Here is a 57,671-nt window from a genome sequence, read left to right as displayed (position 1 = left end):
TGATCGCGCTTTTCCAGTTGAATCAGTTCGCTCATGGTAAATTCCTTTGGTTGTTCCGGTTCTGATGATCGGGGCCGGTTACTGGATGGCTTCGGCAACGCCGTCTTCCAGCATGCGGCGGGCAATAATCAGGCGCATGATTTCGTTGGTGCCTTCGAGAATCTGGTGTACCCGAAGGTCCCGCACATAGCGCTCCAGCGGGTATTCCCGAATGTAGCCGTAGCCGCCGTGCAGCTGCAGGGCCTCGTTAGCCACGTCAAAACAGGCATCGGTGGCGAAGCGCTTGGCCATGGCGCAATGCAAGGTGGCTTCCGGGTCGCCGGCATCTAGCTTGAAGGCACCCAGGCGCACCATTTGCCGGGCCGCCACCAGGTTGGTGGCCATATCCGCCAGCTTGAATTGAAGCGCCTGGAAGGCTGCCAGTGGCTTGCCGAACTGCTGGCGCTCGTGCAGGTAATTGCGCGCCCGCAGCAGCGCCGCCTGGGCGCCGCCCAGCGAACAGGTAGCAATGTTCAGGCGGCCGCCGTCCAGGCCCTTCATGGCAATGGCGAAGCCGTCGCCTTCATTACCAATTCGGTTACTGGCCGGAATACGCACGTCTTCCAGGGTGACCAGCCGCGTGGGCTGGCTGTGCCAACCCATCTTTTCCTCGTTCTTGCCGTAGGAAACACCCTCGGCATTGGCGGGGATCACAAAGGTGGAAATCCCCTTGGCGCCACTGTCGGCATCACCGGTACGGGCCATCAACACAAGAACATCGGTGGCGCCGGCGCCTGAGATAAACATCTTGCTGCCGTTGATCACATGGCTGTCTCCATCCCGAACCGCCCTGGTACGCAGGCTGGCGGCATCGGAGCCGGCCCCGGGTTCGGTCAGGCAGTAGGAGGCCAGCCATTCACCGCTGGCCAGCCTGGGCACAAACTCCTGCTTCAGGTCGTCCGAGGCAAAGCTGGCTACCATCCAGGTGGCCATGTTGTGAATCGTGATAAAGGCCGCCGTGGACGGGCAGGCCATGGCCAGCTCTTCCACGATCACCGAGGTGTCCATGCGGGACAAGCCCATGCCGCCCAGGGCTTCCGGGGTATAAATCCCCATAAAGCCCATCTCGCCGGCTTCTTTCATCACCTCCACCGGGAAGGTGTGGTCTACATCCCACTGGCCGGCATAGGGTGCCATGGCTTTCTCGGCAAAGGCCCGGGCCGCATCCCGGAACGCCAGCTGGTCTTCGGTCAGGTTGAAATCCATCGTTCAGCTCCCTGCTCGGCGTTACCGGAGTTGGATGGAGAAGTTGGCTTCGGTAGACGTCGCTTCACTGTTAAACCAGCGGGACGTGACGGTCTTGGTTTCGGTGTAGAAACGCACTGCCTGCTTGCCGTAAGCGTGCTGGTCGCCGTAGAAAGAACCTTTCCAGCCAGTGAAAGAGAAGAACGGCAGGGGCACCGGGATGGGAATATTCACACCCACCTGGCCGACTTCGATTTCGTGCTGGAAGCGGCGGGCAGCACCACCGTGGTTAGTGAAGATAGACGTGCCGTTGCCATAAGGACTGTTGTTGATCAGCTCGATGGCTTCGCCAAGGTCGTTCGCGTTCATGCAGGTGAGCACCGGGCCGAAGATTTCTTCTTTATAGATGTCCATTTCCGGCGTGACTTCGCTGAACAGGGTGGGCCCTACCCAGTTACCGTCCGGCAGGCCATCCACTGTGCAGCCGCGACCATCCAGCATCAGCTTCGCACCCTGGGCTTCGCCGGTGGCGATCAGGGCTTCAACCCGCTCCTTGGCCCTCGGGCTAATCACCGGGCCATAGCTGGCACCGGAGTCGTTCCAGGCACCCGGGCGTACCTTCGCCATGGCTTCCTTGAGTTCCGGAATCCACTCTTGCGCCGCTCCGACAAACACCGCCACGGAGATAGCCATGCAACGCTGGCCGGCGGCACCCACAGAGGCACCCACCAGGGCATTGATCACCTGCTGCTTGTCGGCATCCGGCATGATGACCATGTGGTTCTTGGCGCCGGCAAAGCTCTGCACGCGCTTCATGTTACGGGTGCCGGTTTCGTAGATGTAGCGGCCGACCGGTACTGAACCGACAAAGGAAATTGCCTTGATGGCGGGATCGTTCAGCAGGGTGTCCACCTGCTCCTTGGCACCGTGTACTACCTGCAGAACGCCCTTGGGCGCACCGGCTTCTTCGAACAGTTCTGCCAGGCGCATCGGGGTCAGCGGGTCCTGCTCGGACGGTTTCAGTACAAAGGTGTTACCGCAGGCGATGGCCATGGGGAACATCCACAGGGGAATCATGGCCGGGAAGTTGAACGGGGTAATACCGGCGCAAACGCCCAACGGCTGGATCCACGAGTGGGTATCCACTTCCCGCGCGACGTTTTCAACGGTCTCGCCCATCATCATGGACGCCACGTTGGCGGCATGCTCTACCACTTCGATACCGCGCCAGACATCGCCCTTGGCGTCGTCAAAGGTTTTACCGGTTTCCTGGGACAGGATTTCGGCAATCTCGTCGTGGTGTTCTTTCAGCAGTGCCTGGTAACGCAGCATGACCCGGGCACGCTCGGATACCGGGGTTTCTTTCCAGCTTTTGAACACTTCGCCGGCGTTGTCGATGGCCTTGCGCATTTCGTCCGCCGTGGCGCAGGGCACCTGGGCGATGACTTCGTTAGTGGCCGGGTTGGTCACGTCGATCCAGTTCTGGGTCTGGCTCTGAACAAATTCACCAGCAATAAACTGAGGTACTTTTTTCATGAGGATGGTCCCTGTTTGTTGTTGTCCGGGAGTGCCGTGGCCCGCTGAATAACGCAACGGACCTGGCGATGATTTTCCAAAAGACTAGCACGCCCCTTGCCGCCTGATGATTGACTAAGTTTCGCCCATGATGGATTATTTTTCGATGACCAGTCATCAAAGCAACAAGCCCTCCGCGCAAACCTCCCAGTGGCCTGTTCCTGCGGACAGCGTTCGCTATGTGGTTCCGGAGCCCATCGTCCGCCAACTGGCGCACCACCCACTAACCCGGGAGCTGTACCCGCTGGCCTTCGGCCATTACCGGCGGGCGGCGGGCCATCACATGCACCGGGAACACCATCGTGACAATCTTTTGATCTATTGCACCGATGGCAAAGCCTTTCTGAACGTTGCAGGCGAGCCCTACACCGTGACCGCCGGCGACCTGTTGCTGCTGCCCGCCGGCGCCAGCCACCGCTACACGGCAGACCCGGACAATCCATGGACCATTCACTGGGTGCACTACACCGGCCCGCTGGCCGCAGAGTTTGGTGACTACATGGGATTTGATGACAACACCCGAGTGCTCCATCTGGGGCGCCAGCCCCGCCTGCTGGTAGACTTCAACGGCCTGCTGTCGGTACGCCAGACCGGCTTCCGCACCAAGGGGCTGATCCACGCCAGCAATCGCCTGCGACAGCTGCTGAGTGCCGTCCCCATGAACGTGGATGAAACCAGCCAGGCTCGGCAGGCCGAGCTGGACACCCTTCACAACTACATGCGTGAACACCTGGAAGAGCGACTGACCTTGCAGCAACTGGCCGAACTCAGCGGGCTGTCACCGGCCCATTTCGCCACCCGTTACCGGGAACAGACCGGCACCTCACCGATTCAGCATTTCCTGCACCTGAAGGTGGAGCGGGCCTGCGAACTGCTGGACACCACCAGCCACACCTTCGCTGACATCAGCCGGCAACTGGGTTACGACGATGCCTATTACTTCTCCCGGCTGTTCAAAAAGGTAATGGGCAAATCCCCCAGCGACTACCGGCACACCGCCAGGCACTGACCCATTGGCGCAGATAGCCTGGCTCCCTGGCCCGACTGCAATTGGCAAGGCGACAAAATTCCGGTATCACACAGGACTCACTTATTCATTCGGGAGGCGCAGATGCAGCCACTGGACATTCAGGTAGTTGACCAGGCCATCAGCTGGTGCGATGGCGGTCAGGATTTCTGGCTGTGTACGGTACTCAGTACCTTCGGCTCCTCTCCCCGGGCGCCGGGCTCCTGGCTGGTAGCACAGGCCAATGGCGACCATTGCGGCTCGTTGTCAGGCGGCTGTGTGGAAGAGGACTTTCTCGAACGCCTGCAGGAAGGCGAATTCCAGGGCCGCATCAACCGAATCCGCTACGGTGCCGCCGATGGCCTGGACAATCCCAGAGTCAGCCTGCCCTGCGGTGGCGTTCTGGATGTTCTGATTGAACACTGGCCCGCCTCAGCCAGTACCCGGGAGCACTTCCTGGCACTTCGGGCCGCCTTGAGCGGCCAGGGCCATGTGGTTCGAAAGGTTTGCCTTAAAACCGGCGAAGCCAGTGTCGAACCAGACCGGGAAACGGGCCAGAAAGTGATGGAAGACGAAGCAACCGCCACCCTGAAACTGCGGGTGGGGCCGGTATCCCGGTTGATCATTGCCGGCTTGTCGCCGGTGGCCACCGCCTGCGCCAGCTTTGCCCACAGCCTGGGTTTCGAAGTGATCGTGTGCGACCCGCGCCAGGAAGAAGCCTGCAACTTCAACATACCCGGCGTTACCCTGCACCAGGAGCTGCCCTCTGTGTGGATCGCCCGCGAAGGCTGCCACGGAGCAACCGCGGTAGTTGCCCTCACCCACGACCCGAAGATTGACGACACCGCCCTGATGGAAGCGGTGAAAACCGACGCTTTCTACATCGGCGTGATGGGTTCTTTGCGCACCTCGGAAAAACGCCGGGAGCGTTTACTGCGCATTGGCGGGCTGAACGAGCAGCAGGTTGAGCAAATCCGCATGCCCATCGGCCTGAATATCGGCAGCAAGACGCCGGCGGAGATTGCCCTGTCTGTGATGGCGGATATTGTTCGGGTACGCCAGGGCATTGCGAAGGATAATCTCTGATATTTTTCAGTATGTCCTAATCTATCCCAAACAAATCTCCGTACAACCGATTACCCTGCCCAACTTATACCCGGGCGGGGGCCAATCAACTGTATGGAGAGAACCATGAAGAAGCACAACAAAACCCGCTCCCTGTTCACCGCAGCCCTGCTGGCCGGCAGCCTGAGTGCCGGAACCGCCCTGGCTGACCACCACGGCAACAACAAAGTGGGCGTATGGGGCGACGACCAGTCTGTGTCTGAAGGCACGGTAACCGCCAAGAAAGTCATGACAGAAAAGAACGGCTGGCTGGTAGTGCACCGCACCGATGAAGCCATGAAACCGGGCCCGGTGGTGGGCTATGCGCCCCTGAAGAAAGGTAAGAACATGGACGTAGCCGCCATTCTGACCGAAGAAGTGGCCGCCGGTGACATGCTGATGCTGATGATTCACAGCGAAGACGGCGGCATGAAAACCGGTGTATTCGAATACACCCTAGGCGCCAAGGAAGACGGCCCCATCCGGATGGATGGCAAGCTGGTGATGGCGACGATTACGGCGCAATAAGCTGCCAGGAAACGCCAGTCGCGTTTGCAGGAACCTATCAGAAAATCCCCCGGCAGATTGAACTACCGGGGGATTTTTTCTTTACCGGATGATAGCTCTCATCACGGAGTCGCTGGCCTGGCCAGCCTGATCACCTCTCGCGCGGGATCCTGTCGAATCTCCTCCTCCGTGTAGGGGAATCGAATCCATTCTTTGTTGGAATAGGCTTCCGTCATATCGCGATAGTATGGCGAGGCAGGGTCGGTAGATTGGGAGTAGGTCACGAAACCTTCGGCAACGGGATTGCCGTCGTCGTCCCAGGTTACGGTCTGGATGTAGCTGTTTCCGAACAGAACCGGATAACCGCCATTGTCTGCCAACCCGCTTCCGCCGGTCGAGGCGATGGTGAAGGCCCCCTCGAAACTCTCGCCGCCAAATACCGGAATCCGGCTGTCTCCGTGAACACCCGAATATTGGATATCCTCAAGTTTTGCGTCGAAGGCTACACCGGCATCCTGTATTGCCTGAACTGCCGACACAAAAGCCTGAATCACCAAGGGATCCAAGGGGTTAAACATTCGCGGCGTATTAACAGGATCTGTCGAGACAAAGGGAACCAACCACTTAACCGGCGAATCCACTGGCAAGGGATTAATTCGACTCCAGAACTCGCGCCAGATATGACCACCACGGGAATCCAGATTGTAGGTTCCATCCCACGCCGCTAGCGCGGTGCAGGCCTCACCTTGCCCTGACTGGGTTAGCCCATTCAACACATCGGTTAAAGGATTGCAGTAGGCATCTAACACCGCATTCCTGGCCAGACGCTCGGACATCACCTGGCTGCCCAGAACAGTCTCCTGAAGGTTGCCCATATCAAAACCCAGTTCCCCGGGTTTACCGTCCGAGCCATCGAGCCGCTCTTCCACCTGGGTGATACACAACCGGGTACGCAGCGTGCGGGCGGTCCCTTCATCACCGATAATGCTGGCAAAGCCGGTCAGCGGCTGTTCCGGGTTGGTCAGCCAGTAGCTGTCGTTACAGTTATGAACCCAGTCACTTCGCGTCAGACTTGGCAAGTTGCCCCGCCCGAACACCCCCTCCGCCGGCGCGTCTTCGTCTGAACCCCAGGCACATGCAGCCCGGCTGCCATCCAGAATCGGCAGGCCAGGCATCACCTGGCCAAGAACAGGAGACAAGGCCGTAGCACAGCTGGTTGCCAGTTCATCAGTAACATGCGGAACAACTGTCAGATCACCGTAGTAAGCTGCTTTACCCGGGCCAGTCGCGATGGTATTCACCCATGGCGTGCCCAGCACACTGCCGTGCAACTCAACGAATTCGTCGAAGCTCGAGGCCTGGTTCCAACGGAAAAACTGGTTCAGCATGCGGTCGTTTTCGGCATTGGCATCCCTGAGGGTGTACGCCTTTAACGGCGACCAGGAGAGTATCGGGATTCCGGATACCTCGTACTCCAGCATCGGCCCATAATGGGAATGGTAAAGCGTCCGAACCTCCTCAGTCACAGATCCGTCCGGGTTCAGCGCTTCCACCACAATTTCTTGAGAGGTCATGTCTATCCACTCCCCCTCATACCAGTATTGGGTCGGGTCAGTGGGGTTCAACGACAACTCGTAAAACGAGAACCGGTAGGCTGTGGAGACTGTGTGGCTCCAGGCAAAGTGTTCGTTAAAGCCAATCAGGACCGCCGGCAATCCATAGAGTGCCGCCCCCATGATCTCGGCTCTATCCCCTACTTTCAGGTGCGCAAGATAAAGCCGCTCGGTCTTCTCCCAGGGAAAATGCGGGTTGCCGAACAGCAGGGATTGTCCATCCCGGGTGGCCTCTTCGGAAAGCGCATACATGTTGCTGCCGATATTGAGTTCCCGAGAGAGCGGGAACGGCAACGCACCATCCAGTGACTCCAACATATCGCCCAGAATATCCGGGTCTGGCGCCGCAGCATCCACGGACCCCAGTGCAGGAGGCTGCGCGGTGGCTATACCTTCCACAAAGACCGAAGAACTGGCTAACACGGCCAGCCGGAAATAGCGGCGGAACATGTCGTCCTCAGTGAGTGGCAATAGCCAGTCGCTGTTTCTGCACGCAAGGTGACGACCGGAATGATCGCCCGTGCGGATTTCCTCCAGATACTGATTGTAACCGTCCACATAGCCTTTCGTGGCGGCAATGACTTCCGGGTCACTGTTACTTTTGAAGGCTTCAATAGCCTCGTCAGTGATAACCGACCGCCAGAAGAAGTCGGCATCCACGTTACTTGCTTCAGCATCATTAGATGGAATGGAATATCGACCCTCGCCACCCAGGTAGCGGGCCCGCAGCCCCCGGACCGTCAGGGTGTCTTCAGCAAGCAGGCAAAGATTGTCTTCTGCCTGAACATAGCCGTAGCCATACCCCATACCAGCAAAGTCCGGCGCTTCGATATGGGGTATACCAAAAGATGTCCTGGTAATCGTTACTCCCGCAGGGCGTTCAAGCCTGGGAGCCTCGGTATCAGGCTCTGCCCGGCTCTCTTGTGCAGAGTTACCACCGCCCGAACTCAGGCAGCCCGTTGTCGAGGCCACCAGCACAGCCAGCAGCATGGCGCGCTTTGTTGTCATCATGTTGGTTGCTCCATTGTGCTTGGTTCTTTTTATAGTGACCGGCCTGTCGGCCAGTTTTTATACACCAAGACAATTTATCGCATAATACAAAACATACCAACTATTATGACCGGTACAGTGGCTCATCGTTGGAGCTACATCCCTACCAAATCATGGCAATCCGCATAGAATCGCCCTGGCGGTTTTCCCTGCGCAAATCATGTACGCACAACCCCCGATCCCGCCAGTGAAATTTATGTAGCGCCTACCCTCACATCGTGTTAAAAATCGCTCGGATCCCACCAGAACCGCGTGCGTCCTGCACGCTTTGTATCCATCCCTTTTAAGTGAGGGACACCATCCAATGTTGAAGTTGTGTAAGCCACAGGCGCTTGCCGCCGCTGTTGCTATGTCTCTGGGTGCCTCTTCGGTTTTTGCAGCCGAGGAAGTGCGTGTCTACAACTGGTCTGACTACATCGCCGAGGACACCCTGGCGAAGTTCACCGAAGAAACCGGCATCAAGGTTGTCTACGACGTGTACGACAGCAACGAGGTGCTGGAAGCTGCCCTGTTGTCTGGCCGTTCCGGTTATGACCTGGTGGTGCCTTCCAACCACTACGTGGCCAAGCAAATTTCTGCCAAGGCTTTCGTGGCGCTGGATCACAGCAAGCTGCCGAACATGGCCAACCTGAACCCGGATCTGATGGACGATCTGGAAAAGGTTGACCCGGGCAGCCAGTTCTCCCTGCCGTACCTGTGGGGCACCAACGGCTATGGCTACAACGAAGGCCGCATTCAGGAGATTCTGGGTGACACCGCACCGACCGACTCCTGGGCCCTGGTGTTTGACCCGGAAGTGACCGGCAAGCTGGCCGCCGGCGGCTGTGGCATTGCCATGCTGGATTCCGGCGAAGAGATGGTTCGGGCCGCCATGGCCTACATTGGCCTGGACCCGAACAGCAACAACGCCGACGACATCAAGAAAGGCGGTGAAGTGATCAAGGCGGTGCGCCCGAACATCACCTACTTCCATTCATCCCGTTACATTAGCGACCTGGCAAACGGTGACCTGTGCGTGGCCGCCGGCTATTCCGGTGACATCCTGCAGGCCGCTGCCCGTGCGGAAGAAGCCGAGAACGGCAACGTGATTCGCTACACCATCCCCAAAGAAGGCGCGGTGTTGTGGTTTGACATGATGACCATTCCGGCCGGAGCGCCGAACGTGGAAAATGCCCACAAGCTGATGAATTTCCTGATGCGCCCGGAGATCATCGCCGATGTGACCAACTACGTGTGGTACGCCAACCCGAACAAACCGGCCAACGAGTTTGTGGACCCGGAAATCCTCAATGACACCAGCATCTACCCCACCGATGAGGTGATGAAGAAGCTGTACATCATGGAAGGTCGGCCTCAGGACGCGCAGCGCCTGATGACCCGCACCTGGACCAGCGTGAAATCCGGTCGCTGACGGTGGCCGTAATCAACAACACCTCCGCGCAAGCGGAGGTGCTCCTCAGCATCAAGGGTATTTCCAAGAGCTTCGACAGCACCCTGGCGGTGGACGACGTGAGCCTGGACATCCACAAGGGCGAGATCTTCGCCCTGCTGGGTGGTTCCGGCTCTGGCAAGTCCACCCTGCTGCGCATGCTCGCGGGCTTTGAAACTCCGGATTCCGGTCGCATTGTGCTGGACGGCCAGGACATCACGGCCCTGCCCCCGTACCTGCGGCCCACCAACATGATGTTCCAGTCCTATGCCCTGTTCCCGCACATGACGGTGGAGCAGAACATTGCTATGGGCCTGAAGCAGGACAAGCTGCCGAAAAACGAAATTGCCGACCGCGTGGCCGCCATGCTCAAGCTGGTGAAGATGGAAGCCTACGGCAAGCGCCGGCCCCAGCAATTGTCTGGCGGCCAGCAGCAACGTGTGGCCCTGGCCCGCTCGCTGGCCAAGCGCCCGAAGCTGTTGTTGCTGGACGAGCCCATGGGCGCGCTGGACAAAAAACTGCGCACGGAAATGCAGCTGGAGCTGGTGGATATCCTGGAGAAAGTGGGCGTGACCTGCCTGATGGTGACCCACGACCAGGAAGAAGCCATGACCATGGCCAGCCGCATTGCCATCATGTCTTACGGCCGGATTGCCCAGGTGGGCTCGCCCATTGATATCTACGAGAGCCCGAACAGCCGGATGACGGCGGAGTTCATTGGCTCGGTGAATATCTTCGAGGCGAACATCCTGGAAGACAACTCCGACAGCATCTCGCTGACCAGCGACATGCTGGACGCACCGGTGTTTATCGACCGGGGTGTGACCACGCCGGCGGAAACCACAGAAACCCTGATCGCCCTGCGCCCGGAGAAGATCTACCTGACCACCGAGAAGCCCGAAGGCGACACCAACTGGAGCTGCGGCACGGTAGACAACATCGCCTACCTGGGCGACATCACGTCTTACTACGTGAAGCTGGCCAGTGGTAAGCGGGTTCAGGCCACCATGGCCAACGTGGAGCGCCGGGGCGAGCGGCCCACCTGGGGTGATCAGGTGTTCGTGTCCTGGGAAGCTTCCAGTCCCATTCTGCTCTGGAACTGACGCCATGACCAAGAAGCTTCTGGCAACCTCTCTGGCGGAGCGGGTGCGGGCGGTGGTATTTCACCGGCGGGTGGTGTTCGGTGTGCCCTTCGCCTGGTTGCTGCTGTTCTTCCTGCTGCCGTTTGCGCTGGTGCTGAAGATCAGCCTGACCTCGGCGGTCATGGCGATTCCGCCTTACGAGCCGGTGTTCCGGTGGATGGATAACACCCTGTCGGTGGTGGTGAACTTTGGCAATTACCTGTTCCTGGCCTCCGACAGCCTGTACATCGCTGCCTACTGGGGCTCGGTGAAAACTGCGTTCCTGGCCACCCTGTTCTGCCTGCTGATCGGCTACCCCATGGCCTACGCCATGGCCCGGGCGCCCAAGCACTGGCAACTGGTGTTCCTGCTGATGGTGATGCTGCCGTCCTGGACCTCGTTCCTGATCCGCGTGTACGCGTGGATGGGCATTCTCGGTAACCAGGGCCTGCTGAACACGTTCCTGATGTGGCTGGGGCTGATCAATGCGCCGCTGAAAATGCTGAACACCAACTTCGCGGTGATTCTGGGCATTGTCTACGCCTACCTGCCCTTCATGGTGCTGCCCATCTACACCAACCTGGTGAAGCTGGACGTGCGCCTGCTGGAAGCAGCGTCTGACCTTGGCTGCCGCAGCCTGACCACTTTCTGGGCGATCACCCTGCCGCTGTCCAAGGCGGGCATTCTGGCGGGCTCCATGCTGGTGTTCATTCCGGCGGTGGGCGAGTTTGTGATTCCGGAACTGCTGGGCGGGCCGGACACCCTGATGATCGGCAAGGTGCTGTGGGAAGAGTTCTTCAACAACCGCGACTGGCCGGTGGCCTCTTCGCTGGCGATTGTGATGCTGGCATTGCTGTTGATTCCGATTGTGCTGTTCCACCGCTTCCAGGCTCGGGAGATGGAAAAGAATGGTTAAGCTGAAAGCCCCCGGCTTCTCAAAATCCATGCTGGTGCTGGGCATGCTGTTCCTGTACCTGCCGATGGTGGTGTTGATCGTTTACTCGTTCAACGCCTCGCGGCTGGTCTCGGTGTGGGCCGGCTTTTCCACCAAGTGGTACGGCGCGCTGTTCGCTAATGAGCAGATTCTGTCTGCCGTGTGGATGAGCCTGCGCATCGCCTTCTATTCCGCCAGCATGGCGGTGTGCCTGGGTACCTTGTGTGCCTTTGTGATTACCCGGTTCAAGAAGATGCGCGGGCGTACGCTGCTGTCGAGCATGATCACGGCGCCGCTGGTGATGCCAGAGGTGATCACCGGTTTGTCGCTGTTGCTGCTGTTTGTGCAGATGGCGCAGCTGATTGGCTGGCCGGTGGACCGTGGCATGGCGACGATCTGGATTGCTCACACGACCTTCTGCAGTGCCTATGTGGCGGTGGTGGTGAGTGCGCGCTTGCGGGAGGTGGATTTGTCCATTGAGGAAGCGGCCATGGATCTGGGCTGTACGCCGCTGAAAACTTTCTTTGTAATCACGCTGCCGGTGATTGCGCCGGCGTTGGTGTCAGGCTGGTTGCTGGCGTTTACTTTGTCGCTGGATGATCTGGTGATTGCGAGCTTTGTGTCCGGGCCGGGGGCGACGACGTTGCCGATGGTTGTGTTCTCGTCTGTGCGGATGGGGGTGTCGCCGGAGATTAATGCGTTGGCTACTTTGATTATTGCGGCGGTTTCGGTGATTGCCTTCATCGCCTGGTTCTGGATGCGGCGGGCGGAGAAGCGGCGATTGCGGCCTCGGTGAGTGGCTGGCTCGGGGTCGGGCTTGGGCTCCTATCCGTTTGGTTGTGGGGGCGGGGTTATGCTTGGGTTCCTATCCGTTAAGTTGTGGGGGCGGGCTGGGAGGTGGGGTGTGTTTTTCTTCTGGAAAAAACAACTCGCTTCGCTCAGACATCTTTTTTCCTGCCAGAAAAACACACCCCACCTCCCGCCGGCTTAACTTTATGGGAACCTCTCCCCCTCTCCCACTGGCTTTACTTCGTTCGCCTCCATGGCTTGTGTGCGGTATAGGTTCTGCAGGTTAAGGCACATCTTCTGATTTGAGGATGTGAGTCAGGCCGTTGCATTCCACCATGGGGTCGTCGCAGTTCACTACGATGTCGGACTTTGCGATGACGTAGGCTTTGCCGGTTATGTTGTTTTTGACCACCTGGTATTTCCCTGCCTTTTCCACTTCGGTGAATTCTCCGATGAAGCCGGTTTCCCTCAGGGATATGGTTTCGAGTTTGTCGCCGGGTTTGATTTGGCCCTCGTGGTTCATTAACGCCAGTCTTGCTGAGGTTCCGGTGCCGGTGGTGCTTCGGCAGATGACGCCGGGGTGGACGTAGGTTGCTGAGCGTGAGCGGTAGTAGCCTTCGGCTATTTGTTCTACCGGGCCCATGAAGTGGAGGAACGGGAGGGGGCCTACGTCGCCCAGGGTGTAGTGGGAAAAGCCCCGTTCGGCCTGGATGGCTTCGACGATGGCGTGGGCGGTTTGGGCCAGCTGGCGTTCTTCGTCCAGGGTGAGGTCGAAGCCGAGGGATTTTGCGTCTACCAGGGCGTAGAAGCCGCCGCTGTAGGCGACGCTGTAGTTGACCTTGCCGATGCCGGGTACGTTGATGCTGGCGTTGTGGGTGTGGATGTAGCTGGGCAGGCCTTCGCAGGTGATGGCTTCTACTACGCCGTTGTGCACGGTGGCTTCTATGTTTACCAGGCCGGCTGGGGATTCGAGTTTGAAGTGTTGTTTGCCTTCCTGTTTCCGGACTATGCCGGTTTCCAGAACTGCCGTTGCCGTGCAGATGGTGTTGGAGCCGGAGTAGATGGGGTAGCCCATGACTTCCATGATGATGTAACCGGCGGCGGCTTCGGGGTTGGTGGCGGGTACCAGCAGGTCTACGGACATTTCGGGGATGCCGTAGGGTTCTTCCAGCAGCAACCGCCGCAGGCCGTCGGCGTCGTCGCGCAGGTATTCCATCTGGGCCCTTACCGTATCTCCCGGCAAGTCGATGATGCCGCCGGTGACGATTCGGCTGACGTCACCGCCGGCATGGGCATCCATCAATTGAATGGTGAGTTCAGGTTTCATCCGCCCGCCTCCACGGCGAAGGGTTGTCCGTGTTCCAGCCACTGAGCATCCGGGACAATGACGATCTTGCCCAGGTAGTTGCTGCCACGGTTCACGAAATACTCTTCGGCTTTGTGCAGGTCAGACAGCTTGAACGCGCCGTGCAGGACGGGTTTCAGCTGGCCATCGCGTATCCAGGTCATCAGCTGGTTTGCTTCTTCCCGGGTGCCGTGAGACACGCCGAAGATCTGCACCTGGTACAGGTAGATTCGGGTCCACAGGATTTCGCTGATGTTGCCGCCGCTGGCGCCGGCGATGCTCAGGCGCGGGTAGGTGCTGCGGGTGTTCATGTCGAAGATCATGGCGTCAATGAACTTGTCAGTCATTTCGCCGCCTACCAGGTCCATCACCGCATCCAGGGGTTTGCCGTCCGTTTCCTTCTTCACTCTGTCTACGAAGGAGTCCATGTTGCTGCGATCCAGCACCGCTTCGGCGCCAAGGTCGAGCAGTGCGTTCACTTTGTCTTGCTGGCTCAATGCGTAGGGAATGGCACCGATGATTCGGCAAAGCTGGATCAAGGCTGTGCCCACGCCACCGCTGGCACCGGTCACCAGCACCCGCTCGCCTGCCTGCACCCTGGCAGAGGTGAGCATGTGGTAGGCAGTCTGGTAGGAACACATGCCCATGGCTGCCAGCTCGGCATCCGCCAGTTCCGGATTCGGGATATGGTGAAACTGGTCAGACGGCAGGGCGACGTATTCGGCGTAGCCGCCATCGGCGCCATGGCCGTAATAGTCCGGTGTGAGATTGATGTCGGTGCGGTCGGTGGCGTAGATGTTGAAGTCCAGCAGGCCGCGCTCCCCGATACGTTGTTCGCTGACGCACTCACCCACGGCGACAACGCGGCCTACGATGTCGGCGCCTTGTATGCGCGGGAAGGTCAGCGTGGGTTTGCCGCCCATCTGGAATGAGGTCATTTCGCCCTTTTTGGTGGGGTACAGGCCTTCACGGGCTTTGCGGTCGGTGTTGTTCTTGGCGGTGGCGGTTACTTGGACCAGAATCTGGCCTGCTGCTGGTCTGGGCACCGGAACATCCTGGTATTCAAGCTTTTCCAGGCCGCCATGGCCGGTGAGGACCATGGCTTTCATGGTGGGCGGGATGAGGGGCATTGAATTCTTCCTGCTGTGGTGAATTCTTTGATGCACTGAGCATAGGAAAGATCTGGCTTTGTGTCAGGGGATTTGCCTTGGGTCCGTATCCGTTTGGTTTTGGGGGCAGGCTGGGAGGTGGGGGGGTGTTTTTCTTCTGGAAAAAATAACTCGCTTCGCTCAGACATCTTTTTTCCTGCCAGAAAAACACCCCCCCCACCTCCCGCCGGCAGAACCTTATTGGAGAGGAAGCTCAGTTCGTGATCGAGCGTTGTGTTTTAGACGGCTTATCGAGCAATTACTCTGTACACCGGACGCAGTCTCGGGATTTGTTTTAGGATCACCTGGATTACGGTCATCAGGGGGACGGCCAGCAGTACGCCTACCGGGCCCCAGAGCCAGCCCCAGAAGAAGATGGATACGAAGATGATGACGGGGTTGATGGCCATGCGGAATCCGTGGATCCAGGGTTCCAGGAAGAAGCCGACGATGGTGGTGAGCAGGATGAAGCTTAGCGGTGCCAGTGCCATCATCCAGACGGTGTCCAGGGTTAGTGCCGACACTAGCGCCAGTAGCGCGATGGTGAGCATGTTGCCGAGGTAGGGTATAAACCGGGCAAGGCCGGCGATCAGGCCCCATACGGCAGGGTCCGGCAGGCCGATGGCCCAGCAAGTGAGCCCGGTGATCAGCCCTACCGAGAGGTTGCTCAGGCCTAACACTGCCAGGTATTGGGCGATCTGGTGTTGGGAGTCGTGGGTAATTCTGAGCACGGTTTTGCGCTGAGATCTGGGAATTTGCCGCACGAAGTTGCGGATCAACCTGTCGCCGCTGACCAGCAGAAAGTAAGTCAGCGCCAACGCCAGCGCCAGGCCGGCCAGGCCGTTGCGGGCTTTTGTCATCAGCTGGCTGCGCCAGGAATCAGTCTGCAGCACCACGGTTGTCGGTTTTTCACTACCGTCCTCAGACGACAGACCCTCTACCGACTTCTCCACCTGTTCCGCAGAACGGGTGACTTTGTCCAGTTGCCGCATAATCTCACTATCGCCCACCAACAGGCGCGACAAACCTTGCGGGGCGCGCTCAGCCCATTCCAGCGCCGGTGCCGTTACAGCAACCCCCAAACCGACAATACCCGCCAGCACCACAAGCACCAGTACAAGCGAGCTCACCACCCGCGGAACATGCCATTTCAACCTGGCTTTTTTCACCAGGGGCGACAACAACAAGCTGGTGAGCACGGCGAGAATGATCGGCAGGACAATCTGGTGGGCCAGGTACAGGGTGTACAGAATACCCAGCGTGAACAGGCCGTAGATGGGAGTGGACAACTCAGCAAGCGCTGACGCTTTTTTGTCTTCCGGAGGAGCGGTCTGGTCGGGCTTCTGGTCTTCCATGTGCAAGTCTGGCCTGATGAGTGTTTACACAGAAGCCTGCGCTTCCGCAAAGACACCAGTGTAGCGTTTCGAACAAGTGGCTGCATTATCAGGGCATTACAAACGCCACGGCGCTGAACCATCAGCCACGCGGCTCGTATAGTTAACAAATGCCACCGGATAACCAGAACCTGCATGAACCCAAAATACGACACATTGTTCTACGACGGCAGCTGCCCGCTCTGCGCAAAGGAAATCCGCACCCTGCGCAGACTGCAGCGTGGGCAACTCATCTTCGCAGACATTCACGAGCAACCGGAAGGCAGCCCCCAACTGCCCTCCCATGAAGACCTCCTCCGCCGCCTGCATTTGATGACCTGGACCGGCGAATGGGTAACCGGGCTGCACGCCAACGTGCGGGCCTGGAGCCATGCGCCGTTTGGGTGGCTGTTCAAACCGCTGTTGTGGCCGGTGATCTATCCCATTGCCAGGCGGGTTTATGAGAGCTGGGCTGACCGGCGGTATGAGCGGAAGTATGTTTGTGCTTTGGGGGTAAAGAAAACGTAGGTCGGTAAAGGTACGATTCCTCGAATTTGGGAAATCAGTCACCCATTCTTTTTTTCTGGCAGGCGATAGCTGGTATTATCGCTGCCAACATGGATTGTAAACCGCTGCAAGGAGCACAAATGCGCAATCTGCTCTCACCGTCCGTTATCGTTGCTTTGTTCGCTGGTTGTACTTCGGTTACCAGTGAGAGGCTCAACAATGCTCAGATTGAAGCCATTCACGACCGCGTTGAAGAACGCCACCCAAACCTTTCTTCCTCTCAACAAACCGCAATTACAGAACTGGTTGTACGGGCTGTAGACAATATGGTTTTTGTGGAAGGTGGAAGCTTCATGATGGGGGAGTTTGGGGTGCCCTGTGAGCCTGGATCCACGGAACTCTGCAACGCCGATTTCTCGCCAGACAACGATTATGCCCACAAGGTAACCTTAGACGACTACTATCTGTCCAAGTTCGAAACTACGCTTAGTGACTTTGACTTGTATCGCGAAATTATGGGCAGAACGCCTTACGCACCAGAGTTAAGGGCGAGAGAGGATCGACAGCACTTGTTTCAGCTGGATCTCCCGGCATGGACAAAAACTTGGCAAGAAGCCAAGGACTATTGTGTCTGGCTGGGTGAACTGGCGAACAGACCGTTCAATCTACCCTCGGAAGCGCAATGGGAGTTCGCGGCCAGAAACCGTGGAAAGAACGTGCTCTATGCCACGAATAATGGTGAGTACACACCAGGGGTAAATACTCCGCCCGACGATGGTCCAGCTAAAATGCGCCCGGTCGACAGCTTTCCCCCCAACCCTCTAGGCATCCACAACCTGACGTCCAACAGTGCGGAGTGGACGCTAGACTGGTACTCCGAGACTTACTATCAAGAAAGTCCGGAAATGAACCCGACCGGTCCCTCAACCGGAGAGACAAAAGTTATTCGCTCAGGAGGTTACAGAACTGCCAGTCCCAATAAGACCACCATACTGAGGGACCATGTAAATCCTGTAGAAGAGCACTATTACGAATCTTTGGGTTTCCGTTGCGGTCAAACTCACACAAGATGACTTGTATGAGTTTGATTAAGCATATCTAAACGAGCTACCAGTCTATTGATTTTCTGGTTGATAGGTATTGGAGACCAAGCCAGTTTCAATGATTGCCTGGTCGGTTTTATAGCCAAATCTGAAAGAATCCAGTTTTGAAATTGCGACAACTGACTATCGGTGCTTCCATCATCCAGAATGGCAGTCAATTTTCTCAAACTATCCATGGGGTCGACTTTTTCACCACCCTCAGACATGTGCTCAAGCGTTTCGAAAAATTTTCGCCATGTCCGGATCTGCGAGACCAGAATAAGAAGGGCTGTTTCCTGTTTTTCTTCCCAGCTATCAATAAACGTCTCACACAGAGTCGACATCATCATACCCAGAGTTTCAGGGGGTAATTGATGATAAGGCAATCCATTAAACGCTAGGTCCTCAAGTTTTTCCTTACCTTTTGCCCCGTCTATGATGTTGTTGGCCAGCGATTCTGCAGCAACTTTTCTCTCCGATCTCGCCGCCCAAATGCGATTAAACACATAAGCCGGGCTACTCAACAGCTCAATCAAATCTGTGGCACTTTCAGAGAAGGAAAGGTAAAGCGATCGCGCCCATTGATGGAACAGCTCCGCTTGTATATTGGACAGGTATTGATAGTCCACTTCCGATAACACTTCAAAAATAGTCTTAGCGAGGTTCCACACCTTATCGGCGCCGATTTCACAGCCAAAAGAACCACTGGCGCCTGGCCCAAAGACTAATCGACCTTTACAGACAAAATAGATCTTATCCGCCAAGAAACGAAGCTCAAAATCAAACCCCGCGCCGGCTCCGACTGCGAGCGTCCCGCCGATAGAGATATTGAACAAGTCTTGCCAATCTGCGTTCTTTCGATATTGCTCCTCGGGATGAACCCAGCTGAACTTGCCTGCTATCGCACCTCCAGCTTCAGCACCGGCAAAAGCGTCACCCGTGACGGCCAATCCTGCATTCGGACTTGCTTCGACCTTTTTGTTTTCCGACAACAGAAACGAGGCCGCTCCGGAAGATAACCTCACATTGGCTTCACCACTGGCTCGACCACCAGCAAAACAATTCAGGGTAATGTCACCGGAAAAACGGAAAGCACCAAACGCCAGATCAGCTAACTCGCCGCTACGATTACGATACGTAAACCGACAATCCCACCCGGCTTCATTCGGGACAAACACCTCCGCCAGCTTTGCCTCGGCTTCAATCAATGCCAGTGACGCGCTGGCCTTGGTCCCGATATCGATTTCCCCTTCACTGAGGTTAAAAGCATTAACGCCGGCACTGGCTTGCATGGCGAAACGCATCAAGTGGGCCTCTGCGCTTACCTGGAAGTTATTCTCAATCGGACAATCGTGTTCGCCAACCGGCTTCCAGGTCAGTTTCGAGTGTTCCTCCCCCAACAAATAGAAATCATCACTGGCCTCAGCAAACTTCACCTCAATATTACCCAATGGGCTTTTTGCAGCGTCTGCTGCTATGCCATCGCGGATCTGGCCAAACAGTGCCTTTGCGGTGCCGGTTCGATCTCGCAGCATGTTGGATATTGACTTTGTTTTACGCACATAGCGAATAGACCCGTATTCGGTTACCAACCGCCGGTAAGCTTCACGGCGAATGTAATGCCAGCGACCAGGTCGACTGAAAACCATCACTTCGACGATTCCGATTTTCCGTTTGGTTCTTCGCTGGGAAACAAAGCCCCGCTCTTTACTGTTGCTGCGGGAAGTCAGAAATTCATTTGATGAGATGCCTGTTCCTTTTACACCGGTGGAGGCACTTCCTTTTTCCAGCTTCGTCACGAGTTTATTGCGCTCTTCCCGCAGCATCGCTAGTCGCTTTTCCTTTGCGGCACTCTCAATACTTTCTCGTTTCCCTGCATCCGGTCGGGCAAAGGTCAGGTAATAGTCCGGATCATAGTCGTTATACCATTGAATTTGTTCATCAATAGCGGCGATCTGTGACTGAATTGTTGACGCCTTGGTAACGTTTTCATCTTCACTCGCCTCAGGCTCAGGCTCAGGCTCAATTACCCCCATCTCTGCAGCTTTGTCCATCCAGCGGCGTTTAGGGCTTATTTCACCAGATTCAGGATCATGCACAGCGTCCTGAGCACTTTTGAATTCAGCCATCAGTGCGTCAACTTCATCAATTTCCTTCAGCAGAAAATCAGCCGCATTCTGCGGCAGTGCAACGCACCATTGGTCATCACCGGCTCCGGTAACATGTATGATTTCAGTGTAATCATCTGTGCACTCAGTACACGAGGCCTGCCCTTTCGCTTCACTACCAGTTGAACGGGGAGCTCTTAGAACATCAGTTTTTTGAGAACTCTGGCCCATTTCATTTGCCGGAATTATCAACTCCCAACCAACCTGGATATGGTCTTTGCTCGTGACTTTCGGGTTGACGGACTGAAGTCTTCTGACAGTTGTCTGATAGTGGTTGGCGATGGCCGAGAGTGTATCCCCGGCCTGAACTTTATGAGTTGTTTGCATGAGTTTTCTCCGACATGCTTTCCATAGCAATCAGGCGGTCTCTTGGCGAGAGATCGTCTCGGGATAACACTTCCTGATACGGTTCAGAATGATGAAAATCTGCACCCAAGCGGAGCGCCAACCTCAGCCAGCGCTCAAGAGAGTCAGCACTCAAAAAACCAGCTTTCTGGGCTTCTTCGAAGCAGTTAAACACCCATACTGCGGGTCGCTTCGTGTGGCCTAACGCCTCATCGTAATAAGTGGCATACCCGATTGCTTCACCCGCCAGCCAATACCGCTCCGAATTCTTGAGCTCTGTGGCGGACACCACTACCTGGCCGGAATCACACAGTGCATCAGCGGGTTGATTACACCCCGGGCTTTCACGCCAGACATGGCCGTCATGCCAGTACCATTGGTGCCCCACAGCGAGAAAGTTCTGGCGGCTTTGTTTGCTCAAAACACACAACAGCGGAGCAAACATACGCGGCTCATAGAACCTTAGTAATTGCTGCTTCGCCGGCAGAGACTCAAAGACCCAACGTGTCAGGTGCTGACGAAGTTCTTCCGCGGAATAGCCTGAGGTAATCAAGATACCCATAGAAGATGATTCCAGCTGCAATCGCAGCTGTGTGCGAAAACCAGGTGCATCTCTCAAGTCAATAAGAATGGGACCACTTGCCCAGTCAGGCTGCCAGCTTGTTCCCTCAAACAGACTCCACCATTCGATACGTTCACTCACCGTGCCAGAGTAGAGCTGTTCAAGGAGCGTCTCTTCGCTAGCCAAGTCCAGGATGGCAAAATCGTAGTTTTCCGGTGCAGTTGTTCTTGGGGCTATCAGCTCAAGTGTGCTGATGTAGTTTGCAGCGTCCATGCTCATCAAACTCGCAGTTGGTTACTGACAACGCTCCTTCACGAGCGGCTTGTTTAAGCAATGGGGCGCGAAGTTTTGCTCCAGACGCACTCAAGCGCTGAGAGGCCAATGCCAGCTCGGCATGCTCAACTTCCGGCGAGTCATGTTCAGCAACTAACGCTGGCTTGGCCGGAGTCTGCGTCCCAACTCCACTCCCACTCCCAGCCCCACCCCCGGAGTTCATCCGCACCAAAGGCCCAGACACCGTCACCCCACTCGGATCCACCTTCACAAAGCTGCCACCCGCTTTCAGCGTTACCTCGGCTCCGGCTTCAATCACTATTTTCATACCGGCCTTGTGGTGAATCTCCGTACCGGCTTCCACCAGCTGGTTCTTGCCCTGCTTGCTGTGGTGGCTTCCGTTAACGGTGAGGCTGTAGTCGGCGCCGATGCTTTCCCGTCGTTCGCCTTCGGTGGTGTGGTGGCTATTGCCTTTGGTGTGGCTGAAGCGGTTGTTTTCCACCGTCAGGTGGCTGTCGTTCTTGATGACTTCGGTGCGGTTGTGTTCGGTCAGCAGGTCCAGGTCTTTCTGGGCATGGACGTAGATTTGCTCCTGATCAGCTTCGTCTTCAAAGCGCAGTTCGTTGCTGCCTTCACCCTTGTGGGTTTTGGTTTTCAGGGTGGTTCTTGTTTTGTGTTCCGGCAGTGCGTACGGCGGCGTGTTGGTCGCGTGGTAGGTTCTTCCGGTGATGATGGGCTGGTCCGGGTCGCCGTCCAGGAAGCTGACAATCACTTCGTGGCCGATTCGTGGCAGGGCCATAAAGCCGTATTGGCCACCGGCCCAACCCTGGGCCACGCGTAACCAGGCGCTGCTGTGTTCATCATTTTTTGAGTAGCGGTCCCATGGAAACCGGACTTTGACGCGACCGTACTGGTCGCAGTGGATTTCTTCCCCTTCCGGGCCGGTGACGATGGCCATCTGGGGGCCGTCCATCACGGGCTTGTGGTTGCACACTGGCCGCCACGTTTTGTCGGCCGGGATGGCGGTGAAGTCGTTGTGGTAACTGGTGGGTTCGCTGCCACCTTCTTCTTCCAGGGCCTGGGGCTGTTTGCCGGTGTGGGTGATGGCGGTGAGTAGCCATTCCCGGTTCAGGTTTTGGCTGTCGTGTTCCTGCAGTTCTACCTTTGCACCGGGAGCGAAGTCCGGTCGGTTGCTTTTGCCCTTGGCAAGGGAGGCATCGTTTCTCAGGGCGTCCAGTCTGGCCTGGGTGAACGGCTGGCCGCTGGCGTCGGCTTTGTAGCGGCCGGGGTAGTCGTAGTGTTGATAATCTTCTCTGTGATTCACACCGCCAGCGCTGTGTTCGTGCATCAGGGCATAGGCCGGGTTCTTGAAGGTATAGTCCTTCATCGCCACGGAGGACACACGCACCCGCTCTTCATAGGCAAAGCTGAATACGCAGGCTTGTTGGGTGCTACCGCCGGCTTTGGTGTTGCAGGTCACAGGTTCCAGTTTCGGGGCATCGCCGTGGTGGTCGGCAATGATTAACGCTGGTTGCTCGTCGCCATCCACGGCGCCGTGCTGGTACCGATAGTGCCAGCCTTCTTCGGCGGCCAGCCTTTCCAGGAACTGCAGGTCGCTTTCCCGGTGCTGAACGCAGTATTCCCGTTCGGCCGGCGGGCGCTTAAGATCAAACACCGAATCCACAATGCCCCGCTCTTCCAGCAAGGTTCGCACAATGGCATCCGTGGCCTGGGCCTGAAAGATACGGCTGTTGTGCATCAGGCCCAGACGCCATAACGGCGGCTGGATGACCACTTCATAGCGGGTGCGGCGGTGGCCAGTGTTGCCACGCACGAACTCATTCACCACACCGGTGAAACGGCGCAGAGGTTGACCATCCTGCCAAACCACCAGGTCTACCGGTTGTTCCAATACATCGGCGGCGGCTACATCCGGGTCGGTACTGACCAGCTGCAAGCGACCATGAAACAAGGAAGACAGCTGTTCGGTCAGCGCAAAGCCAACTACCGAAAAGTGTTCAGAGGGGAATTCGCCTACACGGGCGGTGAACTGCAATCCGCTTGCCTGGGGCATGACTTCGGTCCCTGAAGTTTAAATGGTTATAACAAACTCATCCTGAGCAGCGCCGATTATAACCACCCGGCACGGCATTACAAACAACCCGGTCACAAACCGGCTTGGTCAATCAGTCACTGTGCAGCAACAAGGCATAGCGGGTACTGCGTCCGCCCCCGGCTAACTGAAAAATACAACCTTTCTCCACTAAGTCCGTCAAATCCCGCGTAGCCGTCGCCTTGCTGACCTTAGCCAGAGACTGGTACTTCCGGGCGTTGATGCCTTCCCCAAATTCCTCGCCGGCAGAATCAAGCAACCGAGGAGCGCAGAGCACCCTCATCCCACGTGAAACGCGGCCAGTCTTGTTCTTGTCAGATATACATGAGCCGAAAAAACCTGCCTATTCGGATCAGAACCTGAGCCGATTACAACCCATATTCGGCTCAGCGGCTACCTCAGCCCCGGCGGGTCAGACCCGCAGTACATTTCGTCATGCCAAATGTATCGGGGGTCTGACCCCCAACCAGAGGCATTGGTAAGGTTTCAGGGTAATCGTGCCGCTGAGGTCTTCGATGGGCTGGCCGGAGAGCAGGTCTGTCCATTGGTCTGTGCTGATCAGGTTGATGTCGCTGAGGGCCACTTGTTGCACTTCGGCGCTGATGTTGTGGATGCAGAAGATGGATTGTTCCCGGCGCAGGCTCTGGCGCCAGAAGCCGAACAGTTGCAGGCCCAAGTGCAGGGTGAACTGGGTGGCGTTGGGGTGGAAGGCGGGCTGGGCCCGGCGGATGGCAATCAGGCGTTTGAGTTCCCGGTACACCTTGCTGTGATGGCTGAGAGGATCGGCCAGCGTTGCTTCCAGGCTGTCCAGCTTCCACTGGCTACGGTTGATAGAACGCAGCCGGCCGGTATGTTCCACACGGTCGAGGTCGTTGCCGGTGGCCAGCAGGCTGTGAATATAGAAAGCCGGAATACCTTCCAGCGCCAGCATGATGGTGTGGGCACACAGAAAGCGCTGCAGCTGCCAGTGGTCTGCGCCACCCTCGGCAGTACCTTTCAGGGCATCCCACAGGGCAATGTTCAGCTCATAGGGCTGATCCCGGCCATCAGCCGTGCGCCGGTAAGACACCTTGCCCCCAAAAGATTCCAGGGTATTGATCAGCCGCTGCTTCTCGTCCTCGTCCAACAGCCCGTCGGTGGGGCGCATCCCTATGCCGTCATGGGAGGCGATAAAGTTCAGGTAGGTGGTGCCCATCTGCGCCGGCGGCATGCCCATCAGCCAGGTTTTCAAATGGCGGCAATTGCCGGTCACCAGGGTGTTGATCAGCAGGGGCGGCAATGAAAAGTTATAGATGGCATGGGCTTCGTTGGCGTTGCCGAAGTAGGTCAGGTTCTCCCGATTGGGCACGTTGGTTTCGGTGATCACCACGGCATCCGGCGTGTGATGCTCAATCAGCAGCCGCAGAATCTTAATCAGCTCGTGGGTCTGCTGCAGATGAATACAGGGCGTGCCCGGCTCTTTCCAGAGAAAGGCCACCGCATCCAGCCGGAAAATCTTCACGCCCCGCTCCAGGTAATAACGAATGATACCGGCGAATTCGATCAGCACCTCCGGGTTGGCGAAATTCAGGTCCACCTGGTCTTCGCTGAAGGTACACCACACATAGCGCTCGCCGTCCTCGGTCTGCACCGGATTCAGCAAGGGCGAGGTGCGGGGCCGCACCACCTGGCTCAGGTCGTCTTTGGGATTGGCTTCAACAAAGTAATCCTTGCCCGGCCCCACCCGCTTGCGAAAGTTCTCGAACCAGCGGCTGCGGGCCGACATGTGGTTGATCACCAGGTCCGCCATCAGTTTGTAATCCCGGGCGATGGCTTCGATATCTTCCCAGCTGCCGTGGGATTCGTTCACCGCCAGGTAATCCATCACCGCAAAGCCATCGTCTGAGCTATAGGGGAAGAACGGCAGAATGTGCACGGCCGTCACCGACTCCCGCAGGCAGTCGTCCAGAAACCGCTTCAGGGTCACCAGCGGTTTTTCATCCGGGCGCGGTACCGTGTCGGCGTAGGTGATCAGCACCACGTCCGCCTCGCTCCAGTTGTTCTGGTGCGCCAGCGGCGGCTCGGCTTCCGGGGCCAGACCCATGGCATCCAGCAACTGATCCGACAGAAACTCGCAATCCAGTGCCGGATAAACCACCTCCAGCATCGCCACCAGCCGGCTTTCCAGTGACTGGCTCATGGCCGAAACTCCTCGTTGTCCAGCTCCACCGCCTCCAGCAGCTGCTCGCGAATATCCGGAATGGCACTGGTCACCCGGTTCCAGCTGGGGATAAACGGCGTATCCATGGGGTTATCCAGAAAGTACGCCCCGGCGCGCATCACGTTCTGGGCGAACAGTTCCACCGCCTTTTCTTCTTTGTGGCGGTCAAAACTCAGTCCATTGATCATGGCGTCGTTCTGGTAGGTCTCGACAAAATCCAGGGCGATGCGGAAATAGCTCGCTTTGAGGGTGCGGAATTTCTCGTTGGAGAAAATCTCACCGTTGGTCGCCAGCTTGCGGAACAGCGCCTTGGCGATGTCCATGCTCATCTTCGACAGGCCCCGGCTGGCGTCTTCCGGCGACAATTCCTGATGCTTGTGGTCATACACATCCGCCACATCCACCTGGCACAGCCGGTTGGTGGCGTAGTTGCGCTTCATTTCCGACAACACGCCGATTTCCAGGCCCCAGTCGCTGGGGATGCGCAGGTCATTGATCACATCGGTGCGGAAAGAGAACTCACCCGCCAGCGGGTAGCGGTAGCTGTCCAGGTAATCCAGGAAATCGTTAGGCCCGCAGACTTTCTTCAGGGCGCGGATCAGCGGCGTCACCAGCAGCCGGCTGACCCGGCCATTCATCTTGCTGTCCGCCACCCGGGCGTAATAGCCCTTGCAGAACATGTAGTTAAAGCCCGGATTGGCGACCGGGTAGATCAGCCGCGCGAGCAGGTCCCGGGAATAGGTCAGAATGTCGCAATCGTGCAGCGCGACGGATTCGCTCACGCCGGACGCCAGCACATAGCCGAAGCAGTACCACACATTCCGGCCCTTGCCCATTTCTGTCGGCGCCAGATTTTGCTCCCGCAGTTTCAGGTCCAGCGCCCGCAGCCTCGGGCCGTCGTTCCACAACACCTTGAACGGTTGCGGCAGGTCCGAAAAGTACTCCAGCGCGTGCCGGTACTGGTCCTCATTGGCGCGATCCAGACCGATGACCACCTCGTCCAGGTACGGCACCCGGGTGAGCTCCTGCACAATATTCTGCAACGCCGGGCCTTCGAGTTCCGAATACAGGGATGGCAGCACCAGCGACATCGGCCGGGCTTTGCGAAAGCGCATCAGGTCGGCCTCGATGTCTTCCACCGGGCGGCGCACAAGGTTATGCAGGGTGGTAACAATGCCGTTCTGGTAAAAGTCGCCCATGGCGGCTCTCCTTTACTGGTAACCGTACTCCAGAAGCAGGTTGAGTACGCAGGCGTTCCAGCCCTCGGGGCCGGGTCTCAGGGAGCGCATGGCATGTCGGGTGGGCGAAAACTGCAGCTGTTCACTGTTCGCCCCGCTTATCACCACCGGGATATCTGCCTCCTCCAGCATGCGCTGGTCGTTCGGGCTGTCGCCCAGGGCGATGGTGATCACCGGCTCATTGCCGAAACACTCCTGATAACGACTCAGCAAAAACCGGGCCCCCTCTGCCTTATCGAAGGTTCCCATGACATGCCAGAAGCGCCCGCCCTGCACCAGTCGCAACCCCGCAAGCCCAAGCGCGGCGCGGAATTGCGCCAGTTCGGCGTCGGTTCCATCCCACAGCAAAGGCTCGGTAGCCAGGCGCTGTTTTGACCGGGCTGCCTCGCCTTCTTTCAGCCCCGTCAGCTGCGCCAGCTCCCGCGCCGACAGATCAGAAAAGCCCCGGAATCGTGCACCCTTCTCCCGCTGCACCAAAATCGTGCGCATCAGCTCGTTATGGGGAACACCAAAATGCACCACTTCATCGTTCGGGTTGTTCAGACATCCCGCCGGAATCACCACAGCGGCCCCGTTCTCGGCAATAAACGGCGCCCTCAGGCCCATCGCCCGCTGCAACTCCCGCATCTCCGCCGCTGTCTTGCTGGAATTCAGCACCAGCGGAATCCCGTTAGCCGCCAGCCGCTCCATCGCCGGCAATGCCGCCCGCCAGCTATAGCTGTGGTGGTCCAGCAAAGTGCCATCCAGATCGGTAAAAACCACCAGCCGTGGTTGCATTCGCCACCTCCACTCTGCACTCTGAGGGGGTCAGACCCCCGATACATTTCATGGCACCAAATGTACTGGGGGTCTGACCCCGTTTCAGAGACCGATTCAAAAACCAGGCCAATCCATGACCAACGAAACCTTCAAAGTTGAACACCGCTACCTGGACCTGCCGGACAGCTTCTACAGCCGGGTGAAGCCCACGCCGCTTTCGCAGCCAAAGATGGTGTGCTTTAACCACAAGCTTGCGGCGCAGCTGGGGTTTCATGTTCAGGATGAGAACGACTGGGCACAAGTAGGCGCCGGGGCGGAATTACTGGGAGGGATGGACCCGGTGGCGATGAAATACACCGGCCATCAGTTCGGCATGTACAACCCGGAGCTTGGGGATGGCCGGGGGTTATTGCTGTGGGAAACCGTGGCGCCGGATGGCACCCGGTGGGATTGGCACCTGAAAGGCGCGGGCACTACGCCCTATTCGCGGTTTGGTGATGGCCGCGCGGTGTTGCGCTCCACCATCCGTGAATACCTGTGTTCGGAAGCCATGCACGGGCTGGGCATTCCAACCACCCGGGCGCTGTTTATGATCAGCGCGAAAGACCCGGTTCGGCGTGAATCCATCGAAACCGCCGCCGCGCTTATGCGCGTCGCCAAAAGCCACATCCGCTTCGGCCACTTTGAATTCGCCGCTTACCATGACGGCCCGGAGGCCGTGAAAACCCTGCTTGAGCATGTGATTTCGCTGCACTTCCCTCACCTGATCGAGCTGCCGGAGCCACAACGCCACGCCCGCTGGTTTACCGAGGTAGTGGAACGCACCGCCCGGCTGATTGCAGACTGGCAGGCGGTCGGCTTCTGCCACGGAGTGATGAACAGCGACAACATGTCCATCATCGGCGACACCTTCGACTACGGCCCCTACGCCTTCCTGGACGACTTCGACGCCGGCTTCGTCTGCAACCATTCCGACCACGAAGGCCGCTACGCCTACAACCGCCAACCCCAGATCGGCTTCACCAACTGCCACTACCTGGCCAACGCCCTGCTGCCAATCATGGAAGAAAACACCGTGCACGAATGCCTCGGCAGCTATGAAACCGCCTACAACCAGCGCTTCAAGCACAACATGCAGGCCAAGATCGGGCTGGAAGAAACCGACGACGCAGACATGGCCCTGATCATGGACACCTTCAGCATGCTGCACGAACACCGGGTAGACTACACCCTCTTCTTCCGCGGCATCTCAAACCTGCACCGCCATGGCAACGCCCCGGTGCGTGACCTTTTTGCAGACAGAAGCGTGGCAGACGAATGGCTGGAGCGCTACGAAGCCCGCCTGCAAAAAGAAACCCGCGCCCACGACGAACGGGAATACGCCATGCGCCAGGTAAACCCCAAATACATCCTGCGCAACTACCTGGCCCAGCAAGTCATCATGGAAGCCCAGAACGGCAACTACGCCCCCATGAAAGAACTAATCAAAGTGCTGGAAAACCCCTTCGACGAACAACCCGAACACGAACACTACGCCGCCCTCCCCCCAGACTGGGGCAAACACCTGAACATCAGCTGCTCGTCGTAAGGTGTCAGAGCCACTCGCGCAGGGGTCAGACCCGATCGCGTAGGGGTCAGACCCGCTCGCGTCTTTGGGCCTTAGGGCCGCGAGAGGGTCTGACCCCGTTGCCTAAGCCCACTCCCAAGTCAGCTTTTAACCGGCGCCAACGCATCCAATCTCCGACCATGCCGCATAATATAAAGCACCAACAAAATAGCCGGCACCCCCATCACCCCGGCCACCAGGAAGAACTGCGCATACCCGAAATCCGCCACCACAATCCCTGAAAACCCGCCAAGAAACTTCCCGGGCAAGGTCATCAACGAACTGAACAGCGCATACTGGGTCGCGGTAAACGAAGCACTGGTCATACTGGAAAGCCAGGCAATCAGCGCCACATTAGCAATCCCTCCACTCAGGTTATCGGCACTCACCACCAGCGCCAGCAGCTTGATATCCGGCGGGTACTGGGCCAGCACCACAAACAGCAGGTTGGTGGCCGCGGTCATAATCGCCCCGGCCAGCAGAATCCGGCGCACGCCGTAGCGCACCACCAGCACCCCGCCAACCATCGAGCCGAGAATGGTCATAAAGAAGCCGAACACCTTGGTCACATCGGCCACCTGGGTTTTGCTGAACCCCATAAAATCCAGGTAGAAAGGATTGGCCATCACACCCATGGCGATATCGGAAATGCGGTACACCGCCACCAGCACCAGAATCACAATAGCCAGTTCTTTATAGCGGCGGAAGAAGTCCACAAAGGGCCCGGCCACGGCGGCGTAGAACCAGCCCGCCAGCTTCGCCAACCGGGGCGGAAGGTGCCCACGGCGCGCGGCCTCTTCCCGAACCTTGTCCGCAATGTCTTCGGCCGCAGCAAAGTGGTTCACCTCAGGCTCCCGGGCCACCAGCACCGTCAGCACACCCACACCCACCAGCGCTGCCATCACCTGGTAAGACACCTGCCAGGACCAGAACTCCGCCAGGTATAAAGCCCCGGCACCGGCCACCAGCAAGGCCAGCCGATACCCGAAAATATAGGTCGCCGCCAGCGCCGCCTGCAGCCGCTCTTCCGCGATTTCAATACGGTAGGCATCAATGGCCACATCCTGCGTGGCCGAGGAGAACGCCACCAGCAACCCGCACAGGGCGAGGGTTTCCGGGGCAGAAAGGGGGTCCACCGCCGCCATCAGGTACAGGCCGGTGGCAATGCCCGCCTGGGCCAGCAAAATCCAGCTCCGGCGCTTGCCGAACAGCCGGTTCAGCACCGGCAGCTTCAGCCGGTCCACCACCGGGGCCCAGAATACCTTGATGGAATAGGTAATACCCAGCCAGCTGAAAAAGCCGATGGTTGCGGTTTCCACCCCTACATCCGCCAGCCGCGCATTCAGGGTGGAAAACACCAGCAAAAACGGCAGCCCCGCGGAAAACCCCAGAAACAGCATGGCAATCACCTGCCAGCGGGTGTAGGTGTACAGGGCGTCTTTCAGAAGGGCAAGGCGGGTGCCGGGTACGATAGTGAAATCTCCGGATCAGTCGCGGAAGTTATTGAATTGCAGCGGGATATCCAGTTCCGCTTCGCGCAGCATGGCAATGGCTTCCTGCAGGTCGTCCCGCTTCTTGCCGGTTACCCGCACCTTGTCACCCTGAATACTGGCCTGCACCTTCATCTTCTGGTCTTTGATCATCTTCACGATCTTCTTGGCCATATCGGTTTCGATACCCTGCTTCAGGGCAAAGTGCTGCTTCACCAGCTTGCCGGCCTTGCTCTCGCCGTCTTCCGCCAGGGCCCGGGCATCGATATTGCGCTTGGCGAAGGCCATCCGCAGCAGATCAATCAGCTGCTCCAGCTGGAATTCCTGCTCGGCGCTCACGGTAATCCGCTTGTCTTCCAGCTCAATATTCGCATCTACATTCTTGAAGTCCCAACGGTTGCCCAGATCACGCTTGGCCTGGTCCACCGCGTTGGTTACTTCGTGCATTTCAATTTCGGAAACAATGTCAAAAGAAGGCATGGTCGTCATTCTCCAAAGGCAACACAGAGGTATACTGTGGCGACATGATTAACAGCGGCTGCGCCGGAACCGCCAAAGCATACCAAGAGCCAAGGCGAACCGCACCCGACAATGGACTGGTAAGAAGTAGATAAACAATGCCAAACCTGGACCTTCCCATCCTCGTAGTAGACGACGCCAAATTCAGCAGTATGGTGGTTGGCCGCACCTTGCGAAATGCCGGTTACCGCGACATACGCATCGCCAACAACGCCCCGGCGGCCCTGAAACTGATGGAAGAACGCCCGGTGAGCGTGCTGATTGCCGACTGGCTGATGCCCGAGATGGACGGCCTGGAACTCACAGACCAGGTGCGCCAGCTGGACGAACAAACCAACCACTACACCTACGTGATCCTGCTGACAGCCAGGGAAAGCGTGGAAGCCCTGTTGGTAGCCTTCGACCGGGGCGTGGATGACTTCATCTACAAGTCCGACATGACCAAGCAGCTGATCCCCCGCATCTTCGCTGCAGACCGCATGGCAGACCGCCAGAACACCCTGCTGCGGGCCAACGCCTTACTGGTGGAGAATAACCGGGAGCTGGAATCCAGCAACATCATCGACCTCGAAACCGGCCTGTGCAACGCCAAGTACGCCCGCCAGCGCCTGCAGAAAATCCTGCGCCATGCCGAATCCCGTGGCGGCGCCAGTGCCTACGTCATGTGCGGCATCCGTAACTGGCAAGACCTGAAGCGCAAGCACCCGCCCAGCGTCATGAGCGAACTGGCCATCGGCATCGCCCGCCGCCTGAACAGCCTGATCCGCCCCATCGACGCCCTGTGCCGCATTGGCGACAACCAGTTCGTGATTGTGTCTTACTTCCCGAATAGCGACCACTGCACACCCACCGCCTTCCGGCGCATCTTCGACGGCATCAACCACAAAGCCCTGAAAACCACCGCCGGTTACATTTCCGTAGAAGCCGGCATGGCCCTGTGCCGCGCCAGCGCTGAAGAAGGCACGCCGTCTGTACAGGATATGGAAAAAGCCTCGATACAAGGCCTTATAGACGCCTACGAAACCCGTCGCTTTGTGGAAATCACACCGGAAATTCGGGAAGGCGTATAAGAACTACACACCGTAACACTGCGACACAGATCACAAACAGACAGAGAGAACGGAAGGCCTTAATCTGACAGCGTGGAATGAAGCAGTATCCACCCATGGCGGAGGAGCCGTGCAGTACCTCCGCCGCCGTATGGGTACTCTCCCACAGGATTAACGAATTTTTCAGGCACTTTCGTTCTTTCCGAAGTATTTTCAAGCCAGCTCATATGAGCTGGCTTTTTTATTACTTAGAGCTTACGCCCCTTACCAGCAGCAATCCGCAACCGCAGTGCATTCAGCTTGATAAAGCCTTCCGCATCCTTCTGATCGTACGCACCCTGATCTTCCTCAAAGGTGGCGATCTTCTCGTCGAACAGGGAGTCTTCAGACTTCCGGCCAACAACGTCTACGTTACCCTTGTACAGCTTCAGGCGAACAGTACCATTCACGTATTCCTGGGTCTGGTCGATCAGCGCCTGCAAGGCTTCACGCTCAGGGGACCACCAGTAGCCGTTGTAGATCACCTCGGCATAGCGGGGCATCAGGCTGTCTTTCAGGTGGGCTACTTCACGGTCCAGGGTGATGGACTCGATGGCGCGGTGGGCACGCAGCATGATGGTGCCGCCCGGTGTTTCATAGCAGCCGCGGGACTTCATGCCCACGTAGCGGTTCTCAACAATGTCCAGGCGGCCAATACCGTTGGCACCAGCCAGCTTGTTCAGGGTTTCCAGAACCACGTGCGGCTTCATTTCCTGGCCATCAACGGCCACAATGTCGCCCTTCTTGTAGGTCAGCTCAACGTAGGTCGGCTTCTCTGGAGCGGCTTCCGGAGACACACTCCAGCGCCACATGTCTTCCTCGGCTTCCGCCCAAGGATCTTCCAGGTTCATGCCTTCGTAGGAAATGTGCAGCAGGTTGGCATCCATGGAGTACGGGCTCTTGCCCTTCTTCATTTCCACCGGAATGTTGCGCTCTTCGCAGTACTTCAGCAGCTTCTCGCGGGAGTTCAGATCCCACTCACGCCAGGGAGCAATCACCTTCACACCCGGCTTCAGCGCATAGGCGCCCAGCTCGAAACGCACCTGGTCGTTACCCTTACCGGTCGCGCCGTGGGAAATGGCATCGGCGCCGGTTTCATTGGCAATATCGATCAGACGCTTGGCAATCAGCGGGCGGGCAATGGATGTGCCCAGCAGGTACTCGCCTTCGTAGATGGTGTTGGCGCGGAACATCGGGAACACGTAATCGCGCACAAACTCTTCGCGCAGGTCCTCGATGTAGATTTCCTTAACGCCCAGCGCTTCCGCCTTGGCACGCGCCGGCTCAACTTCCTCGCCCTGGCCGATGTCGGCGGTGAAGGTCACCACCTCGCAACCGTAGGTGTCTTGCAGCCACCGAACAATAACGGAAGTATCCAGGCCACCGGAATAGGCCAGCACCACCTTTTTAATATCAGACATGCTTTGCTCCAGACTGAACAGAATGGATGTATTGAATAGAAGCGCCATATTGTACGGGATGGCCGGGGGAATGGCTATTGTATGGACTGCTCACCAGACGGATGCAAAGGGGTCGGGCCCTACGTGGCCCGACCCCACCCTTCTTTCTCGCCGATCACCTGAATACAACATGGAAGCGGACCGCCTCACATATACGGAATAATAGACTCGCCATAAAGGTGCAAATCTTCCAGAATCTGCCGATTCCGATCCGAAAGCTCCGGATCTGCAGCCAGCTTCTGCAACTCCAACCCATAAGCCTCCAGCGAGCGCCAGCCCTTTTTGGGGCTCATCAGCCGCTGGCTTCGGAACTGCTCCCAGCGTTCCATTTCCTCGCCATCGAGAGTATCCGGGTAGTTGCGGGCCCGGTAGCGGAACAGCATTTCCGGCAGGCGTTCGTCTTCGAAGCGGACCTCTTGTTCACCCAGCGTTTCCACCGGTTCGGAGATCAGCCAGTTCAGCTTCTCCCGATCGGTGTTGCTGATGAAGCCGCCAGCGTAGAGTTGCTCGTCCGGGTCGGTCAGGTCGCTGCCGTCGAACTGGTGGTCGAAGGCCTGGGCAATGCGGGCGGAAAGGCCCGGGGCGTTGCGGAGTTTGGCCAGATTGGCGCGCAGGACATCGCCGTCCAGCGCCAGCTCCGCCAGCCGTTCCTTGGATAAGGTAGACAGCATATTGGCCGGCGCCAGTACCGGGCATTTATTAACCTGCACCCCCTTGAGCGGGAACCGGCTGACGCCCTCCCCCAGTTCTGCCTGGGACGTAAACACCCGCTCACGGATCTGCTCCGGGCTGGCGTTGATCAGCTCGGCCGGGTCTTCCCGCAAGTCGTAGACAATCACCTGGTTTTTGTTGGTGGGATGTTCCGCCAGCGGAGCCACCAGCGCGCAGCAACCGCGAGTGGCCGGGTACTTGGCAGAAATGTGAAACACCGGCTTCAGCGTTGCGGTATCCAGCATCTGGCGGGCGGAATGCTTGTCTTTATGCTTCAGCACAAAGTCGAACAGCTTGGGCTGTTTTTCCTTGATCAGCTTGGCCACGGCAATGGTCGCCAGCACATCAGACATGGCATCGTGAGCCGCCTCATGGGCAATGCCGTTGGCCACCGTAAGCTCTTCCAGCCGGAAGCTGGGGCTGCCGTCTTCCTTCCTCGGCCAGTTGATGCCATCCGGGCGCAGAGCGTAAGTCAACCGCACCATGTCGATGATGTCCCAGCGGGAATTGCCGTTCTGCCATTCCCGGCCGTATGGATCACGCAGGTTGCGGTACAGGGTGTGGCGGGTCACCTCATCATCAAAGCGCAGGCTGTTATAGCCCACCGCACAGGTGCCAGGCTGACTGAACGCTTCATTGATCTGGGCAATGAACTCCGCTTCCGGATAGCCGTCTTGCAGCGCTTTTTGCGGGGTGATACCGGTAATCAGGCAGGCTTGAGGAGAAGGCAGGTAGTCATCCGCTGGCTTGCAGTAGATCACGAGCGGGTCTTCGATAATGTTCAGATCCGCATCCGTGCGCACACCGGCAAACTGGGAGGGGCGGTCGTGCACCGGGTCTACGCCGAAGGTTTCGTAGTCGTGCCAGTAGAAAGAGCGGATCAAGGGGGAGACTCCTGCTTACCAAATCAAAAGATGAAACAGGAGTTTAGCAAAATCAGAACAGGTTATGTCTGTCTTCTTGGTGGGTGCGCAGGCGGTCGATGCCTTCACCAGCCAGCTTGCTCATATCAACCGTCATGTTAACCGGCAAGTTGATGAACACGCCTTTGCCGACACTGATGGTATTGGCACCGTCCAGGCTCTGCCAATCCATGCCGTCACGCTGGAAACCAATGAAAAATGCGTCTGTGAAGGCGCTGTTGCCCTCGACGCCGGTGTCCTCTCCAACGATGACTGAGCGGAGATTGGTTAGAGGCGCGCAGAGAGTGGGCGCAGCACAGTTACCCCCCTCTGAAACCTTCAAGCCAACATGGGTCGCCCGGCGACTGGTCTCTTCCAGCCCAGCTCCTTCATATAAAGCCCCATCGTAGAGATTGTCGTCACCACCCCGTATTTTCAGCCCCGGAAGAGCCCCACTAAAACTCTCAGTATGAGAAGAAACCGACCCACGAGCCTCCGCAAACCCCATACGGAACCCCTTCAGGCCGGCAGAATCCTCGGCAAGTTCGATATAGGGCTTACGGGCCTCAAAAGGAATAGCCTCACCTTCGTTATAGGTAACGCCATTAAAGGTTTCGCCGTCGTTGCGGGCGATATGGCCAAGCGCGAGGTGTTGTGCGGAGAAGTCAGTGCCGCCATCAATCTGGCCGACCTGAATGTCGTCAATATTAACGCGGGTTTCAACATCAATACCCAGCGTCATTCGGGTGTAATCCACCCCATTGCCGGGAATATTTTCGATGTTCATAAAGGCCTGCCCGGTAACCTCCCCCATTCTGTTATCAGAAATAGGTTCAAGCTCCGCCTGGGCAACGGGCGAAATACCCAGCAGGAGCGTGGCAAGGGCAGCGCATCCATACGCTAACTTTGTCATAGTTCGTGTCTCTGAATTGTTTTAGTGAGCCGATTTCAACGCCCAGCTCAATGTCGCCCGTTTATTATGTTTTTATGGCGAACCTCAATCCTCACTATACTCAGACAAAGCAAATCAAAGAGTGAACAGCATCACATCCACTCATTACCCGAAGGTTAACTTACACCTTCCATGATGCCGTTCACACTCAGGCTAAAATCAGGCTTCCTGCCAGCTCTGAACCGCTTCCTTACCGTACTTGTCACGCCACTCGTTCAGAGTCTTGTGGTTGCCGCCACGGGTTTTAACCACTTCACCGGTGTGCGGGTTCTTGTAGGTTTTCAGGGGGCGCTTGGCACGGGTGCCTGCAGGCGCTTCAACTTTGCCGCCAGCGATGGTGGGATCAATCGCAGCCAGAATCTGCAGCACGTCTTTCGGAGACTTGTCGAACTGCTTCATCAAATCACGAACCTTGTTTTCAAACTCCAGCTCGGATTTCAAAGCCTGATCTTTTTCCAGCTTCTCCAGCTCTGCAGCCAGCTTTTCCATCAGCTGCTTCTTCTGGTAATAATCGTTAATTTTTGCCATGAAATTAAAACCTATTATCTGTGGGGTTTTAAACAAAGATCATAAAGACCATGTGTCGGCCGGAATAATAATAAACAAATAGGGATATGGCAAAGTTATTTGTTTAAAGACTCTTCATGATCTCTTGTGCACTTGCCTGATAAGTATTAACCATTACACCGCCACAGAAAGAAACAACCACCGAAAACCCCGAACCCGATATTCAGGAGAAAGATACCCCCTCATGGTTTTGGCCAGCTTTTTAAAAACGGGGTCAGACCCCCGGTACATTTGGCATGATGAAATGTACCGGGGGTCTGACCCCGCTATTGTTGGGAGCTTAGTCTGGCGTTAAAGCCTGAAATCCGCCTGCCCCAGCGGCAACACGCCTTTGAGATCACACAGCACACCGTTGTCGCCGGTGTAGCTCCGCAGTTCTTCGGCGCTCATGGCGGCGTATTCGTTGTGGGGAACGGCCAGGAATACGGCGTCGTATTTACCTTTCTCCGGGTTATCTACCAAGGTGATGCCATATTCGTGTTCGGCTTCGGCATTATCGGCCCAGCAGTCGGTTACATCGACTGAACAACCGAAATCACGCAGCTCTTCAACCACATCAATTACCCGGGTATTACGCAAATCCGGGCAGTTTTCCTTGAAGGTCAGGCCCATTACCAGCACGCGGGAATTGGCAATCGTCAGGCCGCGCTTGATCATAATCTTTACTAATTGCGCGGCGGCATAGGGGCCCATATTGTCGTTAACACGACGGCCGGCCAGGATAATATCCGGGTGATAACCAATCGCTTCGGCTTTATGGGTCAGGTAATACGGGTCTACACCAATACAATGGCCGCCCACCAGGCCGGGCTTGAACGGCAGGAAGTTCCACTTGGTGCCCGCAGCCGCCAGCACTTCGTGGGTATCAATACCCAGCCGCGCGAAAATCATCGACAGCTCGTTCATCAGGGCGATGTTCAGATCGCGCTGGGTGTTCTCAATCACCTTCGCCGCTTCCGCCACCTTGATGGAACTGGCCTTGTGGGTGCCGGCAGTGATAATGCCTGCATACAACTCATCCACCTCGTCCGCAATCTCCGGAGTGGAGCCGGATGTCACCTTCATAATGGTGGTCACCCGATGCTCCTTGTCGCCCGGGTTGATCCGCTCCGGGCTGTAGCCGGCGTAAAAATCCTTGTTGAACGTCAGGCCCGAAACCTTCTCCAGCACCGGCACACACACCTCTTCGGTCGCGCCCGGGTACACCGTGGATTCATAAATCACGATATCGCCGGCCTTCAGCACCTTGCCCACGCTCTCGCTGGCCTTCACCAGCGGCGTCAGGTCCGGGGTTTTGAACTCATCAATCGGGGTTGGGACGGTCACGATGTAAACCTGGCAATCGGCAATGCCTTCCAGAGAATCGGAGAACGACAACTTACTCGCCGCCCCCAGCTCCTCACGGGAAACCTCGCGGGTGAAATCCACGCCATCCTTCAGCTCGGCAATCCGGCCAGCATTGATATCGAAGCCCACCACCTCACGCTTCTCACCAAACGCCACCGCCAACGGCAGCCCCACATAGCCAAGGCCAACAACCGCGATCTTCTTCATCCATCCTCCAAACTGCCTTTGGGGGTCAGACCCCGGATACACACCGGATACCGGGCCAGCATCTGATCAATCACGCTCATCGCCAGCTCTCCAGCACCTGCCCCAGGAGCTCAATCAAGGCCACCTTGTGCCCGCCCCCCCGGTAAACACTCAAAACATCCATATCAACTTCCTCCAAACACTCCCTGTCTACTCTCAAATCCTCTTCCAGAAACGCTTCCATTGCCCCTGCTGAAAACAACCGGAGATTGCGTGTGAGTAAAAGCTTGTCACACAGCGCCTTGGTTGGCCCCGCAACCAGGCACCCGGCACCACCTTCAACACGCTCGATCCTCGCGCCAACATAGAGCAATTCAACGGGAACATGCTGATAAGAAAAGCTCCCAACCGGTGTTCGGTAACTTTTAGCACGCCGCGACGTAACCGACGTTACCCCCCAAACACCCTCAGGAATCAAGCCATGCCAGGCAAGCGCCCAGTCAAGCGACACACACGAAGGACCGTAAAGATTATTCGCAATCAGCGGCAAACTCAGTGGCTCCCGGCGCAAAGCCGGGCCCAGAACATAAACCCCCTTTTTCAAGGGCACCAGAACCTCCTCCGCTACCAGCTTCGCTATCTTGTCGTTCGGCCTGCGGTATTCGCCAAGCAAAGACAAGAGTGAAGCATGGTTGAAAGGAATGCTCCCGAATGTTTGTAACTTCCGCTCAAGGTCCATGCGTAAATATTACACACCAAATCGAGTATTTGTCGATTACCTAAGCAAAATCTACGCTGACCCAGGAATGAGCACTGACGAACCAGAAACCCGATCCTCACAAAGGCGTTTAAAATGCGCCTTGGCATCATCATCCCCATGCACCACACGAATCTCCTTGGGCGCTTGGGGAATACCTTCGACAAACCGCAACAAATCACTCTGCCCCGCGTGGGCCGAATAGCCGCCCACCTGATGCACCTGAGCGCGGATGGTGTAGCGTTCGCCATCCAGCTCTACCCAGCCACCGCGGGGGCCGTGGGTAAGAATGTCCCGGCCCGGGGTTCCCGCGGCCTGGTAGCCCACGAACAGTACGTCGTTACGGGCATCATCCAGCATAGCTTTCAGATAGTTCACCACCCTGCCCCCGGCGCACATGCCGGAACCCGCAAGCACCACGCAGGGGCGGTGAGATTTGGCCAGGTATTCTACGGCATTCAGGTGGTCTTCGTGGGAGTTGATCACGGTGAGCTGCTCGAAGGAAAGCGGGTGGCGGCCGGCTTTTACCAGGGCGCGGGCCTCTGCATCCCAGAAGGGTTTGAGGTCGCGGTAGATTTTGGTGAACTCGGCGGCCAGGGGGGAGTCGACTACGATTTCCAGTTGGCTCCAGAAACCCCCAAACTCCGCAATCAGCCCCTCTATCTCGTAAAGCAACTCCTGCGTCCGCCCAATACTGAACGCCGGCACCAGCACCGTCCCCCCATCCGCCAACGCATGTGCCAGCACCTGCTTCAACCGGTAACGCCGGGTTCCCCGGTCTTCGTGATCTTTATCGCCGTAAGTGCTTTCAATCACCAACCGGTCTGCCCGCTCAGGCGAAACCGGCTCCGGCAGCAGCGGCGAGTGCGGCGCGCCCAAGTCTCCACTGAAAACTACGCGTTCCTCATAATCCCCTGCTCGGGCATCGCACTCCACATAGGCCGAACCGAGAATATGCCCGGCCCTTTGCAGGCGCACCGAAAGCGAACACTCACCCTCATCAAACACCTCATGCCACTGGCCATAAGGCACCGGCACAAGGCGTGCGCGGATCACATCCAGCACCCGATTGATCAGCGAACGGTCCCGGGTGAAGCCGATTTTCAAAGCGTCTTCCAGGATTTCCGGCAGCATGATGGCCGAAGGCTCGGAGCAGATGATGGGGCCATCAAAGCCGGCGGCAAGCAGGTGGGGAATGCGGCCTACGTGGTCTATGTGAACGTGGGTGACAATCAGGGCGCGAATGTGGGCGATGGGAAAGTCGATGGCCAGGTCGCCAGCATTGGCGCGCTGCTTTTCTTCCTGGCCCTGGAACAGGCCGCAGTCTATGAGGATGCCCAGATGGGAGTCCGGCACTGCCAGCCCAGGCCCGACAAGGGGTCTGTCCCTACGTGGACAGACCCCCATGGCACCAGACTCAGCCCTACCAATCCGAAGCTCATGACAAGAGCCCGTCACCCCATTCACCGCACCATGGTGCAAACTTTCAATCATCTCAACATTCCTTGTTGGTCTTACCCAGATTCAACGGGAACTTTCAAAACTCAGCCGTACACCCTCTCGCAGAGAATAAGGTGGCTGCCAATCCAGAGTATTCATCGCATGTGAACAATCCACAGTTAGCGGCGCACTCAGTTTTCGTGCAGCCCTACCTTGCCCAAGCAGCGTCAAACCCGCCACAAATAACCAGCGAGGCACTGGCAATAGTCTAACCGAGCGCCCCTGAGCCGAAGCAATCTCCCGCACAAAATCACACGTTGTTGTGTCGTCATTGTCGCTGACAACAAATGTCTGCCCGCCGGCGTTTGAGTGATCAATGCACCGCACAAGAAAACTGACAAGATTTTGGATAGAGATAAAAGATCGCGGGTTGCCCAAACCACCAAACGGTAACGGCAAACCTTTCTGAACCAGCGAAACCAGCCGGGCATAATTGCCAGGTGCATTGAAGCCATAAACCATCGGAGGGCGGACGATCACCAGATCCGTATCAGCCCCCTGAAAAACCTCTCTAAGCCGGGCTTCAGCAAGGACTTTCGAGCGCGAATACTCATCGGCTGGGGCGAAACCTGAAGTTTCCGAGAATGGGTCAACAGAACCTTCTCCATGAACGCCGATGGAGCTGATGTACAGAAAACGACGCGCCCCTGCTGCAATAGCAGCCTTCGCGTACCCAACGGGTAAATCAACATTAACTTCCCTGAACGCGGCTACTTCCTCAACAGAGGGGTTCTGGATATGCGCCAACCCTGCGCAAAAGACAACCGCGCTAACACCATCAGCAACACAAGCGCCTTCCCGGCCAAAGGCCACTTGTCTCTCAGGTGGAAGATTCGCATACCTGCTCTTTGTCCGGGATACACCAATAACCGACTTACCGCCTTGAGCCAGCGCATCGAAAACGTGCTGGCCAATGAAGCCAGTGGCCCCAACGACTTGAATGGTACCGTTCACACTTGCTCCTTAGGCCCCTCGCGATACCCTAATCCCTGACCGGATTCAGCCACTACATCTACTCGCGAGCGCACTCGACGACCCTTCACGGTCCAGATACTCTAATACCTGGTCAGGGTGATCAGTGAACACCCCGTCAACCCCCAACTCTGAAACAAAAAGATCAAGTTCATCCTCAAAGCCTTTCAAACCAGCCGGTATGCGATCAGCCTGAAATGTATACGGGTGTACCTGTAAACCCCAAGCATGTGCATTGCGCACCAAAGCTCCTTGAGACTCAATTACTCGAGTTTTAGAAGGCCCTATCGCATGCGCATAATCAGAAACCGCCGCTAAACCGTCAGCCGTTGCCATTTCATCGTATGACTTTCCGCTTCCAATCAGCTGCACCAGTTTTATGTCCGATTGCAACGCATAGCGGATTTCAATCAAGCTATCCCTGTCAAAAGACTGGATATAAGCCCCCGAATCCTCAGACACATAGCCATACTTCGCCAAGAGATTTACAACAGCCGCCTCCATCGGCAACCCGATATCAAAATGGTATGCAGGGTCCTTTATCTCTGGATACACCCCCACATTACAGCCACTCCGGGCATTCAATTCCTGAACAAGCAGGAGAACGGACTCAAACGTCGGAATTGAATACCCTTGCGAGCCTGCTGGAAATCTTCCATCAAATCGTTCAAAAACATTTAACTGCCTGAGTTCAGCAACTGACAGGTCTGAAACATACCACTTGCCATCTTCACGCTGATAACCCGGAAAAATATCGGCTACATCCGTCGTCGAATTGAGCACAAGGTCATGAAAGACAACCGGAACTCCGTCCCGACTCATCACCAAATCCATTTCGAGAAAGTCTGCGCCTAACGTGTAAGCAAGCACGAAAGCCGGCAACGTTGATTCGGGCAAATAACCACTCGCACCGCGATGCGAAATAACTGTCAGGTCTGGCTTGGAAGTCTCAGAGCCGTGAGATCCCCCACACCCGGATAACAGACCCAAAAAAATTACGAAAAAAAACGAAATAAAGACCTTAAACTCATTCATTTCCAACCCTTAATGGCCCTACGACCAAGCCTGACCACTCGACCGCCAAAGTGCTGTAACTCAAGAACAGTTGCGGACCTGATACGAAAAGCCATTCTCTGAATACCGCTCAGCCTCTCAGTACCCTGCACGGTATGATGCTCGTCAAATCTATCGACCAGTTCTAACAAACCAATGAAGATCTGCCGCCGATGTAAAAAACCCATACGCTTGCGCTTATAGGCAATCAACAAGCCATGCTGCACCGCACGCCCAACCAGAGCTCGCCTCCATTCATCCGTGCAGTGATGCCGAACACAAAAATCTATGGCGCGCTCATATTGCAAAGGCAAAACAAGGTGAGGTGCGCCAACCACCTTCAGGGCAGAAACCGGGTGCTGCCGATACGTGTATGCAACAGTCGGTTCGGTAATCACCTTACTCGCCCCAAACAGACAAGAAATAGACCAAGGAATATCTTCATAAATTCCTACAGGAAACCGAACCTGAAGGCTCTCAATCAGGGAGCGACGGTACACTTTATTCCAAGCTACATTAAAGTTGTCCAACAACTTCAACTTGCCAGCCTCATTTGATATTGAAGAAGAGCACTGTAATAAATCGGATCGCTGGTTAATACGTTTTGAGCCATCCGGGTACAACCTGCAGTGATTGAAAATTGCCAGATCAGAACATTCATGCTCCATCCGCGAACACAACCTCAATAAAAGATTAGCGTCAACTAAGTCATCTGCATCAAGAAACGCAATATACTCACCCTGAACCACCTCCAAACCAGAATTACGAGCAGCACCAGGCCCTGATCCCGTACTATTGAGTAGCTTAAAATTTATAGATGAGCCACCGAAAATCTCTCCAACCTTAGATTGAGTCCCATCAATTGAGCTATCATCGACAAAAACCACTTCAAACTGATCGATTGGCAGACCTTTAAGCTGATCGAACAAGCCCGAAATATATTTCTCCCCCTGTCGAACAGGAATGATGAGGGATAAAAGTAGTTTAGATCGCACAATATCACTCGAAAATATCATTTACTAAAAAGGCGCTTATAAACAAAACGCATTATCGGCCATAGATAATAACGCTTGAGCAAGCCCTTGACCTTATTCAACCGTTTCAACCTTCGAAGATTTGCAAATTTCTCATCAAATAGCTTTCCTGAAGCAACTAATTCTAGATAATCTCGTTCTACATTTGACAGTAACCGAAGGCGGTTTCGCCCCCGCATTCGATAAGCTTCCTCGAAAATATCACTCCAACCTTTCAAGAAAAGCTCCAGCGAAAAATCATTTACAGATGCCAATGCTCCCGAACTTAAACGGGAACGCAAATCAGCATCTTCCATCATTAACTTTAACCCCCGTGAGAAGGCAACATGACTTCGAACACTGCCGTCCACCAGAATGCCGTTTTCGCGATCATGTACGAGTCTATTAACACCATCGCAATGGGCAAAGGCAACCACTGGCAACCCTACCGCTAGAGCCTCACCAACTACCAGCCCAAACCCTTCAAATGCCGAGGGAAACGCGAACAATTGGGCGCTCGACAATACTTTCTCAACCTGATCGGTTTCTCCCTTCAAAAGCACTCTGTCAGACAACCCTAATTCGTCAACCAATGCTTTTATCTTAGCTTTAGCGCCAAACCAGTCACCACCGTACAGCTCTAGTGTCCACGAAGGAAACTCATCAGCGATCAAGGCAAAACTTCTGACTAAGACGTCTTGCTGCTTCTGATCAATCTGAAATCGGCCAACGTGAACAATTTTCGGAGATTGAGAGGAGCAAACATCAGCTCTGAGTGAGCTACTGCATATAGGATTAGACACGACTCTTACTGATTCAGTCCGATCAAAATCTGACGAAAACTCTTCGAAAATGAAGTGATTTAGATCCGCAAAATATCGAACTGAATTTAAAAACCGAATATCATTATGGAACTTCCTAAGCATTTCGGTAGCGCAGTTGTGCTCCGAAATTATTACTGGGTAATCACTCCCGACCAAAGCTCTCGGCATACGAGATAAGGCCCTGGTCGAACCCATAGTGACCACAACATCCGGATTTAGCCAATCGACGAACTCTCGCATCTTTGACTGATTCACGAGATTAAAAGGCGTAAACTTTCGGAAGAACACTTTCACACCCCGACCAAGATCAAACTGCTCTCCCGGAGAGGGAACATCTTCTGTAAGAACCGAAAACTGATATCCACTCTCTATTTCCGACAGATTATCAACTAAATACTTAACGAGCCGTTCAATACCACCCTTTTTCCAGTACTGGGTGTAGATTAAAATCTTCAAACCAGCTCTCCTTGCACGTGACCAAGTACTCTATCTGAATTCGCTGAACCTGCAGAAAACCTTAAAAACCTGTTTTTCACAACATCATACTTATCATCTTTCAACGAGCCACCGCCAAGAAATCCAGAAATAGCTTCATAAACCTTAGAAAAATCTGAATACAACTCATGATGGGGAACAAAATCAGAGATATCGTAATTAAATCCCCGAAGACCACTATAACTGCCCAAGTCTTTCGTATAAAGAAGTACGGGATTATCTGTTATCAAATAATCAATATAAATACTAGAATAGTCAGATATCAACAAGGATGCCAACCTAAGAATAATAGAAATATCAGGAAGATCATCAACATGAAAAATATTATCTGAAATAAAATTGCTGTTTATTCCAAAAGCCTTCATATTCGGATGAAGCCGAATCCCCAAAACCGCATCATTTTTCGCCAACAGCGCATCAAGTTGGAGCAACTCGCTCTCACTAAACATGCAGGCCTCTTCAGTCGCATAACGCCATGTCGGTGCGAACAAGATAAGTTTTCGATCTCCAACACGGTTCCTGAGAATCTGAAGGTGGTTCTGAAAGTCGACAGGTAGGAACTCCTCAGCACAAGAAATGAAATCATGCCTTGGCAGCCCAGTCAATTTCACTCTATCTGGCTGCTCCGGGCTAAAGCTTTTAACCATAATGTTTTTGTCGCAATCAGAGCTGCTGACCAAGATAGAGTACTTTTTAACTTCATTTTCCCAGTGTTTCTCGAGCCCTTCATCAACTTCAAGCCCAACTTTTTTAACAGGAATACCATGCCAGAGTTGAACTATCTTTCTGGAAGTCTTTTCGGACAAACGTCGATACCCAAATACGTTGTGCAGGCTATACCCCGTAATAAGAACCCCTGCCCTGAGCATCAGCCAAAGAGCCTTCAAACTCTTCAAATGCACAAACGAAACATTTATTCCGTCGTCCAGATGACGACCAATAGCCTCCGAGCTGGAGTTAATGATCACAACCTTCTTAATTGAAGAATTTGACTTTACACTTTCATATAAAGCCCTTGGGTTATCAAGAGTGTGATCGGCATACTTACCCCATGAAGAGAAAATCCAGATCGCTCCACTCTTTGGAACCACCCGATCCAAAGCAGAAAAAAAACTTTCAAGAACAATCACAGAAAGAGAACTTAGTCGTCTGCCCCCAGAACCAAGAACCCCGAATATTCGCCTACGACCCCGTCCAGGTTCACCCATTAAAGAATAGAAACTTTCGGAAGCGCGCACATACTCTTCAAAAATATTTTTCGGCGCGATTCTTTCTATTTTCGCCAATGCAATTCTTATTTTTTCAACAATCAATCTCTTATCGGGAGCTGAGTATTCGCCTTCCGATTTAGCCAGCATTCTCAGAAAATTCTTATAATTTTCAATAATACAACGAGGAAACCCAACGCCCCATTTTTTAACGAGCTCAACAAACCCCTCTTCAAAATAAGGCCTAACAGAATCAACCAATGAATCTAGGTACCAATCAATCTTGCTCAACGGAACAACTTTATCACCTGTAAGGCCTGAAAATCGCTTATTATAATTAAATAAAACATCATCCGTGACGACAATCTTTTTGCACCGAGAAAGCAAATAAGGCAAAATCTGAGCATCCTCATAGCAAATTGGCGCATATCCTAGACCATCAAAAAGATCAGCTTTATATATTTTATTCCACGCCTGTGGGTTTACAAATGGCAAACCGTCGTCCACATCAATTCGATATTTGCAATGTTCGCCCAATATCAATCCTGAAGGTGACCCATACAACGAATCTTTATCATTGTAGACATACCTAACGGCACTCTGAGCAATATCGGCATCATTCGAAATTGCCAGCCTATACAACTTTTCAAGGAAGTCCGGCTCATAAAAATCATCGGAATCAATAAACGCCAAATATTTCCCCTTGGCATTTTCGACACCATAATTTCTAGTTTTACCAAGCCCTCTATTTTTATCGTTTTCCAATACCCGGATTCGGCTATCTGTAGCAGCAACAGCACGCAGTTTATCTAGCGTCCCGTCGGTACTGCTGTCATCAATACACAGGAGCTCGAAGTCTTTAAACGTTTGTCGAACAACGCTTTCGATAGTCCACGTAACTGTATCCTCTCCATTAAAAACGGGCAAGATTACGCTTATTGTCGGGCTATTTTTCTCATGAGTCATCGCGTTATCAGGCATAATCATGTTCACTCAAGATCCTTCCGAAGCAACTCCAAAACCTCAAAAGCCTTCCGCAAATCATCCTGCGAAATAGACAAAAACCGCTTGAGAGACCGCTTTAACTCTGTGGTCGATATATTTCTCGTTCGCGGTAAATAGACCACCTCACAAAGCTCCTCCAAGAAATCAAACTTTCCCTTCCAGTCCTCACCAATTGCAAAAACATCTACCTGATAACGCTTCACATCCGAAAGCTTCTGCTCCCAGGATTCTTCAGGGATCACCAGATCAACACAGTCAATAGCCTCAACAATCGCGGCGCGCTGGTCATAGGGAATCAAAGTCTTCTTGCCTTTGAGCTCGTTAAACTCATCTGTTGAGACGGCCACGATTACTTTGTCACCCATCTCGCTAAGCCGACGTAGAAGCTTCAGGTGTCCTATATGGAACATGTCAAATGTTCCATACGTAATAACTGTTTTCGCCATAAGAGGCCCCTCAATCAAGGCAGAAATTTAAGAATATAAAGACTTTCAACAGAAAAACGATTAAGGGCCTGAAACACCATCCGCGACACCAACAGCAGGAAAATCGCCGTGTAAACGCCCATATCAAAGTAAACCAACTCAACGGCAAGAACAGCAAACACCACCAGGAAATTGGCGGAGGAGATATACTCGATAAACTGCCGCCGGTGCAGGTTCAGGAAAGTCAGCCGGTCGTGGTCCTCAGCACCGAAGGCCTTCTTGTGGAACAGCCACAAATTTGCGTAGAGCAAAACAAACCAGGCAATCGCCACACCAAGGTCAAGAAACACTGCCACCGCAATGGAGACAATTACTAGCCCGGCCTCAGAGAAGGCCTTGGAAACATGGTTATGGAGGCGCTTCATCTTGTTATTCGGGGTTTCCTTACCCATAATCACCAAGACATTGGAATCAAATCTTTTAAGATGCAGGTCTATCAACCACCGGTAAACGATCCCCAGCGCAATAAACAAGCCATAAACTACCGGCACCATCACCGACAGCAACACAATAATTTCCCGGAACCCCATGGTTTCCGGGAATATGTTGAAATAATCCGGCACTTCTCCCGAATGAATCACGATAAAGATCTTCAATGGCAGGAAGAACGCCATCACCTGGCAAACCCGGGAGATCGCCAGCGCTGCACACCCAACAACGAAGGCCACACCAGAGACCCGGCTGAAGCCGATAACAGCAGAAAAAAACCGGGCAAGATATCCGTTCAGCGCAGCCATGAGAACGATCACGCAGCTCCTTTCAGCCGAGCGCGCTTCTCGAAGTTACGCACCACGCTCAGGCCATCGCCCTGCTCTTCAACCACACCCGAATTAATGAGTGTTCGCCGCAACTTCGCAGCCTGCTTGCCATCAGATTCACTGAAAACTGCAAGGCGCTTCAGGAACAGGGCAACAGATAAGAAGTTCCGGGACACAACCAGGTTAGGCGTACCCGTTGTACAGTCAAACTCCTTCACAGGCGTTCGCCAGTCCCCGTAATTCTCTGTCAGGTAACGGTCTGCATCCGCTGGAGCATTAACCGGAACACCTTCAAGCTCTGTACGCACCAGTTCAAACGGCGAGTTCTCCCAGCGGTGAATAATCGAGCCGTGCCAGCAACGCCCGCTTTCCGTGTAGTGGATAAACACGTCCAGGTTCAGGCCATTCTCATGGATCAGCTTCACCAACGCAGGAACCTTCTCCAGGTGCAGCAAGCCGCTCTCATCCTGTGTAATTTCGATGTGCAGATCCACTTTTTTGGTCACAAATTTAGGATGAGCAGCCAGCGTATCAACCAGGCGATTAACATCGATCTGCTCGCCGTGAATACCTACGTCAATATCGTAATCATGCGCCAGGAACCCACCATCACGATGCAAACCCAAAAAGGTTCCCGAAACCACATACCATCCCCAGTCATCCAAAGGCAGCGCGTCGGCAAAATCCGCAAGGGCCGTTACCGCATCCACCCTGGAAAAATCATCCTTACGCTCTTTGCCGGCACCCTGATCCGGCGCCGGAGGCGTAGCCAAAGACATCAGTACCGAATCAGCTGTGTCATAAAACGCCACCACATCATCATGCGGATAAAGTCCCGAAGGTGCATTATCTAACCTGCCGTGGATTTTCGCTGCCTGCAAATAAAGCATATCGGTCAGATACACAGAGCGACTCAGCGAACCACGATATCGCTTCACAAAGCGCTCCAACCGATTCTGTTGTGCAGCGTTTGTTTCCATTGTGAAGTCAAAAAACGGATCTTCGAAGAAGTCCAGCTTCGGGAAAATATGGCGAGCAAACCAGGCAGCCCGCCGAAACGCCAGGCGGAAGTCATCACGAATAAAGTCCCGCCGCATCAATCCTGCCAAAACCACAGACTGGGTGAACAACCAGGCGCCCAACCAGGCCAGGCCACCCAGAATATGGCGGGAAAACGCAGAATGGTGCCGGTTAAGGTAGCGCAGCAACCGGTAACTCTTATTGAACTGCATCAATCACGCTCTCTTGAATCACTTGCTTAAATTTCGCCATCGCTCCTTCGGGAAAATCACCTAAAGAATCGGCACGCACCTCTTGCCGGAGCCGGGCCACGGTGTCGTCTTGAACAATGGTAGATATCAACTCACCCACACTTTCTCCAAGCCGCAACTTGTACGCCGCACGGGCTGAGGGAAACAGTTCATCAACCGGCAAAACCGACATCATCTCATTCACACACATAACCACCGGCTTGCGAGTAATCAGATAGTCGTTAAGCACGCTCGACACGTCAGTGATCAGCAAATCACTGGCATTCATACACTCGTAGATAGAAACCAGGGACTCTTCCACCCTTATGCCATTCGCTCTGCAAAAGCTCATCATCTCTGCCAACTCAGCAGCCTTGGCAGACTTTCGAGAGCCAGTGTAAGGGTGGGGTTTGAAAACAACCTCGACATTCCGGTCTTCAGACAAAGCTTTCAAAAGCCCCAGCCCCAACTTACCGATAGAGGAATAGTCCACGTTATCAACAAAACCTTCCCAAGTGGGCGCATACAGAACGCGCAATGCACCCTGGTGCGTCTGTTGGCCCGCTTGCTCCAGTAACAACTCTGCCTGGGGGCGCCCAACGTACTCTACCTGGTTATCCCTCAGCGCAAGCCCCGCGCCCACCAATCGGCGGTGGGCCAAGGGCCCTGCTACCAATAGCTTATCGTACGCCTGAAGAAGCTTGCTTTGATTTACTGCTTTGTCACTTTCACCATGGTTTATGAAAAAGTGATTTAGTTGAAACTGCCTTAACGCCTGCACATTGTGCATGGTGTTAGCCGGGTACAACACTGTGCGAACCCCGTACCCCAGCACGGTTTCAACGTGAGCCATGTTCCGGGCGTAGAACACCGGAATATCAGTTTCCGCCATACCATCGAAAACACCCCGCTGACGAGCTACCACCATGACAGGCAAATCCAGTCGCTCAAGTACCGGCAACCACTGATTAACCTGATAAGCCACATCAGCGAGCCCGCTAACATACACGGCCACTGCAGGCTGCTGCGCATCGAGCTCACCCAGTGCCTGCGTGGTCAAGCGGCCCCTTCCAGCCAGACGCATCAGCAGAACCCACAAGCTTCGGCTCAGATAAATCCCCGCGGCCAGGAGCGCTACCCACGCCAACCACGCACCGCCCCACAGCAATAACGGGATGAAACTCATGCCCATAGCTACCGCGTTCACCGTATCGGAGTCTGGCAAGCGGTTTTCTTCAGTCAAACGCTCAACAGGCACAGCCGCATCAAACAAAAACTCGTAAACCAACAAAAACGACTGAAGGGAGGCCACCAGAAAGACCAGAAAAATATCGCCGGGGGACAACGAACCTTCGACAACCGCAACCACACACGCCACCAGCAGCGTCAGCAACACTGGCAAAGAACCGCGACTGATTATGAAGCGATATAGTTTCAAAAACATCCAAATACCTTAACGGAAAAAACCGGCCAACAAGCCGGTTTGAAGGATACAGCGCAAATCACAGATAGCAGACGACTAAGCCGAAACTTCCCTACGCCCAGCCCCCAACGCAAAAGCCGAAGCACTCGCCGCCAAAAACAGCCCCGCAAACAGGAACGGACCGGAGTACGGCACTGTGTTCGCCACCAAAGACGCAGGCATCAAAACTGCCAGAATAATTGCACCATAACCCAGGGTAACCGGTGCATGGCGGCCAACGCGCTGGGTCAGTTTTTGGTAGGCGTGCAGGCGATGAGCGGCAAACACGTTCTGGCCCGTAACAAAACGCACAATCAGGGTAGTGGTGGCATCTGCAATGAACAGCGTCAGCAGAATTATCCAGCTCCACATACTCACCTTGGTCTGGGCCGCAGACAGCAGCATCATAAACCCGATGATGAAGCCGAGAAAACCGCTGCCGCCATCACCCATAAAGATCTTGGCCGGCGGCCAGTTCAGAATGGTGAAACCCAACACCGCGCCCAGAATAAACAGGCTGATCCAGGCCCACTGAACATAGCCCAAATACCAGAAATTCAGCGCCATACCACCAAACAGCAACAAAGCCTGAATGGCTGCCAGCCCGTCAATCCCGTCCATAAAATTGTAGAGATTAATCAGCCAAACCCAGGCAATGGCCAGCAGAGGCCAAAGCAAAAAGGCCACAGAACTGTCCACCTGGTAACCAAATACCGAAAACACCGGCAAGCGCGGGATAGACCACATGCCTATCGCCACCACGGCAAAGTGCGCACACAAACGCAATTTAGGCGAGACATCACCAAAATCGTCCCACACGCCCAGAGCCAGCATCACAAAGCCCAGGGTCATGAAGGCGACCATGGTGGAATCCGGCACCCAGTCCAGCACCGAAAAAAGAATACCCAGGATGATTGAAATAGACGCGATGGCGATGCCACCACCGTGGGGAGTGGGAATGGTGTGGGAGCAGCGGTCACTGGGCAGAACCAGCGCATTACGGCGCACAGCCCATGAACGCACGGCTGCTGTCATTGCGGCGGCGCCAGCCACCACGCTAAACATGACAAGAGCAAGACTGATAGATGAAGTATTCATGACACAACCCGAAAAATTTGCCGGATTATACCACGAAATTCTTGCCTATATATTTCACCAATAAGACAAGTTGTTAAAATTTATTATCCTTTTTACCCCAACTGCCTCTTCTCCCAAATCAAATCCACAATCCCATTACTAGGCGCATACCCCTGCACCGTACTCAACAACAACTCCCGCACATCCTCATAAGCATCGGATTCTACAGCATCTTGCAGGGCCAGCAGGGTGGCGCGCAGTTCGGGCCAGGGCAGGAAATCTTCGTTGGCGCGGTGGATTTTGGGGTGGGGGGGTGGTCTCGGGGTTATCCCCTATCAGTAGTTCTTCATACAGCTTTTCGCCGGGGCGAAGGCCGCTGAAGGCGATGGAGATATCCCCGTTGGGGTTGGCCTCGTCACGAACGGTAAGGCCGGAGAGCATAATCATCTGGCGGGCCAGCTCGACAATCCGCACCGGCTCGCCCATATCCAGCACAAACACATCACCGCCCTGCCCCATGGAGCCGGCTTGTATCACCAGCTGGGCCGCTTCCGGGATGGTCATGAAATAGCGGGTAATATCCTTGTGTGTCACAGTCACCGGGCCACCCCGGCGAATCTGTTCGCGGAACAGTGGAATCACAGAGCCAGACGAGCCCAACACATTACCAAAGCGCACCATGGTAAAGCGGGTACGGTTTACCCGGCTAACGGCGGCATCATCACCCAGCAGCTTGGGCGCCTGCTCCGCACTCAGGGCCTGCAGCACCATTTCCGCCAGGCGCTTGGTGGCGCCCATCACATTGGTGGGGCGCACGGCCTTGTCGGTCGATATCAGCACACAGTTAGGCACGTTGCAGATAATCGCCGCCTGGGCCACCTTCAGGGTGCCGAACACATTGTTCAGAATGCCCTCGGCCACGTTGTGCTCCACCATGGGCACGTGCTTGTAGGCCGCGGCGTGGTATACGGTGTCTACACCCCACACCGTCATAATATCCCGCAGGCGCGAGCCGTTGCGGATAGAGCCCAGAATCGGCACCAGCTGCACATCCAGCTTCTGGGATTTCACCCAGCCTTCCAGCTCTTTGTGAATGGCGTACAGGCCGTATTCGTTGTGCTCATACAGCACCACCACTTTCGGCCCGTTATTCACAATCTGCCGGCACAGCTCGCTACCAATCGAGCCGCCCGCGCCGGTCACCATCACCACCTGTTTTTCAATACAACGGCCTAGCAGGTCATCCACCGGCGGCACCGGGTCTCGCCCCAGCAGGTCCGCCACATCCACTTCCTGCAGGTCGTCCACCTTCACCTTGCCACTGGCGATATCCATAATGCCGGGGATGGAGCGAACATGAACGGGGAAGCGGGCCAGGTTGTTCAGAATATCCTGCCGCTCAGCCCGGGTGGCAGAAGGAATGGCCATGAACACTTCCTTCACGCCGGTTTTATCCAGCATTTTCGGCACCTGGCGGGAGGAATACACCGGCAAACCGGCAATGCTTCGGCCCACCAGGCTCGGGTCGTCATCAATGAACGCCAAAGGCCGATACAGGCGCCCCACCCACAACGACGCCAGCAACTGGTTACCGGCAGCACCCGCACCATAGATGGCAACGGGCACCCCGCCTTCCGTATCTACCCGTTTGTTACCAATAATGGTGCCACTGCCCAGCAGCCAGTCACCCATAAAATACTGCCGCGCCGCCAGCCGCAAACCGCCAATCAGCAACAGGCTCAGCCACCAGTAAGACACCAGAGAGGAACGGGGGAACAACAAATCCCAACCAGCAGCATGGGCGGCAAACACAAACACACTGAGCATAAAAAAGCCCAGCGTCACCGCCTTGAAAATGGTAAACAGCGCCTGCCCGCCAAAATGCCGCATCACCGCCCGGTACATGCCGGTCACAATATAAATCGGCAACGCCATCACCGGCGCCAGCACAAACAACCACGGCTGATTACCCTGCGGCCAGACCCACCCCTCACCGGCCAGGCGCAAATAAAGCGCCAGATAAAGGGCCAGCCAGATCAACAACACATCGGCAACAATCTGAAGCGAACGCTTCTGGGTGTAGCTAAGGCGAATCAAACGTTCCTTGAACATGCGAGCATCCTGGTTACTGCGGGAAAATTGTTCTTCCGGAATTGTGACAGTTTTTGGCGTTAGCGGGGAGTGGGGAGGTTGTTAAGCTTTGTCAAACTTTGGACCCCTCTCACTCCAAACTTTGGCGGATGGTCAGGGAGTCTGACCCGTAGGGTCAGACCCCTTCGGTGCCCAGCAAAGTCTCGGCCTCCACCAAAATCTCTTCCAGGTGCCCCTCCCCCAAAAAACTCTCCCCATAAATCTTACACAGGTCTTCAGTCCCACTAGGCCGAGCCGCAAACCACCCATTCCGGGTCGTCACCTTCAACCCTCCAATCGCCGCACCATTGCCCGGCGCAACCGTCATGGCTTCCACAATCGGGTCCCCGGCCAGCTCAGTAAACGGCAAGTCCTCCGGCTTCAGGGTTTTCAGCTTTTGCTTCTGGTCAGCCGTCGCGGGGAAGTCTTTACGGCGATACACCGGCGCGCCGTATTTAGCCGTCAGCTCCGCATAGTATTCACTGGGCAGCTTGCCGGTCTTGGCCCGAATCTCCGCCGCCAGCAGGCACAAAATAATGCCGTCTTTATCGGTACTCCAGGGCTGGCCATCAAAGGTCAGAAAACTCGCCCCGGCGCTTTCTTCGCCGCCGAACACCAGCTCGCCGGTGTGCAGGCCTTCCACAAACCATTTGAAGCCCACGGGCACTTCGTACAACTCCCGGCCTTGGCCGGCTACCACGCGGTCAATAATGGACGACGACACCAGGGTTTTGCCCACTTTCAACTCCGTACCCCACTGCGGCCGGTGGCTGAGCAGGTAGTCGATGCACACCGCCAGGTAATGGTTCGGGTTCATCAGGCCGGCGGCGTCGACAATGCCGTGGCGGTCGGCATCAGGATCATTACCGAAGGCCAGGTCGAAGCGGTCTTTGATGGTCAGCAGGTTAGCCATAGCCGCAGTGCTGGAGCAATCCATGCGGATCTTGCCGTCGTGGTCCGGGGGCATGAAGCCGAAATCCGGGTCCTGGTTGCGGTTCACCACTTCCAGGTCCAGGCCATAGTGCTTGGCAATGGCGTCCCAAACCGCCAACGCCGCGCCGCCCATGGGGTCTACGCCCAGCTTCAGGCCGCTGCTGGCAATGGCATCCATATCCAGCACCTGCCCCAGCCGCTGCACGTATTCCTGCACAAAGTCCCAGGGCTCGGCCGCCACCACCGCCTGCCGGCGCGGAGAGGTTTTCACGCCCGCCAGCCCGGCTTCCAGCAATTCGTTCGCACGCTGCTCAATCCAGCCCGTAGCATCCGTACCCGCCGGGCCGCCGTCCGGGCCGTTGTACTTAATCCCGCCATCCTCCGGGGGATTGTGAGACGGCGTAATAATCAACCCATCCGCCAGCGCGGCTGGCTTATCGGCGTTGTGTACCAGAATGGCATGAGACACCAGCGGCGTGGGCGTGAAGCCACCGGCAGAATCCACCCGCGTCACCACGCTGTTACCCGCCAACACCTCCAACACCGAATCCATCGCCGGGCCAGACAGGCCGTGGGTGTCCTTGCCCACGTACATTGGCCCGGTAATGCCCTGCTTGTTCCGCCAGTCCACTACCGCCTGGGTAATGGCCAGGATGTGGTAGCGGTTGAAGCTGCGGTTTAACGACGTGCCGCGGTGGCCGGACGTGCCGAAGGCTACTCTTTCTGAGGGGTTTTGGGGGTTGGGGGTGTGTTCTTTGTAGGCTGCCAGTACTTTGTTCATTTCGGAAGAGGGTTCCTTTTTTTGCCACCAAATCCACGAAAGGACACGAAAAAATTGAGAGATTAATAAATGATGCGCTTTACTGTGGCTTTGGGAAAAGCAAAGTTGACTAACAAGCCGAGTTTCAGACCTGTCGCCTTCAAGTAGTTGATTAACTGGGATTCTGCTGCGAACGGGACTTTTTGCTGGGCCTTTAGCTCAACGATAATGCGATTCTCCACGAGTAAATCCAAACGGTGCTCGGCTAGGGGCTGGCCTTTGTAGTTGATGGTAACCGCGGCTTCAGACTCCACAGCCAGCCCAGCAGCCCGCAATTCGTGTACCAACGCCCGCTGATACACCGATTCAAGAAAACCACAACCCAGGTGGCGATAAACCTCGTATACACAACCGGTAATCCGGTAACTGAAGTGGACCCCAAATTTTGGACAGGTGCCTAAGCTCTGATTCATCATCTCCATAAGGAGGAGAATCATGAGCAAGAAACGCAAGCAATACAGCGCATCATTCAAGTCCAAAGTCGCCCTGGCTGCCCTCAAGGGCGACCAGACCACATCCGAAATTGCTGCCCGTTTCCAGATCCACCCCACCATGGTCAGCACCTGGAAGCGCGAACTGCTGGAGAATGCCCCGGGCCTCTTCGAAGGCAAGAAGAAAGCCGGCAAGCAATCCGATGAGCCCAGCACAGACGAACTTTACCGAGAGATTGGCCGACTGACGGTGGAACGCGATTTTTTGTCGCGCAAGCTCGATCAGTAAGCCGTCAACAGCGGTTGGCGATGATCGAGCGTGGTCATCCCCAAGTCAGTCTTTCGCGCCAGTGTGAGCTGCTCAAGCTGAGCCGCTCATCGGTGTACTACGTCCCTCGTGAGCAGTGTCAGGAGGATCTGGATCTGATGTACCTGATTGATCAACAGCACCTGGAAACGCCGTACTATGGCTCTCGCAAGATGCGGGTCCACTTGCAGCACCAGGGCTATCGGGTCAACCGGAAGCGGGTGCAGCGGCTGATGCGCACCATGGGCATTCAGGCGGTGTATCCGCGCCCCAGAACCAGCATTCCGGGCGATGGGCACAAGGTGTACCCGTATCTGCTCACAGGGCTGAAAATCGACCGCCCCAACCAGGTGTGGGCAACAGATATTTCATATATCCCGCTGGCCCGGGGCTTCATGTATCTGGTTGCCATCATCGACTGGTACAGCCGCAAGGTGTTGTCCTGGCGAGTCTCCAACACCATGGACACAGACTTCTGCGTCGATGCACTGGAGGAGGCTCTACAGCGCCACGGAACACCGGAGGTCTTCAACACCGATCAGGGCGTCCAGTTCACCAGCGAGGCCTTCACAAGCGTTCTCAAAGAGCATGGCATCCGGATCAGCATGGACGGCAAAGGCTGCTACCATGACAACATCTTTGTGGAACGGCTCTGGCGCAGCGTCAAACACGAGTGCGTCTACCTCACTGCCTTCGAGGATGGCCGACACTTGAAGCAGGCGCTCCACCGGTACTTCCGGCATTACAATCAGACCCGGTACCACCAAACCCTTGATTACCAAACACCGGATGAGGTGTACTACCAACAACCCATGACCCTGGCAGCTTGAGCCGGGAATACAGCCGGATCAGAGCTTAACTGCACCTTCAGGCTGTCCAACTGATGGGGTCCACCTCA

Annotated in this window: 46 protein-coding genes and 2 pseudogenes (1 of these 48 running past the window's edge); 12 read left to right on the top strand and 36 right to left on the bottom strand. The window is 55.6% G+C overall.

Features of this window, described 5'->3' with window-relative positions:
• The 3 genes in view from AQ621_RS08075 to AQ621_RS08065 are tightly spaced (at most 43 nt apart) and all read right to left on the bottom strand, a layout consistent with a single transcriptional unit that may run on beyond the window.
• On the bottom strand, window positions 1-35 hold the beginning of the coding sequence (locus AQ621_RS08075; RefSeq protein ID WP_058341042.1) for an enoyl-CoA hydratase. Its footprint begins 745 nt before the window's first position; 35 of the gene's 780 nt are visible here — the first part of the coding sequence; the start codon lies at window positions 33-35; its stop codon lies off the left edge, out of view.
• A 43-nt stretch (window positions 36-78) separates the two neighbouring features.
• The gene (locus AQ621_RS08070) at window positions 79-1,245 is read right to left on the bottom strand and encodes an acyl-CoA dehydrogenase family protein (RefSeq protein ID WP_058341041.1); all 1,167 of its coding nucleotides are present in this window, start codon (window positions 1,243-1,245) and stop codon (window positions 79-81) included.
• A 21-nt stretch (window positions 1,246-1,266) separates the two neighbouring features.
• A complete protein-coding gene (locus AQ621_RS08065; RefSeq protein ID WP_058341040.1) occupies window positions 1,267-2,760 on the bottom strand; it encodes a CoA-acylating methylmalonate-semialdehyde dehydrogenase in 1,494 nt (497 codons plus the stop codon).
• Between the two features lie 127 nt (window positions 2,761-2,887).
• Between AQ621_RS08065 and AQ621_RS08060 the strand changes: the two genes are divergently transcribed.
• From AQ621_RS08060 to AQ621_RS08050, 3 genes are all read left to right on the top strand, one after another.
• Window positions 2,888-3,808: an AraC family transcriptional regulator gene (locus tag AQ621_RS08060; RefSeq protein WP_082640951.1), complete on the top strand. Its 921-nt coding sequence runs from the start codon at window positions 2,888-2,890 to the stop codon at window positions 3,806-3,808.
• A 102-nt stretch (window positions 3,809-3,910) separates the two neighbouring features.
• Window positions 3,911-4,891 (top strand): XdhC family protein, encoded by a 981-nt coding sequence (locus AQ621_RS08055; RefSeq protein WP_058341038.1) that lies wholly within the window; start codon window positions 3,911-3,913, stop codon window positions 4,889-4,891.
• Window positions 4,892-4,996: 105 nt separating this feature from the next.
• Complete coding sequence (locus tag AQ621_RS08050) at window positions 4,997-5,437, top strand: DUF7282 domain-containing protein (protein WP_058341037.1); 441 nt, start codon at window positions 4,997-4,999, stop codon at window positions 5,435-5,437.
• A gap of 101 nt (window positions 5,438-5,538) precedes the next feature.
• Here the strand turns inward: AQ621_RS08050 and AQ621_RS08045 are convergent, their stop codons facing one another.
• A complete protein-coding gene (locus AQ621_RS08045; protein WP_082640950.1) occupies window positions 5,539-8,040 on the bottom strand; it encodes a penicillin acylase family protein in 2,502 nt (833 codons plus the stop codon).
• 343 nt (window positions 8,041-8,383) lie between these two features.
• Between AQ621_RS08045 and AQ621_RS08040 the strand changes: the two genes are divergently transcribed.
• The 4 genes from AQ621_RS08040 to AQ621_RS08025 are packed head-to-tail and all read left to right on the top strand — an operon-like array spanning window position 8,384 to window position 12,359.
• On the top strand, window positions 8,384-9,490 hold the full coding sequence (locus AQ621_RS08040; protein ID WP_058341035.1) for a polyamine ABC transporter substrate-binding protein: 1,107 nt from the start codon (window positions 8,384-8,386) through the stop codon (window positions 9,488-9,490).
• Between the two features lie 11 nt (window positions 9,491-9,501).
• Window positions 9,502-10,611 (top strand): polyamine ABC transporter ATP-binding protein, encoded by a 1,110-nt coding sequence (potA, locus tag AQ621_RS08035; protein WP_413772291.1) that lies wholly within the window; start codon window positions 9,502-9,504, stop codon window positions 10,609-10,611.
• Between the two features lie 4 nt (window positions 10,612-10,615).
• Window positions 10,616-11,545 carry an ABC transporter permease subunit gene (locus tag AQ621_RS08030; protein WP_058341033.1) on the top strand — a complete coding sequence of 310 codons (930 nt, stop codon included), beginning with the start codon at window positions 10,616-10,618 and terminating at the stop codon, window positions 11,543-11,545.
• Complete coding sequence (locus tag AQ621_RS08025; protein WP_058341032.1) at window positions 11,538-12,359, top strand: ABC transporter permease subunit; 822 nt, start codon at window positions 11,538-11,540, stop codon at window positions 12,357-12,359. The genes AQ621_RS08030 and AQ621_RS08025 overlap by 8 nt, the downstream gene beginning before the upstream one ends.
• A gap of 276 nt (window positions 12,360-12,635) precedes the next feature.
• Here AQ621_RS08025 and AQ621_RS08020 read toward each other — a convergent pair whose 3' ends face one another.
• The 3 genes from AQ621_RS08020 to AQ621_RS08010 form a co-directional block, all read right to left on the bottom strand.
• Window positions 12,636-13,679: a proline racemase family protein gene (locus AQ621_RS08020; RefSeq protein WP_058341031.1), complete on the bottom strand. Its 1,044-nt coding sequence runs from the start codon at window positions 13,677-13,679 to the stop codon at window positions 12,636-12,638.
• Window positions 13,676-14,827 carry a zinc-binding dehydrogenase gene (locus tag AQ621_RS08015; RefSeq protein ID WP_058341030.1) on the bottom strand — a complete coding sequence of 384 codons (1,152 nt, stop codon included), beginning with the start codon at window positions 14,825-14,827 and terminating at the stop codon, window positions 13,676-13,678. Before AQ621_RS08015 ends, AQ621_RS08020 begins: the two co-directional genes overlap by 4 nt.
• Window positions 14,828-15,093: 266 nt before the next feature.
• Window positions 15,094-16,200, bottom strand: a complete 1,107-nt coding sequence (locus tag AQ621_RS08010) for an AI-2E family transporter (RefSeq protein ID WP_058341029.1) — start codon at window positions 16,198-16,200, stop codon at window positions 15,094-15,096.
• Between the two features lie 174 nt (window positions 16,201-16,374).
• On the opposite strand from AQ621_RS08010, the gene AQ621_RS08005 reads away from it, so the two are divergent.
• Both AQ621_RS08005 and AQ621_RS08000 read left to right on the top strand, forming a co-directional pair.
• Complete coding sequence (locus tag AQ621_RS08005) at window positions 16,375-16,746, top strand: thiol-disulfide oxidoreductase DCC family protein (RefSeq protein WP_058341028.1); 372 nt, start codon at window positions 16,375-16,377, stop codon at window positions 16,744-16,746.
• Between the two features lie 119 nt (window positions 16,747-16,865).
• Window positions 16,866-17,798, top strand: coding sequence for a formylglycine-generating enzyme family protein (locus tag AQ621_RS08000; RefSeq protein ID WP_058341027.1), 933 nt, complete (start codon window positions 16,866-16,868; stop codon window positions 17,796-17,798).
• On the opposite strand, the gene AQ621_RS07995 is transcribed toward AQ621_RS08000, so the two are convergent.
• From AQ621_RS07995 to AQ621_RS07965, 7 genes and pseudogenes are all read right to left on the bottom strand, one after another.
• The gene (locus AQ621_RS07995) at window positions 17,786-20,302 is read right to left on the bottom strand and encodes a LysM peptidoglycan-binding domain-containing protein (RefSeq protein WP_058341026.1); all 2,517 of its coding nucleotides are present in this window, start codon (window positions 20,300-20,302) and stop codon (window positions 17,786-17,788) included. The two genes, AQ621_RS08000 and AQ621_RS07995, sit on opposite strands and share 13 nt — an antisense overlap.
• The gene (locus AQ621_RS07990; protein WP_158499526.1) at window positions 20,286-21,155 is read right to left on the bottom strand and encodes a DUF4123 domain-containing protein; all 870 of its coding nucleotides are present in this window, start codon (window positions 21,153-21,155) and stop codon (window positions 20,286-20,288) included. Before AQ621_RS07990 ends, AQ621_RS07995 begins: the two co-directional genes overlap by 17 nt.
• Complete coding sequence (locus AQ621_RS07985) at window positions 21,124-23,229, bottom strand: type VI secretion system Vgr family protein (RefSeq protein ID WP_058341024.1); 2,106 nt, start codon at window positions 23,227-23,229, stop codon at window positions 21,124-21,126. The genes AQ621_RS07990 and AQ621_RS07985 overlap by 32 nt, the downstream gene beginning before the upstream one ends.
• A 112-nt stretch (window positions 23,230-23,341) precedes the next feature.
• Window positions 23,342-23,530 (bottom strand): annotated as a pseudogene (locus AQ621_RS17995) (DUF4172 domain-containing protein); the annotation flags it as partial.
• Between the two features lie 171 nt (window positions 23,531-23,701).
• Entirely contained in the window at window positions 23,702-25,447 is a 1,746-nt protein-coding gene (locus AQ621_RS07975; RefSeq protein ID WP_058341022.1) for an alpha-amylase family glycosyl hydrolase, read from the bottom strand.
• Window positions 25,444-26,667 (bottom strand): glycosyltransferase family protein, encoded by a 1,224-nt coding sequence (locus AQ621_RS07970; protein ID WP_058341021.1) that lies wholly within the window; start codon window positions 26,665-26,667, stop codon window positions 25,444-25,446. Before AQ621_RS07970 ends, AQ621_RS07975 begins: the two co-directional genes overlap by 4 nt.
• A gap of 12 nt (window positions 26,668-26,679) precedes the next feature.
• Window positions 26,680-27,483, bottom strand: coding sequence for an HAD-IIB family hydrolase (locus AQ621_RS07965; RefSeq protein ID WP_058341020.1), 804 nt, complete (start codon window positions 27,481-27,483; stop codon window positions 26,680-26,682).
• 115 nt (window positions 27,484-27,598) lie between these two features.
• Between AQ621_RS07965 and AQ621_RS07960 the strand changes: the two genes are divergently transcribed.
• Window positions 27,599-29,053 carry a protein adenylyltransferase SelO gene (locus tag AQ621_RS07960; RefSeq protein ID WP_058341019.1) on the top strand — a complete coding sequence of 485 codons (1,455 nt, stop codon included), beginning with the start codon at window positions 27,599-27,601 and terminating at the stop codon, window positions 29,051-29,053.
• Between the two features lie 119 nt (window positions 29,054-29,172).
• On the opposite strand, the gene AQ621_RS07955 is transcribed toward AQ621_RS07960, so the two are convergent.
• The gene (locus AQ621_RS07955) at window positions 29,173-30,480 is read right to left on the bottom strand and encodes an AmpG family muropeptide MFS transporter (protein ID WP_201785324.1); all 1,308 of its coding nucleotides are present in this window, start codon (window positions 30,478-30,480) and stop codon (window positions 29,173-29,175) included.
• Between the two features lie 78 nt (window positions 30,481-30,558).
• Window positions 30,559-31,041 carry a YajQ family cyclic di-GMP-binding protein gene (locus tag AQ621_RS07950; RefSeq protein ID WP_022989470.1) on the bottom strand — a complete coding sequence of 161 codons (483 nt, stop codon included), beginning with the start codon at window positions 31,039-31,041 and terminating at the stop codon, window positions 30,559-30,561.
• Between the two features lie 137 nt (window positions 31,042-31,178).
• On the opposite strand from AQ621_RS07950, the gene AQ621_RS07945 reads away from it, so the two are divergent.
• Window positions 31,179-32,150 (top strand): response regulator, encoded by a 972-nt coding sequence (locus tag AQ621_RS07945; protein ID WP_058341017.1) that lies wholly within the window; start codon window positions 31,179-31,181, stop codon window positions 32,148-32,150.
• 227 nt (window positions 32,151-32,377) lie between these two features.
• Here the strand turns inward: AQ621_RS07945 and AQ621_RS07940 are convergent, their stop codons facing one another.
• The 20 genes and pseudogenes from AQ621_RS07940 to AQ621_RS07845 form a co-directional block, all read right to left on the bottom strand.
• Window positions 32,378-33,589, bottom strand: a complete 1,212-nt coding sequence (locus AQ621_RS07940) for an argininosuccinate synthase (RefSeq protein ID WP_058341016.1) — start codon at window positions 33,587-33,589, stop codon at window positions 32,378-32,380.
• Between the two features lie 185 nt (window positions 33,590-33,774).
• The gene (gene sbcB, locus AQ621_RS07935) at window positions 33,775-35,223 is read right to left on the bottom strand and encodes an exodeoxyribonuclease I (protein ID WP_058341015.1); all 1,449 of its coding nucleotides are present in this window, start codon (window positions 35,221-35,223) and stop codon (window positions 33,775-33,777) included.
• Window positions 35,224-35,275: 52 nt separating this feature from the next.
• Window positions 35,276-36,154, bottom strand: a complete 879-nt coding sequence (locus AQ621_RS07930; RefSeq protein ID WP_058341014.1) for a DUF6160 family protein — start codon at window positions 36,152-36,154, stop codon at window positions 35,276-35,278.
• 198 nt (window positions 36,155-36,352) lie between these two features.
• On the bottom strand, window positions 36,353-36,721 hold the full coding sequence (locus AQ621_RS07925) for a histone-like nucleoid-structuring protein, MvaT/MvaU family (RefSeq protein WP_022987636.1): 369 nt from the start codon (window positions 36,719-36,721) through the stop codon (window positions 36,353-36,355).
• Window positions 36,722-37,051: 330 nt separating this feature from the next.
• Window positions 37,052-38,314, bottom strand: coding sequence for a Vi polysaccharide biosynthesis UDP-N-acetylglucosamine C-6 dehydrogenase TviB (gene tviB, locus AQ621_RS07920; protein WP_058341013.1), 1,263 nt, complete (start codon window positions 38,312-38,314; stop codon window positions 37,052-37,054).
• Window positions 38,315-38,390: 76 nt separating this feature from the next.
• Window positions 38,391-39,032, bottom strand: a complete 642-nt coding sequence (locus AQ621_RS07915; protein ID WP_058341012.1) for a type IV toxin-antitoxin system AbiEi family antitoxin domain-containing protein — start codon at window positions 39,030-39,032, stop codon at window positions 38,391-38,393.
• A 51-nt stretch (window positions 39,033-39,083) separates the two neighbouring features.
• On the bottom strand, window positions 39,084-40,544 hold the full coding sequence (locus tag AQ621_RS07910) for an MBL fold metallo-hydrolase RNA specificity domain-containing protein (protein WP_058341011.1): 1,461 nt from the start codon (window positions 40,542-40,544) through the stop codon (window positions 39,084-39,086).
• Window positions 40,545-40,574: 30 nt separating this feature from the next.
• A complete protein-coding gene (locus AQ621_RS07905) occupies window positions 40,575-41,504 on the bottom strand; it encodes an NAD-dependent epimerase/dehydratase family protein (RefSeq protein ID WP_058341010.1) in 930 nt (309 codons plus the stop codon).
• Between the two features lie 45 nt (window positions 41,505-41,549).
• Entirely contained in the window at window positions 41,550-42,557 is a 1,008-nt protein-coding gene (gene glpQ, locus AQ621_RS07900) for a glycerophosphodiester phosphodiesterase (protein ID WP_058341009.1), read from the bottom strand.
• Window positions 42,554-43,570 (bottom strand): glycosyltransferase, encoded by a 1,017-nt coding sequence (locus tag AQ621_RS07895; protein ID WP_158499525.1) that lies wholly within the window; start codon window positions 43,568-43,570, stop codon window positions 42,554-42,556. Before AQ621_RS07895 ends, glpQ begins: the two co-directional genes overlap by 4 nt.
• A gap of 17 nt (window positions 43,571-43,587) precedes the next feature.
• Window positions 43,588-44,868 carry a glycosyltransferase gene (locus AQ621_RS07890; RefSeq protein WP_058341007.1) on the bottom strand — a complete coding sequence of 427 codons (1,281 nt, stop codon included), beginning with the start codon at window positions 44,866-44,868 and terminating at the stop codon, window positions 43,588-43,590.
• The gene (locus AQ621_RS07885) at window positions 44,865-47,102 is read right to left on the bottom strand and encodes a bifunctional glycosyltransferase/CDP-glycerol:glycerophosphate glycerophosphotransferase (protein WP_058341006.1); all 2,238 of its coding nucleotides are present in this window, start codon (window positions 47,100-47,102) and stop codon (window positions 44,865-44,867) included. The genes AQ621_RS07890 and AQ621_RS07885 overlap by 4 nt, the downstream gene beginning before the upstream one ends.
• 2 nt (window positions 47,103-47,104) lie before the next feature.
• Complete coding sequence (gene tagD / locus AQ621_RS07880) at window positions 47,105-47,566, bottom strand: glycerol-3-phosphate cytidylyltransferase (protein WP_058341005.1); 462 nt, start codon at window positions 47,564-47,566, stop codon at window positions 47,105-47,107.
• Window positions 47,567-47,580: 14 nt separating this feature from the next.
• Complete coding sequence (locus tag AQ621_RS07875; RefSeq protein WP_145840262.1) at window positions 47,581-48,342, bottom strand: hypothetical protein; 762 nt, start codon at window positions 48,340-48,342, stop codon at window positions 47,581-47,583.
• Window positions 48,343-48,350: 8 nt separating this feature from the next.
• Window positions 48,351-49,571, bottom strand: coding sequence for a LicD family protein (locus AQ621_RS07870; protein ID WP_145840261.1), 1,221 nt, complete (start codon window positions 49,569-49,571; stop codon window positions 48,351-48,353).
• 10 nt (window positions 49,572-49,581) lie between these two features.
• Window positions 49,582-51,057: a CDP-glycerol glycerophosphotransferase family protein gene (locus AQ621_RS07865; protein ID WP_058341002.1), complete on the bottom strand. Its 1,476-nt coding sequence runs from the start codon at window positions 51,055-51,057 to the stop codon at window positions 49,582-49,584.
• A gap of 75 nt (window positions 51,058-51,132) precedes the next feature.
• Window positions 51,133-52,110: an MraY family glycosyltransferase gene (locus tag AQ621_RS07860; protein ID WP_058341001.1), complete on the bottom strand. Its 978-nt coding sequence runs from the start codon at window positions 52,108-52,110 to the stop codon at window positions 51,133-51,135.
• Between the two features lie 155 nt (window positions 52,111-52,265).
• Window positions 52,266-54,264 (bottom strand): annotated as a pseudogene (locus AQ621_RS07855) (polysaccharide biosynthesis protein).
• Window positions 54,265-54,418: 154 nt separating this feature from the next.
• On the bottom strand, window positions 54,419-55,996 hold the full coding sequence (pgm, locus tag AQ621_RS07850; RefSeq protein ID WP_058341000.1) for a phosphoglucomutase (alpha-D-glucose-1,6-bisphosphate-dependent): 1,578 nt from the start codon (window positions 55,994-55,996) through the stop codon (window positions 54,419-54,421).
• Between the two features lie 62 nt (window positions 55,997-56,058).
• A complete protein-coding gene (locus AQ621_RS07845; RefSeq protein ID WP_227508275.1) occupies window positions 56,059-56,457 on the bottom strand; it encodes a GxxExxY protein in 399 nt (132 codons plus the stop codon).
• Between the two features lie 13 nt (window positions 56,458-56,470).
• Here AQ621_RS07845 and AQ621_RS07835 point away from each other — a divergent pair.
• A protein-coding gene (locus tag AQ621_RS07835; protein WP_145840233.1) for an IS3 family transposase occupies window positions 56,471-57,603 on the top strand; the annotation gives its coding sequence in 2 pieces (ribosomal slippage) (window positions 56,471-56,741 and window positions 56,741-57,603; 1,134 coding nt in all).
• The last annotated feature ends 68 nt before the right edge of the window (window positions 57,604-57,671 follow it).

Source organism: Marinobacter sp. P4B1, from assembly GCF_001447135.1.
In the GTDB taxonomy this organism is placed as follows: Bacteria; Pseudomonadota; Gammaproteobacteria; order Pseudomonadales; family Oleiphilaceae; genus Marinobacter; species Marinobacter vinifirmus.
This window is presented reverse-complemented; position numbering and strand designations above follow the sequence as displayed.

Coding starts and splice junctions, on each gene's coding strand:
- AQ621_RS07995 (WP_058341026.1), bottom strand. CDS start 20,302: ATGCAAACAACTCATAAAGTTCAGGCCGGGGATACACTCTCGGCCATC.
- AQ621_RS08065 (WP_058341040.1), bottom strand. CDS start 2,760: ATGAAAAAAGTACCTCAGTTTATTGCTGGTGAATTTGTTCAGAGCCAG.
- AQ621_RS08060 (WP_082640951.1), top strand. CDS start 2,888: ATGATGGATTATTTTTCGATGACCAGTCATCAAAGCAACAAGCCCTCC.
- AQ621_RS07965 (WP_058341020.1), bottom strand. CDS start 27,483: ATGCAACCACGGCTGGTGGTTTTTACCGATCTGGATGGCACTTTGCTG.
- tagD (WP_058341005.1), bottom strand. CDS start 47,566: ATGGCGAAAACAGTTATTACGTATGGAACATTTGACATGTTCCATATA.
- AQ621_RS07845 (WP_227508275.1), bottom strand. CDS start 56,457: ATGGAGATGATGAATCAGAGCTTAGGCACCTGTCCAAAATTTGGGGTC.
- AQ621_RS08070 (WP_058341041.1), bottom strand. CDS start 1,245: ATGGATTTCAACCTGACCGAAGACCAGCTGGCGTTCCGGGATGCGGCC.
- AQ621_RS07915 (WP_058341012.1), bottom strand. CDS start 39,032: ATGGACCTTGAGCGGAAGTTACAAACATTCGGGAGCATTCCTTTCAAC.
- AQ621_RS07960 (WP_058341019.1), top strand. CDS start 27,599: ATGACCAACGAAACCTTCAAAGTTGAACACCGCTACCTGGACCTGCCG.
- AQ621_RS07930 (WP_058341014.1), bottom strand. CDS start 36,154: ATGACAAAGTTAGCGTATGGATGCGCTGCCCTTGCCACGCTCCTGCTG.
- AQ621_RS07885 (WP_058341006.1), bottom strand. CDS start 47,102: ATGATTATGCCTGATAACGCGATGACTCATGAGAAAAATAGCCCGACA.
- AQ621_RS07970 (WP_058341021.1), bottom strand. CDS start 26,667: ATGGGCGACTTTTACCAGAACGGCATTGTTACCACCCTGCATAACCTT.
- AQ621_RS07925 (WP_022987636.1), bottom strand. CDS start 36,721: ATGGCAAAAATTAACGATTATTACCAGAAGAAGCAGCTGATGGAAAAG.
- AQ621_RS08050 (WP_058341037.1), top strand. CDS start 4,997: ATGAAGAAGCACAACAAAACCCGCTCCCTGTTCACCGCAGCCCTGCTG.
- AQ621_RS08030 (WP_058341033.1), top strand. CDS start 10,616: ATGACCAAGAAGCTTCTGGCAACCTCTCTGGCGGAGCGGGTGCGGGCG.
- AQ621_RS07940 (WP_058341016.1), bottom strand. CDS start 33,589: ATGTCTGATATTAAAAAGGTGGTGCTGGCCTATTCCGGTGGCCTGGAT.
- tviB (WP_058341013.1), bottom strand. CDS start 38,314: ATGAAGAAGATCGCGGTTGTTGGCCTTGGCTATGTGGGGCTGCCGTTG.
- AQ621_RS08045 (WP_082640950.1), bottom strand. CDS start 8,040: ATGATGACAACAAAGCGCGCCATGCTGCTGGCTGTGCTGGTGGCCTCG.
- AQ621_RS07860 (WP_058341001.1), bottom strand. CDS start 52,110: ATGACAGCAGCCGTGCGTTCATGGGCTGTGCGCCGTAATGCGCTGGTT.
- AQ621_RS08025 (WP_058341032.1), top strand. CDS start 11,538: ATGGTTAAGCTGAAAGCCCCCGGCTTCTCAAAATCCATGCTGGTGCTG.
- AQ621_RS07910 (WP_058341011.1), bottom strand. CDS start 40,544: ATGATTGAAAGTTTGCACCATGGTGCGGTGAATGGGGTGACGGGCTCT.
- AQ621_RS08010 (WP_058341029.1), bottom strand. CDS start 16,200: ATGGAAGACCAGAAGCCCGACCAGACCGCTCCTCCGGAAGACAAAAAA.
- AQ621_RS07990 (WP_158499526.1), bottom strand. CDS start 21,155: ATGGACGCTGCAAACTACATCAGCACACTTGAGCTGATAGCCCCAAGA.
- AQ621_RS07865 (WP_058341002.1), bottom strand. CDS start 51,057: ATGTTTTTGAAACTATATCGCTTCATAATCAGTCGCGGTTCTTTGCCA.
- AQ621_RS07975 (WP_058341022.1), bottom strand. CDS start 25,447: ATGAGCCAGTCACTGGAAAGCCGGCTGGTGGCGATGCTGGAGGTGGTT.
- AQ621_RS08040 (WP_058341035.1), top strand. CDS start 8,384: ATGTTGAAGTTGTGTAAGCCACAGGCGCTTGCCGCCGCTGTTGCTATG.
- AQ621_RS07945 (WP_058341017.1), top strand. CDS start 31,179: ATGCCAAACCTGGACCTTCCCATCCTCGTAGTAGACGACGCCAAATTC.
- AQ621_RS07985 (WP_058341024.1), bottom strand. CDS start 23,229: ATGCCCCAGGCAAGCGGATTGCAGTTCACCGCCCGTGTAGGCGAATTC.
- AQ621_RS08005 (WP_058341028.1), top strand. CDS start 16,375: ATGAACCCAAAATACGACACATTGTTCTACGACGGCAGCTGCCCGCTC.
- AQ621_RS07875 (WP_145840262.1), bottom strand. CDS start 48,342: ATGGCTGCGCTGAACGGATATCTTGCCCGGTTTTTTTCTGCTGTTATC.
- AQ621_RS08015 (WP_058341030.1), bottom strand. CDS start 14,827: ATGCCCCTCATCCCGCCCACCATGAAAGCCATGGTCCTCACCGGCCAT.
- pgm (WP_058341000.1), bottom strand. CDS start 55,996: ATGAACAAAGTACTGGCAGCCTACAAAGAACACACCCCCAACCCCCAA.
- AQ621_RS08020 (WP_058341031.1), bottom strand. CDS start 13,679: ATGAAACCTGAACTCACCATTCAATTGATGGATGCCCATGCCGGCGGT.
- AQ621_RS07950 (WP_022989470.1), bottom strand. CDS start 31,041: ATGCCTTCTTTTGACATTGTTTCCGAAATTGAAATGCACGAAGTAACC.
- AQ621_RS08000 (WP_058341027.1), top strand. CDS start 16,866: ATGCGCAATCTGCTCTCACCGTCCGTTATCGTTGCTTTGTTCGCTGGT.
- glpQ (WP_058341009.1), bottom strand. CDS start 42,557: ATGAATGAGTTTAAGGTCTTTATTTCGTTTTTTTTCGTAATTTTTTTG.
- AQ621_RS08055 (WP_058341038.1), top strand. CDS start 3,911: ATGCAGCCACTGGACATTCAGGTAGTTGACCAGGCCATCAGCTGGTGC.